We start from the raw sequence: 48,772 nt of genomic DNA on the forward strand, positions 1-48,772 counted from the left end.
ACTCATTATTATCTCCGATGATTCACTTTTACTTCCTCAATCCGCGTATGTGCCAGTTGGGGGTGCGGAATGTGGGTATCAACTTGGTGAACTTTCTTTACAAGTATTAGAGCAGTTAGATGCCAAAGAGTTTCGTTCTAAAACATTGGTTAATGTTTCCATCTGTATTACGCACTTCAAAAAGCATACTAGGGAAACTATAGAACCCCTTCGTCAAGCAATTAATAGCGGCTTAGAATTTGGAGATATAGAATATGCTTGTCATGCTGCTGATTACTACTGCGCTCATCTGTTTTTTAATGGCGAGCATCTAGACTACGTGCAAGAACAACAAAAAAACTATATTGATTTTGCAGATAAGTTTTCCCAAGAACATCAGTTTTATCTGCTCAAAATTATTGGTCAATTAGTCGCAAATTTACGAGGCATAACAGATAATAGCCTGATTTTAACTGGTGAATTTTTGAATGAGGGAGAAGCTATTGCTTATTTGACAAAAATTAATAATTTAATGTCTTTATTTAGAGTGCTTTTTGCAAAAACCCTACTTTGCTATTTATTTAAAGATTATAAAAATGCTATAATTTATGCTAAAACAGCGTTAAATAATTCAATGCTTGTTCAAGGTAACATTAGTTTTAATAACCACGTTTATTACTATTCTCTGGCTCTTTTAGCTCAGTATTTTCAGGAAACTGAGGAAAAGCAGCAACAATACCTGAAACAAGTAGAAGAAAATCAGGAAAAGATGAAATATTGGGCGTTTCATTGCCCAGCCAATTACCAGCATAAGTATGACTTAGTAGAAGCAGAAAAAGCCCGCGTCTTAGGGCAATCTTTCTCAGCAATGGAATATTACGACCGGGCGATAGATGGAGCCAAGGAAAATGGATACGTCCAGCACGAAGCCCTCGCCAATGAACTAGCAGCAGAATTTTATTTAGCATTAGGTCGTCAGAAAGTAGCGCGTACCTACCTGATTGACGCTTACTATGCTTATATTCGCTGGGGAGCAAAGGCAAAAGTTAAGGATTTAGAAGAGCGCCATGCTGAATTAATCGCACCTATCGTCGGTAGGAAAAATAGCCTGACGAGTGGAAGAGACGAAAGGATTATTCAGAGCAGAACCACTGTAACTTCTACCAGTTCAGGTGCTGCAAACGAGCTGGATTTATCAACAATTATCAAAGCCTCCCAAGCGCTCTCAGGGGAAGTTCATTTAGATAAGTTACTCTCGAATTTGATGCAAGTCTTGCTGGAAAACGCGGGAGCAGAAAAATTTTATTTCCTCCTACCTGACCCAGCAGGTAAGTGGAAAATTGAAGCTCAATGTACGGGTGAACGATGTGAATTAATCTCCAAGTCAGCGACTGAAAGTCAAGAGATTCCTATCTCGCTGGTTAATTATGTAGAACGCACGCAAGAAACTCTTGCGATCGATGATGCAACGAATAAAAGCAGGTTTGCGTCTGACCCGTATATTATTCAGCAGCGACCTAAATCTATTTTGTGTAGCCCCCTGATTAATCAAGGTAAGTTGGTAGGCATCTTATATCTAGAAAATAATTTAACAGCGGGGGCTTTTACGCGCGATCGCTTAGAAGTCCTCAACATCATTTCCGCCCAAGCTGCGATCTCCATCGAAAATGCCCGTCTCTATCAAACTTTAGAAGAAAAGGTGCAACAACGCACCGCCCAACTCGCCCAAGCAAACCAGGAAATTAGCGACCTCAACAACAAACTTAAAGCCGAAAACATCCGCCTCAGTGCTGAGTTAGAAGTCACCAAACGACTGCAACAAATGATCTTGCCCAAACAATCAGAACTAGATAAAATTAAAGGATTAGAAATAGCTGGATATATGCAACCTGCGGATGAAGTTGGCGGCGACTACTACGACGTGCTAACCCAAAATGATCAGGTAAAAATTAGCATCGGCGATGTTACGGGACATGGTTTAGAAAGTGGCGTATTAATGATTATGGCGCAAACCGCCGTCCGCACTCTCCAACAAATGAACGAAACCGATCCGGTGAAGTTTCTTGATGTGTTAAACCGCACCCTTTATGCCAATATCGAGCGCATCGACTCGTCTAGAAACATGACCTTGGCTTTGTTAGATTATCAAGATAGTAACTTTACCCTCAGCGGTCAACATGAAGAAGTTATCGTAGTCCGTACTGATGGTAACATTGAACGGATCGATACAATAGAACTCGGCTTTCCTCTGGGATTAGAGGAAGATATTGCTGATTTTGTTTCCCAAGTTCAAGTGCATCTTAATCCAGGGGATGTAGTAGTGCTTTACACAGATGGAATTACCGAAGCTGTAAATATAAATAAAGTGTATTACGGCATAGAAAGATTGTGCCAAGTGACCAAAGAAAATCGCCACAAAACGGCTGAAGAAATTCGACAAGCAGTAATTGATCATCTGCTGCAACATATTGACAAACATAAAGTTTTTGACGACATTACGTTGGTAGTCATAAAACAGAAATAACGCAAGTGGGTAATTGGTAAATTGTTTGAGCGTCCGACGATCGAAACCGACTTCACGCCCAACAATTTTGGGAATGGTGCGCGGACTCAGGAAGTGCGATCGGCAAACAGAACCGGCGTATTTGTATAAAAAATAACTATTATCTTAGTAATTTTACGCAAATACGGGTTGTAACAGCCGATGGTACCGAAAGTTGCAATAACGGATAGTTAGGCGTGGAATGCCTCCGCAGCAGTCATCCTAGCCTTGGCGACACAACCGAGTTTACGAAAGGTTTAAGAATAAACCTCGCAAAATATTGTTTTGGTAAAGGTATCAAAAATGTATAGACAAACACTTTTAAATGAGCGATGTTGTAAGTAGATACCAAAGGAAATCAATAAAGTCAATCCCCCCAGCGATATAAAAAAGGTCTTACTCTTATGAAAACCAACTTCGCCCAACCACTAACCGCCTGTCTAGCTACTGCTGGTTTAGTTGTTGCTTCTTCCTTACTAACTGCAACGCAAGCCCAAGCATTCAGTTTATCCGTGGCTCCTCAGTACGGTACTACCAACGGCATTGGCACCGGCGCTACTGCAACATTGGACTTCAACTTTGTCCAAAATGGAGCCGATTTGCTCCTGAATTTGGGCATCACCAATACCACGGGCACTCAGGCTACAGCGGGTGGTGCAACAAACTCTTCTCTCGTTGCGGTGGCATTTGACGTATTGAGCGGCGCTACTGCATCGGTTAAACCTACCGCAGGCAGCGCTTTTACAGAGTTTTGGCAAAACGTTGAAATTAGCGGTTTGCAAAAAGACGGTTTCGACTATGGCATTAGCACTCCGCGTAATAGCTTTGAAGGTGGCAACGCTAATGGAGGCTTATATAAAAATGAGTCTACTTTGGTGAGCTTTTTGCTAACTGGCAGCAGTCTGAGTGCGGCTCAGGCAGAAAGTGCTTTCTTGACCGGATTCCAGAATGGTACGCTCAAGGCAGGGGTTCGCTTCCAACAGGTAGCTGGGTCTAATGTTGGCACCAGTGACAAAGTTATGGCCGGAGTTTCGGCTGATGCTGAGCCAGTGCCCGAACCAACCACTATTGCAGGTATGGTGATGGGATTGGGAAGTTTAGTAGCAGCACGCCGCAAGCAGGCAAAAAAGGCTCTTGCTTAAATTTTATCAGGGGTGCGGGTCATCCATCGGCAGAAAAGCTCGCCGCAGTTCTAGTGAATTCAGCTTAACTTCTAGTATCAACTCATAAGAGCCAGCACAGCTATCGTGCTTCTGGCTCTTATTTTTGTTCTTCACCTTGACAAAAATGTAGATTTTGTCAAGGTGAAAAACAAAAAATTTGCGATGCCCGCATTTCCGCAAAAATTGACCTAAAATCCCAAAATCCCCAGAAAATATCAACCAACTTGTGGTAATGTTTTGTGTCGGTTGCTATGTGGCAATCCTTCTGCAAGTTCAGTTAAACGCGCTCTCAGCAATGTTTTTGCCAATTATACCCTTAGCTCAAGCAATCCCGACACCTCCGACCCAACAAGTCATCATCGAGCGAGAATTCCCGCTACCGGAAAACGAACTGGATTTGCCAGCGCCTCCAACAACCGCCCCGCTGAACACTGTGACGGTGCCCCAGCAAGTGCGCGTTTTACCGGGACAACTCGACAGCATCCCGGTTTTCAACAGCAACAGCCCCGAAGTTGTGCAAACCGAAGGCATTTTGCTCTCCACATTTGGGCCCGAAGGAAAACAAGTACCTTCTGCACACTTAAACTTTCCCTTCAAAGGTCGATTTGACATCTTTGCCCACCACATCGCCAAAGCTAAAAATCGCGAAGAAACTCGCACCTTATTTCAAGGAATAATTGTCCACAATCCTAACTCCGAACCTGTTACTTTAAATGTCTTGCAAGGAGCAACTTATTTAACTCGGCCGGATGCCTTGTTTGTCGATTTGCCGTCGTATTTAGAGAATCGATTCGGCACTGTGTTTGCGGGGCCTGGAAGCCGCATCACTAGCGATGTATTGCGGGGGTTCAGACAAGCCATTTTGCCCGCTGCGATCGAGATTCCGGGCAATCAGAGCCGAATGCTGATGAATTTGCCGATACCTGTGGGGAATATCACGCCTTCTTCCAACGGTCGATCGACCTTAATGCGAATGTCGAGCAGCAATTCGGTTTATGTAGCATCATTAGCAATGTTTGCTCCTACAACTCAAGAAGGAGTCGAGCAATATCCGACTTTAGAAGAGTGGGAAAATATTTTAAATACCAAAGGTTTAGCGGGGCCCAGAGATTTAGCACCAACCCCCAGAGGCGAAAATCCGGTGCAAAAAATTTATGGCCGCGTGGCGGGAGTAGCGGAAGGTTCCCAGTGGCAAGCTAAAATTACGGACAATTCGAGAACCGATTATTTAACTATTCCCAAGCGCGGCGAGTCATTTTCCTATGCTCTGAGCACAACGGATACGGGTACTTTTGGAACTGGTCAAATTCAAAGTGCTAAAATGTTAGCTCGCTATCCCGATACTGCTTATTCTGCTCACGGTAATTATGGGATTCAATACAACTTAACTTTTCCGCTTTACAACAAATCTCGTGAATCCCAATCTGTTAGCATTAAAATGCAAACACCGATCAAAGCAAATATAGAAGCGGGGGGATTGATGTTTTACGATCCTCCTGAAAATCGGATATTTTTCCGAGGTACGGTGCGGGTGATGTTTAAGGATGATACGGGCAAGACTTTGACGCGCTACATTCACATCGTGCAGCGCAGGGGACAGCAGGGGGAACCTTTGGTGAATGTGAATATGAAGCCGGGGGAACGCCGTTTGGTGCAGGTGGATTTCTTGTATCCGCCGGATGCGACGCCGCCGCAAGTTTTGACTGTGCGATCGAGTAATTAATTGGTGGTTATACCAATTTAATATGAAGCTGCACAGAACATAGAGCCAGTAGGTTGAATCTTACTGGCAACAATGATAAAGTTTAGACAACTGTTGAATAAGGAGAATAGTTATGTCTGTTCAGATGCAAAGACGGCTATTTACAGTACAAGAATATCACCTAATGGGTGAGGCTGGCATTTTGAGCGAAGATGACCGAGTAGAATTGATAGAAGGAGAAATTGTTCAAATGGCTGCAATTGGTACTCGTCATGCAAGTTGTGTAAAGCGCCTGATCGCTGTGTTCTCCGATTTGGAGAGAAGACGTGCGATTATAGGCGCCCAAGACCCGATCCAGTTAACTGAACGCACCGAACCTCAACCGGATATTGTATTGCTGCAACCTCGCGCTGACTACTATGCTACTGCACATCCAGTACCATCTGAAGTTTTGTTGTTAGTTGAGGTTTCTGATAGCACTGTTTATTTCGATCGCGATGTGAAAGTACCTAACTATGCTCGTGCTGGTATTCAAGAAGTATGGTTGTGGGATCTTGAGATTAATTGTTTAGAAGTTTACCGTTTTCCGACGGCAAATGGCTATACTTCAATGCAAAAGTTTGAGCGGGGAGAAATGGTGGCGCCGCTAGCTTTTCCTGAGTTTGAAGTAAGCGTTGATTTTATTTTGGGTTAGAGCGATATAGAATTATAGCCTTTCTGGTTTGACATGAGGTGTTCTCGTGGGCGATCCTCTTCGAGGGCTTCGCTAACGGGCGATCGGGGAGCGGTTGGGAGCGGTGCTTACCTCATTTTATTGAGAACCGCTATAGATTCAATATTATAAACTCTTAGCTGATTGACAGTCAACTGTCAACAGTTAACTGTCAACAGTTAACTGTCAACAGTCAACTGATTAAAGTGTCAAAGACTGAGGATTTGTCTCAATCAATTTCGCTAAATCTTGCAAGAAAGATGCAGCATCAGCACCGTAAATAATCCGGTGATCGCAAGTAATATTCACCTGCATTTGCCGCTTCACTCCCATCAAACCATCCTCGTTTGCAACTACTTGCGGCCGCGAAGAACCGATCGCCAAAATCGAGCCTTGATTCGGCGGCAAAATCGCGTCAAACTTGTCTACTCCAAACATTCCCAAATTGGAAAGAGTAAAAGTTCCCGTGCTGTACTCATCAGGCTTCAACTGCTTGGTGCGGGCGCGATCGACTAAATCCTTCCAAGTGCGCGAGAGCGAATAAATATCGAGGCGATCGGCATTTTGCAACACCGGCGTAATCAAACCACCGCCATCCATCGCCACCGCTACCGCCACATTAATATCAGCGCGGTATTGAATTCCCGACTCCACATAAGAAGCATTCAGCAGAGGATGTTTTTGTAAAGTTACAGCTACAGCCTTCGCCAGCATAGCCGTCATCGTGACGCCCTTCGACTTAATTTGTTTGTAGAGTTTGTCGAGATTATCAGTAGTAATTGTGTAACCGACGCGGAAAGACGGCACGCTCAAACTTGCTTCCATATTCCGCACCACCGCATTTTGCAGCGCATTCATCGGTACTCTTTGGCCCGAAAGTGCGATCGCCGGGACTGGTGCGGGTGCGGGTTTGGCTGCTGCGGGGGCGGGTGCTGCAGATGCCGGTGCGGGTGCTGCGGGAACTGTTACCGCTTGCTGAACCGGAGCTGGTTGAGCTTTGCCGGCTGCTGCTTCCACATCCTCTGCGACAATGCGACCGTTGGGCCCGCTGCCTTTGATAGAATTCAAATCTACTTTAAACTCTTTGGCTAATTTGCGAGCGCGGGGAGAAACGACGCTGCGGCCGTTTTGGCGACTAACATTTTGCTGTAAACCTGCTGAGGATGTAGCTGCGATCGCAGGAGCGGGGCTGGGAGCAGGGGCTGCTGCTGCGGTTGGGGCGGCTGCTCCTTGCTGCTGAGCTGCGGCGATTTCGGCTTCTGTTTCTGCTACCAGGGCGATTGCCGCCCCCACCGGAGCTACTTCGCCTGCAGGTACGATAATTATTGCTAAATAGCCTTCGTAGAAAGACTCCACGTCCATGTCGGCTTTGTCGGATTCAACCACCACCACCGTTTCGCCTTTTTCTACTTTGTCTCCGGCGGATTTGACCCAGGAAACAATTTTGCCCTCTGTCATGGTAGAACTCAGGGCTGGCATGAAAACTTCGCGAATCATCTGTAAAAAGTCCTTTTGTGTTGATAATAGGTAATCGGTATTTGGCAATTGAGCATTGGCGATCGGCCACTGGCAATACTTATTATTATGCCAGTGTCTCGCATTCTTGATGTGTGACTGTTGACTCAAAATCAATTGCCAATTACCGATCGCCAATTACCACTTACCAATTTCTAAATATCACCTCGAATTTCTTCGACTATGCCGTCGCGGAGGAGAATTTCTACTTGCATTTTTTGAATCAAGTTTTCTCCCAGCCCGACAGTGAATGTGCCGTCAATTTGACCTTGACTCACTTCTTGTTCCAGGTCTAGCACCTGCACTTGCTGAAGCTGTTGCAGGTTTTGGTTTTTCTGTTCTAGCAGTTCGCTTTTTCTTTGATTCACCTGCACTTGAATGTTTTCTATTTGCTGCATTACTTGCGGGCCTGGGGGCTGCAAATTTGACTTTTGGATTTCTGAAATCATCCGCTGCCCTTGCATTTCTAACTGTTGTAGCTGAGAGTCTATTTGGTTGATTTGGGCTTGGAGTTGCTGTTGAGCTTCTTCTTTCCAGCGAGGAGTAACGACGACTTTAACGTTAATCGATCGCTTCAAGAGTAATTGTGGTTCCATAAAGTTGTTGCTTGTCAATTAGGAATTAGGCATTAGTCATGAGTCATTAGTTGGTAAACCTGAACTAATGGCCCAGGACTGAGGACTCGGAATCGGGACTCGGGTGTTGGGATAATTTTTTCTTTTCCATTCCCCAAGTCCAGCGAATATTTCAAAACATCCCGTCAATCATATCGCGGTAGTGTTGCGTCACAACCGGGCGCTTAATTTTCAGGGTCTGGGTCAACATTCCATTTTCCATCGAAAATGGCTCCTGAATCAACCGGAACGGGCCGATGCGATCGTCCGCGCGGTATCCAGGGCGATTTTGCACCTCTCGGTTCAATTCTTTGCGAAATAAATCTTGAATTGTCTTGCTATTCCAGTCAATTTCGTGTATGGGGGGATTCTGAGTTTCTGCCCATTTCTGCACGGCTTCTGCATTGGGGACAATTAAGGCGCCGACGGATTTCTGGTCTTGACCTACTAGCATAATTTGGTCGATGTAGGGGCTGCGGACGCAGGCGTCTTCTATGGGCTGAGGTTCGATGTTTTCGCCGTTGGTGAGGACGATCGTATCTTTGGCCCGCCCGGTCAAGATTAAGTCGTTTCCCGGTGTCAGCCAGCCCAAATCCCCGGTGTCGAACCAGCCTTCGGAGTCGATCGCCTTGGCAGTCGCTTGGGGATTAAGATAATAACCTGCCATGATTTGCGGCCCGCGGCCCAATACCAAGCCGCGCTGGCCTGTGGGCAGTTGCTGTCTGGTTTCCGGGTCTACTATTTTAATTTCCGTATGGGCAATGGGCTGTCCTGCAGAACCTTTAAGATTGTGCCAAGGGCGGCGCACAGTTAAAACCGGCGAAGTTTCGGTTAAACCGTATCCCACTAACAAGCCGATATTCGCTATTTCAAAGAAATTGTCTAAATGCGTGGCCAAAGAACCGCCGCCGCTAATTGCCCACTTAAAACGTCCTCCCGTAGCTTCCCGGACTTTTTGGTAAACCAGTTTTTCGGCGAGGGCGTGGACGGGAAATAATAAAATGCTTTTGATGCGGGCGATGAATTTTTCGGAAGCAGAAGCCGGTTTCAAATTGAGAGTTAATCCTTGGAAAACGCGGCGGGCTTCTATGTATTGCTGGCTAGCCGATAGCAGGAATTTCACCAATTTTTGTTTGTTGGCTGGCTGTTCTCGAAATTGCTTTTGTACTGCCTCGTAAATCGATTCCCAGATGCGCGGAACGCTAATCATGTACTGGGGTTTGTAGGCTTTAAAGTCTTGTTTGAAATAGCGAATATTGGTGTAAATTTGCGTGCATCCTTGGGAAAACATGAAGTATTCGACGCTGCGTTCGTAGGCGTGCCAACTGGGGAGGATGCTGAGAACACCTTCGCCGGCTTCGGGCTGGAGAATTGTGCCGAAGGTGGTGACTTGGTGCAGCAGGTTGCCGTGAGTCAGCATGACGCCTTTGGGTTTGCCGGTGGTGCCGCTGGTGTAGAGGAGGGTGGCAAGGGTTTGAGGCTTGTGGTTGGTGGGTTTGAGGGGACGGTTTGCCCCTGTGGTCATCACTTGGGAAAATTTGACTGTGCTTAGGGTTTGGCTGGTTTCCGGTTCTTCGTCGGAGAGGAGGACGATGAGTTGGATGGGCAAATCTGGGAGGCGGTGTTGCAGTTTTTTCAGTAATGCCAGGTTTTCGACTACCAAGGCGGTGCTGCCGCTGTCTTGGATGATGTACAGGAGTTCTTCGGGGTCGGCGGTGGCGCCTCGAACGGCGTTGGCGCCCCCGGCCATCATGATACCTTGGTCGGCTATCAGCCAGCGGGGACTGTTGTCGGCGAAGAGGGCGACGCGGGGAGGGACTGCTTCTTCGGGATTTTGTTCGATGCCTAGGGCTTGTAAGCCAGCGGCGAATAGCTGGATTTGTTGGTACAGGTCGGTGTAGGTGAGTTTGATTTCTGGCTGGGTGTGGGGGTCGTGGAGGGCGACGGTTTGACCGAATTTTTGTTTGACGATCGCCCAAATTTCGGGTATTGATCGAATGGAACTGTAATCGATCAGCTTGCTGAGGTTCGCGCGATCGCGATCGGTCATTTGAGATGATGTATGGGATGCTGGGTTGTTCATAGGGTATTTTCCTGAGTTTAGGGAGATAAAGTTATTGGCTATAAGTTTAATATCACAGTTATTTTATAACTATCTGGCAGTGTCGTGACAGTTTACCAACCTGCCATTGTCTATTCAGGAAATTAGAGATGCAAGATGATGAAAATTATAGTTGCACAGAAACACATGAATTTAGCAAGTTTGATAGTAGTTACTTTTAGTGCGATCGGTCTAGCATTATTATGAATTTGGTTACTTTTTCAAACGCGATGGATAATCCCCTCCCACAGTTCGGAAATAGGGTGTAATTTACCTTCTTTAATTTGCTGGAGGGAGTTACGGAGACTGGCTAGGACGATTTCGGTGGGTTCGTCATCGGGATCTGCGTGCGGGATGACGATATGGCGACCGATTAATAGTTGGTAGAAGTCGTCCACAGACATTGCAGCGACTTGAGCGGCTTTATCTAGACTGAGGCTGTGCTGCTGATAAAGTCCGATCGCCAATTCTATCCTCACATCGGCTTCAGTCAGGGGGAGATTGTCGGGAATGTCGATCGTAATTTGCATGATTTATAGTACATTTTAATTTCAATTGTCTCTGAAGTGCGATCGTTACAGATTCATTTAACTTTGATTCATAGGCTGTATTCTTCAAGATTAAAACGAGTATATCTTCTGTCAGCACTTTAACATAGCTGGGTGCTTAGGGTACACCTTACCCAATAAAATTTAACTATGAGTGGAACAGGCATCTTGCCTGTTCATGAAACTCATGCAATATCTCAGATTTAAGCGATCTTGCGCGGTGCATCAACCATCGGTGCTGTGCCAAACAAATGTCTGAGATAACTGCGACTGAGCTCGCGGTTCCAGCGCCGCAAACGCACCATCACTCGCGTGAATGTAAAAGTCAATTCCAACACCAAAGAAAGCTGTTTGAGACTGAGTGAATTATTAAACACATCATTGCCGTGCGTGCGTTCAATCTGATGGTGTTTCAGCAAAGCAATCAGGTTTTTGGTAGACCCTTTCATTTGATTGAAATAACTCTGGGAGAATGCCCAGCGGCTGAAACCCCAAAACTTAGCCAAATGATTAATTTCATCCTGTAAAGGCTGGGAAATTGCCTGTTGCAACGCTCCTGTTGAGTGTACCATCAACCATAAATAAACAGAAGTAGCTCCCCACTCGGTACTCAGGCGACTAATCACGTGTTTATAGGTATCTTGCCAAGCGTCACCTGTGGATTGACAACCCTTAACAGAGTTCGGTTTAACTTGCAGTTTGTCGGCTGTAAGTTGCTGGTAAATTTTCCTAAATGTCGGGCAATGTTGGCGTTCTTCTTTTTCCCAGACACCTATCTCTAGAATGTTGCCATTGGCATCAAAAATTCCTCCCATAAACCGCGCCATTTGCGGGTAAATATGCTGTAAGTAGCACCAACTTTCTCTACCGTAGCTGCGGATGGGAGCTTCAATTTCTGCCGCACTTGCCAAAATTTGTAAAAAGATTTCTGGCTTGACACCAATAATTTGGTCGCGATTGATTCCTTGCCAATCTATGGGCTCCCAAGGGCGGGGATGCGGGGCGGAAAATTGCTGGGGTAGATCGGAAAGTCGATCGCTCAAAACTTCCAATGACATATAATGGTCGATGAGGGAGTTAATCCTCGCCCGACTTTGCAAGTAGCGAAGGCTTTGATACTGATTTCCAGCCAAATCAATTGTATACACCTTACCAGTAGCTTTCATTGTTTCTGCCTGTTCGTAACTTTTACAGCTATTGTGCAAAAGGCATTTGGGAAGCCGCAATGAGTAAGGTGCAGGCTGCTCAATTACTAGCAGTTGCCTTGATTGAGCCGAACTCAGGTGAAACGGCATGAAGTAGGGTGAACTAAACAACAGATGATAGGGCTAAGATGTGCCGAAAAGTACCCTTCCTCCCATCCCCAAAATAATTTAACTCGATTGTGCGGCGGCAATCGCTGGGGAGCATCTCATATTTGTAAAAACACTTTTTCTGGCTCCTTCCTTCTTCCTTCTTCCTTCTTCCTCTTTTCTCCTGGCTCCTGACTCCTGACTCCTAACTCGAATTTCTAGCGGAGGGCGGCTTTCATTGAGATGCTCTCAATCGCTGGATTCTGCATAGTTAATTAGTCGCCACAAGTGTCTGGCATTGCATCACAGTAATTAACCGCGAAATCACCACCGTCAATCTTGGTTTCAACAGTGTCGATAATTGAAAATACAAAGACTTGCCACCGCCCGTGGGGATGACAATCATCATATCCAGTTTTTGTAAAGCAGGTTCGACAATTTCCTGAGTTGGTTGTTGGATTCTACACTATTCCCTGCTTTTGGAGAACAAATACACTGAGTGCGATCGCACAAAATTCGTTACGCAGAGAAACCGATACTTTTAATCGGGGTTTAGACGGATAGTGATGGGTAGCGATAGTGATGGGTTTAGGCCATCACAGAAGTCACCCCCAAATCATTGGTAACAAGTTAAGCTAAGAAAGCATTTGTCAATCAGCAATTATGCTCAACTTTTACTCGGATTTTGGGCATCAAACTGAGATTTGGGCGATCGAGGAATCATGCCGAGGGTGATATTTATACTTACTCTCTCTCAAATCGTGAATTTTCCACTCCTAAAAAAGCAGTTTTTTTAAGTAATATTACTGATTGACAAATGCAATTAAGTCTTAACTTGTCACCAATGCCCCCAAATGGAAGGCCGTTATCAAAAGCAAAACTTTTTATTTTACTTTAATTCGTTACATACCCAGATTAGATGGTGAATTAATTGCTTGAATTGCTGCTACAAACTAACAGCCATCAATATTTCTTGACAATGTTCGGAATCTCGACTTCACAAACAAGCGTCAAAAATTGATGGTTTTTGAATCCTGAATGTAAAGTTTTGCGTGTATATACGTATACCAGGCACAACAACTGGAGCGCTCAGCTTCACAGAATCTTCACAAATATCCCGTATAATTACGGTAGTATTATAAAGATTACGTAAAGATTGCCCTTAAAGGTAGCCAAAACCACGATTCTGTAAGTTAAACTGAGAGCCAGCCAAAACCACACTTACGTAATCACCACACAATCCTGAAAAAACGCAATTTTATATATCCTAAAGGCGTTGAAGGGATGTCGTAACTAAGAGGTGTTAGTCGGACATATCGACAAACAGTTTGTAAGCCAACTAAATTGCAACTAAACCAATAAAAATTGCTCATAACCGGGTTAGTTGTAATTCAAAAAAATTGAAACACTTTTTTGACAGGGTAAGTTATGAAAAAAAATTTAGGGGTGGGAAATCAAATTTTTAAAACCCCAGAAGCCTTGGAAAATTTCCCGGCTATTCAGAAAATTTTCGAGGAAGTCGGTGCAGGGCAGACTTTAGTGGCGAAATTAAATACAGCCTGTGAAATTTGCGAGTTTCAACTCGGAGATGAAATTACTCAATATCAAACATCAGATAGCAACAATTTCCTTGAAAAAAAACAGAGCGATTCCCTACGGGATAGCTTCGCTTCACGCAATTTTTATTTAGTTTGCGAGGGAAGAGTCAGGCTGCTAGCGGTAGAAGCGTCTCAACAGCAAGAAATTTCGGCGGTGGTACTGGAAGTCGGAGCAATATTTGGGACAGATAACCTATTTATTGAAAACGGACTGCCTTACAGGGCAATTGCGGCTGGCACTTGCCAAATCGGTCGAATTGCGGCCACCACATTGCAGCTTATTTTAGAGGAATTCCCGCAACTGCAACAGCACTGGCAGCAAGAATTTCAAGAGCGACAGCGGTTAATATTTTTCAAGACACAAACAGATTTGCGATCGCTCCCTCCCCACCAACAACAGCTTCTGTGGCCCCACTTACTTCCTTACATAGAAGAAAGCCGAATTCCGGCCGGAGTTTCCCTCGCTGAGCATTGCCAAAACTCCAACAATATTTTTTGGCTCCGCAGCGGTCAAATTCAAGGTCAAGCACCGCCAATTATCGGCAGTAACTGGGAACATTCAGACGTAAAGAGCGACTGGATAGCGGTAACTGACCTGATAATTTACCAGCTTAGCAGCGAACAGTGGGAAATCGCCCAAGCCACAATTAGTTCCGAAAGTAATTCCCGCCCTAAAATCATCCGCAAACCTCCAATTTTAAGCTTAGTAACGCCGCCCCAAGATGCCAGATCTACCTCACAAACCGAGCCATCAAAATTAACCGCTGTTGCTCAGCAAAAACCCGCAGCCGGAATCATCAGCTTTCCCAAACCAAAGCAGCGGCGATGGTTGAGCAGCCGACACCCATTCATTCAACAACAGAGCGCAGCAGATTGTGGAGCTACTTGCTTAGCCATGATTAGCGAATATTGGGGTAAAAAATTCAGCCTAAATTACTTGCGCGAATTGGCAGAAATCGGCCGCAGCGGCGCGTCGCTCAAGAGTCTGGCAAAAGCAGCGGAAAGGATGGGATTTCAAACCCGTCCCGTGCGAGCTTCTTTAACTCCGCTGCGAAATCAAAATCCCTGGATTGCTCACTGGCAAGGCAATCACTACGTGGCAGTTTATCGCTTTAAAAATCAACAGGTTTTAGTGGCTGATCCGGCGGCGGGCAAGCGGTGGATGAGCATTAAAACTTTTACCGAAAATTGGACTGGGTACGCCCTAATTTTAGACCCGACAGCGGAACTATACCGCAATCACAGTGCCGAACATCAAGGTATCAAACTTAAAAATTTTGTGGGCATAGTCTGGCCCTACCGGGCTGCGATCGCCCAAATTCTGATCCTCTCCTTGTTGCTCCAATTATTTGGTCTAGTTACTCCCCTATTTACCCAAGTAATTCTCGACCAAGTGGTTGTCAGCAAAAGCGTAGTAACTCTGCACGTTTTTGCGATCGGGCTGCTACTGTTTAGTGTTTGGCGAACGTTGTTGGGTGCAACGAGACAGTATTTGCTGGATTATTTATCGAACCGCATTGACTTGACTTTAATTAGTGGCTTTATCAGTCACACTCTCAGTTTGCCGATTAAGTTTTTTGAATCTCGTCAGGTGGGCGATATCTTGACGCGGGTTCAGGAAAATCAAAAAATTCAGGCATTTTTGACCCGCCAAGCTATTACGGCTTGGTTGGATGCTTTGATGGCTGTAGTTTACATCGGACTGATGGTTTACTATAACTGGCGTCTGGCGTTGTTGGTGCTGGCGTTGATTCCGCCGATCGTGATTTTGACTTTAGTGGCAACTCCGTTCCTGCGAAAAGTGTCGCGGGAGGTTTTTACCGAAAGTGCCAAGCAAAATTCATCTTTGGTGGAAATGATTACTGGGGTAGCGACGGTTAAGGCAACTGCTGCTGAGCGAGAAATGCGCTGGCGCTGGGAAGACCAATTAACCTGCATGATTAATGCTAAATTTCGCGGGCAGAAGTTGGCGAATTCTTTGCAGGTGATCGGGGGTGGGATTAATACTTTGGGGAGTACGGCTTTGCTGTGGTATGGGGCAATGCTGGTGATTCAAGATGATTTGACGATCGGTCAATTTGTTGCTTTTAATATGATGATTGGGAGCGTAATTTCTCCTGTGCTTTCAGTGGTGGGACTTTGGGATGAGTTTCAAGAAGTGCTGGTTTCGATCGAGCGTTTGGATGATGTATTCTCTGCCCAACCTGAAGAAAGCCCTTACAAGCCAATGCTGGTGCTGCCTCGCATTCAGGGAAACGTCAAGTTTGACAATGTTTCTTTCCGCTATTCTCAGGATGAGGAACGCAATACGCTGCAAAATCTTTCCTTTGAGGTGCAAGCTGGAGAAACTGTGGCAATTGTCGGCCGCAGCGGTTCGGGTAAGAGCACTTTGGTAAAGCTGCTGCAAGGTTTCTATTATCCAGAAAAGGGGCGGCTGACAATTGACGGCCACGATATTCGGCACATTTCTTTGCAGTCGCTGCGAGTTCAGTTGGGTGTTGTTCCTCAAGATTGTTTCTTGTTTTCGGGAACGATTTTGGAAAATATTACGCTGTATAAAAACGGAAATGATGCTGCTTCTGCAAGCTTGGAACAGGCGATAGAAGTGGCAAAGCTAGCAGAAGCTCACGCTTTTATACAGGATATGCCGCTGGGTTATCAAACTCCTGTGGGGGAAAGGGGAACGAGTTTGTCTGGGGGCCAGCGACAACGAATTGCGATCGCCCGCGCTCTTTTGGGTGATCCCCGGATTTTGGTTTTGGATGAAGCAACTTCTTCGCTGGATACCGAATCTGAGCGCAGGTTTCAGCAAAATCTCGCCCGCATTAGTCGCGATCGCACTGCGTTTATTATCGCTCATCGGTTGTCTACGGTGCGTAATGCCGATCGCATTTTGGTTCTAGACAAAGGCATTTTAGCCGAACAAGGCAACCACGACGAATTGATGGCTGAACGCGGACTTTACTATCACCTCGCTCAGCAACAACTCGATATTTAAGTCATTAGTCATTAGTCATTGGTCATTAGTCATTGGTCATTGGTCATTAGTCATTGGTCATTAGTCATTAGTCATTGGTCATTGGTCATTGGTCATTAGTCATTGGTCATTAGTCATTAGTCATTAGTCATTAGCAACCAACACAAGACTAAATATCATTTTCACTGAATTCTGACTCCTAACTTCTGACTCCTAACTTCTGACTCCTGACTGATAGCTCCTAACAACGGTCAACTGCCAACAGTCAACAGACTAATTTGGAGGAAATAAAATGTTTTCAGAAGATGCCAAAGAATTAGGCCACGCTCCTAACGAAATAGGCGAAGTTTATGGGGGCGTAGCTTCTAGGCAAGAAAACGAAACCCGAAAAAAAGAGCGCTCTTTAGAAGTTGTCGAATCTCAAAATCGCTCATCTCAAACTAATGACGGTATCAATATTGCAAAATTACAGTTACGGCAGCCAGATGCTAATAATTGGTCTACTTCTTTGCACTCGGTACTCGACCAGCCGCCAGTATCTTTTCCGCAGCGGTTGATATTAGGAGGAATGGTTTTTTCCGTAGCTTTTGGAGCGTGGGCAACTTTGGGAAAAATTGACGAGGTTGGTCATGCTCAGGGCAAATTAGTTCCCAAAGGCGCTGTTTACAAAATTCACCCGACGGAGACGGGAAAAATTATTAACCTCGCTATCAAAGAAGGTCAAAAAATCAAAGCTGGACAATTATTGGCCGAATTAGACCCGTCGAATGCTCAGAGCGAGGTGGAGCGTCTTGATAAAATTCTGGACTCTTATCGGATTCAATTGATGCAAGAGATGAGTTCGATCGAGAGAACTAAACTGGAAGTTGAAGCGAGCCAAGCTATTGCTGCTGCAGACAAGCGGGGGGCTGAAGCTGCGATCGCCCGTGCGATCGCTTCAGTGGCCACCACGCAGTCTCAAATCGAGCAATTGCAAGCAGATTTAGTGTCTCAGCAAGCGCGGCAACAACAGCTCAAACCTCTGGAAAAGGATGTGCAAGACTTGCTCTCGCAACTGAAAACAGATATTAATTCCCAGCAAGGGCGGCGCGATCAGGTGAAACCATTGCAACGCAAGACTCAAGAATTGCTGTCGCAATTGCAAGCAAAAGTGGTGGCTCACAAAGAGCGGATCGCGCGTCTCAAACCTTTGGTAGATGAAGGAGCACTGTCAAAAGACGTATTGTTTCAAGCTGAGGAAGCTCTGCGAGAAAGTGAAAATGCCGTGATTAGAAGCCAGTTGGGAGAGACAACTCAGGCTGACGATCGCGCCTTTGAAGTCGAGCAAACCGTTCGCGACAGACAAAGTGCTGCCATCAGGAGTCAACTGTCTGATGCAACTGGGGTTAAGGAAAGGTTGTTTGAAGTCGAGCAAAATTTGCGCGATCGAACTAGCGCCATTTCTAGAGCCCAAGGTGAATTAACTCAACAACTGGCAGAAGTCGATCGACTGCAAGCCGAAGCCGCCAGCAAACAAGCTGCAGCGCGCCAAACGCAGTTAGAAAAAGAGCAAAAAATTCAGCAGTTGGAAATGCAATTAAATCAAGTCAAATCCAAAATTGCCGAAACCCAAACCCTGCTCGCTCAAGCAAAAAATCAGCTCAAACAAAGATTTCTCTACGCACCCGTCAGCGGAGTGATTTCCGCACTCAACATTCACAACACTGGTGAAGTAGTTCAACCGGGTCAAACTATTGCAGAAATGACTCCGAATCAGGCTCCTCTGGTGCTGGAAGTCAGTTTGCCGAACCGAGAAGCGGGATTTGTCAAAACCGGAATGCCGGTGCAAGTCAAATTCGATGCTTTTCCTTATCAAAATTACGGCGTGATTCCGGGAAAAGTTTTATCTATTTCGCCCGATGCCAAAACAGACGAGCGATTGGGTGTTTTTTACCGGGTGGAAGTGAGTATCGATCGAGACTCAGTGAAAGCCAAAAATCAAACCTGGAAACTCAAAGCTGGCCAAACAGCTACTGCGGAAATAGTCATTCGCCAGCGCAGCATAGCCGACATTTTGCTTGACCCTCTCAAGCAGCTACAAAAGGGCGGCATGAGTTTGTAGAAATTAGTCATTAGTCATTAGTCAGTAGTCAGTAGTCAGTAGTCAGTAGTCAGTAGTCAGTAGTCAGTTGTTATTAGCTTTCCAGTCAACAGTCAACAGTCAACAGTCAACAGTCAACTAATTTACAAAAAACAGGATAAAACTATGAATTCCCAATTTCACCATTCTGCCAATCATTCCCAAGTTGGAATCAAACCAGAACAATTGGATGAGATAATTTCAGCCATCCTGGCAGGAAAGTATTCTTGGGCTTGTTTTTTACTTTTGCGGTGCACCGGTTACAACCCTCTCGACTATATCCCTTACCGTACTTCCAACCGCTTGCTGAAGGAAAACAGTCAAACGAGGAAATCGGAAACTCAGCCGGCGCTGAGCAAAATTGCGGATTTAGATTATGTGGAAGTGGTGAGGGAAAAACGAGCCGGAGTTCGAGGGGGTGATGCAATTCAGATTGGTAGCGAGTTGCACTCAGATACCGCAGGTTTTGTAGCTGAAGTAGTCGGCCCAGGTTCACCTATCTCGGCGTTGGCGGTTGATGTTCACAATCAAGGATTTTTTGCTGGATTTAAGACGCGCTGGTTTAATTGGGCGGGTAAGTAAATTAGTCGATTGACCGACAACCCGGTTGCGGGCGTTGGGTGTACCTGTTTTTTGGTTGACTCACCGCGGGCGATCGGGTTTTTGAGTGTCGAACATCCGCGCTTTCGATAAATCTGCCAAAGTGGCAACACGCTGTGGCGATCGTACCTAATACTTTGTTAAGTAGGTCAACCTAAAAAAACGGAATACCCAGATACCCGACTTCTTTAAGAAGTCGGGTATCTAAGATAATAACGTTTTACGTTGATTCAATTCTTTAATCTAAAATCTAAAATCTAAAATCGGTTGACCTGTAATTTCTAGGGTTTTGCAGGGGCAGTCTTTGTCTATACAAGTTATCAATTGAACCCAATACTACAATCTTCCAGTCTCGTTAATAGACAATAAAACGAGGCTGGTTGTCCTATGTCAAAATACATCGATTTTCTGTAGATTTTGACCAAAAAAATACAAATATTTATGAAGTTAACTTTACATTTTAATTGTCCACAAATCTGCCAAATTGGCAACACAGCTCTAATTAGTCCAGATATATTAGGTACATCGAAAGCAAACAAGATTGCTTCGAGCAAGCAGTTAACCAACAAGGGAAAAAACCATGATTATCTCTGACCTGAACCATGTCGAAGTTGTTTCCGAAGCAACCAGAATCGAAGGCGGTTTCACTGAATTTGATTTGATTGTCGGCAAAGTTTCTTTCATTTCACTGACTGCTGGTATAGCAATTGGTAACGTAGCGGTAGCCGACGCTGGTGCCGGTGCGATCGGTTATGGCTCATTTACCAAGGCTGCTACCAGCACATTTACGACTCCTTTTTCGAGTTCATCCGGTGCATTTTCCGTATCGGTTTCCGATTAGGAATTCAGTCAAGTGCTGCTAGTTAAATAAGTCCGAACTACTGGCATCCAAACGATAGAATTACACAGTTTTTTAGTCAAGCAAACCTGCAATAGTAAAGGGAAAAAACCATGATTATCTCTGACCTGAACCATGTCGAAGTTGTTTCCGAAGCAACCAGAATCGAAGGCGGTTTCACTGAATTTGATTTGATTGTCGGCAAAGTTTCTTTCATTTCACTGACTGCTGGTATAGCAATTGGTAACGTAGCGGTAGCCGACGCTGGTGCCGGTGCGATCGGTTATGGCTCATTTACCAAGGCTGCTACCAGCACATTTACGACTCCTTTTTCGAGTTCATCCGGTGCATTTTCCGTATCGGTTTCCGATTAGGAATTCAGTCGCCCGCTGCTAGTATAATTAAGTCCGCACTACTGGCAGCGGAACGATAGAATTACACATTTTTCGAGTCAAAAATACAGCCGTATCCAAGAATAATAATCAGATAAAGGTAAAAATCAATGAGAATTGAGAATTTGACATATTTGGAGAAAATTTCTGACGAAGGCAATATTGTTGGCGGTTTTGCTTCAGTCGATATCAGTGTTTTTAGCTCCGCGATCGGTGCATTCACCTCAACTGCTGCTAATTCTCAGTCTTGGGCAGTATCTTCGCCTTACGGTGGTTCTCTAGCGGTTGGTTACGGTCAGGTATTTGCGATCGCCTACACTCCGCCGTCATTTCCCAATTTCCGAAACTAGATTCCGTGAATAATAGAAATTAAATAATTTCTATTATCTCGATAGGGTAATGAAATCACAATAAAAATGTATAGCTCCATTGCTTTTACCCACAGCAATCTTCAGTTGATTTATCAAGCTTAAAACAAATTTTAAGGAGATTAACAGCGATGCCTCAATTAGACGCATCTGCTCCTCCTACCCCAACGGTGGGTAGCAGCAGTCCCAGTGGCTCTAGCTTGTTAGCGGGTGGAACTGGTGCAAATAGTAGTGAACCTACTAACTATTCAGCATCTTCAGCATCAGCCCCAACAGCTAACAGTTCTAACATTTCTACTCCCAGCGAGGCTTCAGGAGGCAGCAGCACTTCTGCCCAATCCACTTCATCGACTTCCGACAGCGGTGCAGGCAGTACAAGCAGCGCGACAGCCACTTCCCCTACAGGAGAATCTAGCAACAGCAGCCAAACAGTCTATACTCCGGGAGCCACCTCGAGCAGCGGCAGCGCTACAGCCTCGTCGGGGGCTTCTCCGACGACAAGTGCCACAGCTTCGGCCCCGGCAGCAACACCAACAGCAACACCAACACCAACACCAACACCTGCGCCCGCACCTGCACCTGCACCTGCACCTGCACCTGCACCGTTAGGAGACAGCAGCGGTGCCAGCAGCAGCGCGACAGCGACTTCTCCGACAAGCAGCACCAGCACTCAGACAGCATCGACTCCCGGTGGCACTTCTAGCAGTGCCAGCGCCTCAGCTAGCAGTGGTTTAGATACTCCGCCAACTACTAGCGCCACAGCAGAAACACCAGCGCCAACACCAGCGCCCGCACCAGCACCAGCACCAGCGCCAACACCAGCGCCCGCACCAGCGCCCGCACCAGCACCAGCGCCCGCACCAGCACCAACGCCAGCACCAGCACCAGCACCAGCACCAGCACCAGCACCCGCACCAGCACCAGCACCAACGCCAGCACCAGCACCAGCACCAGCACCAGCATCAGCACCAGCACCAGCACCAGCACCAGCACCAGCACCAGCACCAGCACCAACACCAACGCCAGCACCAGCGCCCGCACCAACGCCAGCACCCGCACCAGCACCCGCACCAGCGCCAGCACCCGCACCAGCACCCGCACCAGCGCCAGCACCAGCGCCAGCGCCTTCAGAGAGTAGCAGTTCGAGCGAAACGAGCTCGATCGCCAATAATCAAGGTGTTACTAACAACAGCAGCGCGACAGTAACTTCCCCCACAGGCAGTAGCACTAGCAATCAGACAGCCTATACTCCGGGAGCTACTTCTGGCAGTGCAGAAGCAACCGCTACTACAGGCGATCCACCAACAACTAACATCACAACTAACATCACAACACCAGCGCCAACACCAGCGCCAGCACCAGCGCCAGCGCCAGCACCAGCGCCAGCACCAGCGCCAACACCAGCGCCAACAGCGCCAACACCGCCAACACCGCCAACACCCTCAAATAATGAGGATGCGATCGGTACCGGTGGTGGTGGCAGCAGCGCGAGCACTTCTAATCCCACAGATAACAGTAACAGCAATAATTCGATCGCACTTCCCGATCAGAATACGAACAACAGCAATGCTGAGACAACCCCGCCTCCAGAAATGGTCGCCCCAGAAAACTATCCGGGCGCATTAACTATCAGCTACGACAGCAACGGCGACGGATATTGGCTCGGCACCAACGACAGCGATGTGATTAGTGGCGATAGCGGGAGCGATCGAATTTTTGCAGGAAGCGGCGACGATATTGTCCAAGCTAACAGAGGTGATGATGCGATCGATGGAGGCGATGGAAACGACACTTTGCGGGGAGGGAAAGGTCAAGATTTACTGATTGGTGGCAACGGCGACGATTTTCTTTGCGGCGACTTCGGCAGCGATACATTGATTGGAGGTAGTGGCGCTGATACCTTTGCCTTTAGACCGGAAACAGCGAGTGCAGCAGCTAATCCATTGTTAGCCGATCGAGTCCTTGATTTCAATCCCGCTGAAGGCGATAAAATTGGGCTGACAGGGGGGCTTTCGGTAGCAGACTTGACACTCATGGCGTTTGATACTGACGGTTCCGGTACAGCAGACGCGACTCTGGTCAAGTTTAGTTCAAATAATGGCGATCGAATTTTAGCTGTTGTTTTGGGAACAGTTAACGCAGCGGGTGCAACAACTTTGAGCAATGCTGATTTTATTAGTTTGCCAAATGACATCTTGTAGCTAACCGTTAACCGTTAACACCAACTACCCCCCAGGAAGCGTCGGGGGACGAAGTTAATAAAGTTATATGGGTGGAGAGAGAAAGATGAAGGACTTTTACGGCCCATTGATTGAAGCAAGTGAAATCATCGACCAACTCAGACAAGACCAGCAAATAAAGACATTTAGTCAAAAGGTTTTGCAGAAAAAAGTTATTGAGAAAGCCGCCCGGGAACGGGGGTTAACTGTGACTCCCGACGAAATTCAAGCTGTGGGCGACCAGCTCCGCCGCGAGAAGCGTTTGGAGAAAGCGGCGGATACGATTGCTTGGCTGGTCGATCAGATGATTTCTGTAGAAGATTTAGAAGCCGGAATTTGCGATCGGCTCCTTGCCCAAAAACTAGCCGAACACTTGTTCAGCAAAGAAGTAGAAAAGATTTTTATTCAAAACAAATTGCAATTCGACCAAATAATTCTTTATCAAATAGTTCTTGCCAACCCCCAGCTTGCTCAAGAACTATTTTATCAAATTCAAGAAGGAGAAATCAGCTTTTTTGATGCCGCTCACCTTTACGATATTGACGAAAATCGTCGGCATATATGCGGTTGCCAAGGCAAGGTTTATCGGTGGGGTTTAAAACCAGACATAGCCGTCGCCGTATTTAGCGCTAAACCCGGAGAAGTAATTCGTCCCATTGAAACAGAGCTAGGATATCACTTGTTCCTGGTTGAAAAGTTTCTCCCGGCAGAATTAACCCCTGAACGGTATCAAGAAATATTGCACAATCTGTTTAACGAATGGCTGGCTAACGAAGTCAACCATTTATTGTACACTTCTAAAGTGTAGGTTGCGCGCGGAGCACAGAGAAGCCTAAGTGGTTTGACGGGCGAATTATAGCGCTCTCGGTGTGGTGTGCATGGAGCCCTCATCTAGAGGTTCTACATAAGTCGTATAACTGTTACGTTTAACTTGGCAATTTGGATTTAACTATATTGCAAAAATTGATAAACTGGCGAAAAGTAGTCAGTTGTTCTGGATGAACTTTAATTCGGCTCAATAGCTGTCCCAAATAAAATGGCTTGAGTACATCTCCCGGTCGTTTCTTAGAATACGTAATATTTTTAGCTTCAAATAACGCTCTCAAATAAGCTCCATGAAACTGAGCGTGAGTATTAAACTCTTGATATTTTCCCATGTTTTCAGGACAGTTAACTGAAACATCATAATATCTACTATAATCTAATAAAGGTTTGTTTTGAGGATTTTTATAATAAATCTTCCGATTGGCTAGCAGCCAACTTTCCAAGCATCGATTCTGAAATATCAGCACAAGTTCTGCATTGTTTAATTTCAATTTTTGCTGACTTAAAAAATCCTCAATTTCAGTTGTAAGTTCGGCAACAGTATTTTCCTCGGCATCCAGACACACTACAAAATAGCTGTATTTTCCGTTTGAGTTGATTTCCGCGATCGCAGGCGGGATATAATTGTATAACGAAGGATATCCTTCACCACTAATCAGGTAATAATTTTTTTGAGTCACATCATCGCAATTGTCAACTCGCTGCAACTCCGGTAAAAGGTAAGACAGCCAAGCCGGATAAACTTTTTTCTCCGATTGTGTTCCTTCGACCAAAAAATACAGATTCATTAAACTTTAATTCCTTCGCTGTATTCTTCAAGATTAATCAGTTGCATGAAAGCTTGATGCCTCGATTTTCCCAAGTTCAAATCTTTAGCATCTATGACAGTTACAACCCCACCTTTGCGAGTCACTATTTTCCAGTGCTCCATCCCAATATTATTGATTATGTAAGGATGATGGCTGGTGAGAATGAATTGAATATTTCTATTTTCCACAATCAAATCTGTCACAACATCGATACAGTTAATTCCCAAGCTGTTTTCAAATTCATCAATCAGGATTACCGTGCCTTCGGGCGATAAGTACAATTCGCTAATATGAATGAGAGTTTTCAACATTCCTGAAGAAATATTGTTTTGGAAAATCCAATCGTTAACACCCTTTTCTTTGATTTGAATAGGAAAACGGGTAAAAGATGGATTTGCGTTATCTTCTAATGCTTCTAGTTTAATATCTTCTACCTGCTCGAAAACATCTATAAATTTAGTTTTTATTTTATCGAATATATCGGGACAATGGCGAGCTATTAAAGCCAGTTTAAGAAGAATTGGCATATCACTTGCTTGAACATTTTCCAAAGCAAAATTATTATTGGAAATTATCGATAGTACCCTTACAGGGATACCATAAATTCCATTTAACAAGCTAGAATTGTCGCTATAAATGATTTCATTAAAAGCCTGCTGGACAGGTGAAATATCTTCTTCTTGATTTAAAATTTCAACTGCACTTTGAAACGGCGATAATTTGGGCGTTGTCTCCCCTTTGAATTTAATTTCATTATTGCTTCTTTCTATAATTACATTTCCCTCTCTGGATAGATGTTCTCGAACTATTCTAAATTTATTAATTTCGTCTTCCTCAGTAGGAATGATAGCAGGGACTTTTTGCGTTTCAAATTCGCCTTGCCAGCGATATTCTACATTGTTTACTGTCGAGAATGTAACGTCCCATGCTAAACCGTTTAACGAAGCACCATTAGCTATTCGCTGTAAATTCAAAATTCCTTTTAAAATTTGTGTTTTGCCGACACCGGAGACACCAACTAATAAAGCCAAGTTGGAAAAATATATCGGTTCAAAACGCCACTCTCGTAAATAATCCCAAAAAGCTACTTTTTTAATTCTCATTTCCCCCTCCTCTCTATTAATTATCTGCGCCCATCAGCGTTCATCAGCCTACATCTGCGGTTAAAAACCGACATAATTTTGCCGCCACCAAGCGCGCACAAACTTAATCTCCTCAAACGTATAACGTTCTTCCAAAAAATCATAAATTGCTCTCAGTTTTTCATCCCCCATAACTTCAATAGCGTACACTATGGCCTGCTGGCGTTCCGATTCCACCAACAAATTTATATCAACTTCCCTGCCCATTTCCATCAATTCTATCAGATGCCCAGAAATAGTATTAGGACTCATACCCCGCGCATTGGCAATGCCTTGAACTGTCAAACCTTGTCGGTATAATTCCCAGGTTTGCATCTGCGAATAAGACGCAACGTTGGAAAGATTTGGAAGATTAGCGGCCTCAGAAGATGCAGCACCACTTGGCAATCCTTGTTCTTGGCAAAAAGTGCGGATTGCCTCCAAGAAAACCTTACCGTACTTATCTCGCTTGTTGCTGCCAACGCCGTAAACTTCCTCGAATTCGGTGAGATTTTGCGGGCGTTTTTCTGCCATATCTCGCAAGCTTTTATCAGCAAAAACCACGTAAGGTGGCACAAATTGTTCGTCGGCAATTTGCTTGCGTAGTGTCCGCAGTATGCTAAATAAAGCTTCTACTTCTACTGCCAAAGAACGAACTTTCCCCTGTACTTCCCGCTGGGGTTCAATGGCGATTTCAACTGTGCGCTGACGTTTCATAATTTCCCAACTTTTTTCATTCAGTTTCAAAATGGGAAATCCGTCTGTTCTTTCGTCTAAAAAACCTTGATTTAACAGCGAACGACTCAATTTTTTCCAATCTTCGGCACTTCTATCTTTGCCAATTCCGTAAGTAGAAAGTTGGTGGTGCTGGTATTGCAATACTTTTTGATTTTTTGAACCGCGCAGCACGTCAATAATGTGATTCATGCCGAATTTTTCTTGGCATCTCGCGACGCAAGAAAGAAATTTCATTGCCTCAATTGTCCAATCTTCTACGGGTTTTTGGTTGCAACAGTTATCGCAAGTACCGCAGTTTCCTGGGAATGAATCGCCAAAATAACTTAACTGGATTGTGCGTCGGCACTCGGTGGATTCTGCATAGTTGATTACTCGACGCAACTGTTGGCGGGCAATTCGTTGTTCTTGCGGATCTGGTTTTTGCTCGATGATGTAGTCGATCATTTTGACATCGCCGTAGCCAAAAAATAAGCTGCAATGGGCGGGTTCGTTGTCTCGGCCTGCGCGGCCGGATTCTTGATAGTATCCTTCGAGATTCTTGGGTAAGTCGTAGTGAATTACAAACCTCACGTCTGGTTTGTTGATGCCCATACCGAAGGCTATTGTGGCTACCATTACTTGCACGTCGTCGCGAATGAAGCGGGTTTGATTGGTGGCGCGATCGACATCGTTCATGCCGGCGTGGTAGGGTAAGGCTTGGATGCCGCTTTGTTGCAATTTATAGGCAACTTCGTCAACTTTTTTGCGGCTGAGGCAATAGATAATTCCCGAACCGCCTTTTTTTTGGATGATTTGCAAAACTTCGGCAAAACTGTGCTTGGTTTTGGGGCGAACTTCGTAGTATAAATTGGGGCGGTTGAAGCTGGCGACGTGGATGTAGGGATTTCGCAGAGTTAGCTGCTGGATGATGTCTTGGCGGACGCGCTCGGTGGCGGTGGCGGTTAGTCCCATAATGGGAATGTCGGGATATCGATCGCGCACTCGCTGCATTTGCCTGTATTCTGGTCGAAAGTCGTGCCCCCATTCCGAAACGCAGTGGGCTTCGTCGATCGCAAATGCCGAAATTCCTAACTTATTTGCTACTATATCTAAAAACGGTAAAAATCTCTCGCCGAGCAAGCGTTCGGGTGCAACGTAGAGCAATTTAATCTTACCTTCGAGAATTGCTGTTTCGCGCGATCGGGTTTCCTGACTGCTCAAAGTGCTGTTGAGAAAAGTCGCCCCAATTCCATTATCCTGCAAAGCCTCCACCTGGTCTTGCATCAGAGCAATTAACGGCGAAACAACCACGGTCAATCCCGGTTTCAACAGTGCCGGTAATTGAAAACACAAAGACTTGCCACCGCCCGTCGGCATGACAATCATCATATCCCGTTTTTGTAAAGCAGCTTCGACAATTTCCTGCTGTCCCGGACGGAAAGAGTCATAGCCAAAAAAATGTTTAAGAGCTTGTTCCAGGGACAGTGGCACAGAAGATATTGGCGGATGAGACGCTGACATTTGCAGTAGTTGGTTGTTGGCTTCTCAACTATTCTATGCCTTTTGAGCACAAATACAGTTACAATAATTGAGAATCTCAATTTAAGCAGAAAAACTGATGCCGAAAGCAATTTGGAATGGTGCCGTTTTGGCCGAGAGCGACAAGTGCGAAATTGTAGACAACAACTATTATTTCCCCGCCGATGCCATTAACCGTGAGTATTTCAAGGACAGCAGCACTCACACTACTTGCGGTTGGAAAGGTGTTGCTAGTTACTACAGTGTCGAAGTCGGCGGACAAGTTAATAAAGATGCGGCTTGGTACTATCCTACTCCCAAAGATGCTGCTAAAAATATTGCCGGATATATTGCTTTTTGGAAAGGAGTTAAGGTAGAGGCTTAGGTTTTTTCCGCAGGTTTGTTAGCTGGCGATTCCGACAGGCCGCCAGGGAATTAATTCCCTGGCTCATAGCTGAAGTCGTCTTAAGACGACTGTGGAAATCCGGGAGGAATAACATAAGTTGCGATGAGTTCAAATAGAAATAATATCTAATATCTACTGATAGCGATTGCTCCTCTGATAATTGTCAATCCTGTGAACGAACCTGACGGTCAACGGATTACCGTTAGACCGCAGGCTTCTTTTTCCTTTTCTGCAAAGGCTTTTTTGAGTGACGGAGTTCCCCCGCCACTTTCGTAACTCAGGCCAATCTTTTTTATAAGTTTGGCTGAATTTTCATCTCGATCCAAAGATTCCCCACATTGGCAAGAATGCCAGCGCTCCGACAAGTCTTTTGGAACTTTGTTGAGGCAATTCCAGCAATGTTGAGAAGTTCCTTTTGGAGCGACAAACAAAACGCTTTTACCTAATTTCCAGGCGACATATTTGAGAACGCTGGCGAATAGTCCGTGAGCAGCATCAAGCATGGATTTATTCAAACCACTTTTAGCTGACTGACCGTTTGGCAAATAAACTAAATTGCCATCCTCAATATCGGTCTTGGGTTTGGCACGTCTAGTCAGATTTTTGACACTCAAATCTTCAACAACTAAAACATCACATTTGCCGAAGAGCAGCTGTGCCGTTTTGAATTGAAAATCTAGTCTAGCTCTAGCTATAAACTGGTGAAGTTTAGAAATCTTATCCTTGATTATTTTCCAAGGCTTAGAACCTTTAACCCTACTAGCCAGCTTCGCTTGAAGTTTTGCTAATTTCTGGGCAGATTTTCTCAAGAATCTAGGATTTTCAACTCTTTCACCATTGGATAGGTAAACGTAATTAGTAATTCCCAAGTCAATACCAAGAGTGTTTTCTTCAGTCGGTTGAATTTCTGCAACCGTTACGGGAACCGTCTTATCTTCTAGCGTCAGGGAAATATACCACCCATCCGCTTCTCTGATAACTGTACCCGTCTTGACCTTGAATCCTGTTGGTATTGGACGATGGAAAACCATAGGCACTTGACCTATCTTTGCGAGGTCGATACAAATCCTATTTTGTTCGTCCTTGACAATATCTAAGTTGTCTAATTGAGGATAAGTGAAAGATTTGTAGTAGTGAAGTCCTTTGAACTTGGGCTTGCCTCTACGATTGCCATTTTTGTCCGGCGTGGTGAAATTTGAGAAGGAAGTATCCACCCTGTTTACTACATCCTGTAAAACCTGAGAATCCAACACTTTATAATCAGGAAATAGCTTTTTAGTGTTTTTAATGTCGGCAAGCTGTATGGTTTGCCACTGTACATATCCGCCTTCAATGTTCGAGAAAACATCACCCTTTTTAGTTAAAGGATTGCCTGATTCATCCTTTTTTCTACCATCCCTAGTCTGCACTCTGGTTAAGGGAATATTTTGATAAATCTCCTCAACAGGAACTATCGAAACAATCAATGGGCAAGCGTTCATAGGGGTTCTCGTGGCTTCCCACCATCTAAATCTTTCACCGAGTCGGTAGTTGTACTGCCGACGACAGAGTTCTAAATGAGCCACAATTGTTGCTAATTGGGCTTTTGTGGGTTTGAGGCGGTATTTGTATGTCAGTTGCATCGGAAACTTCCTTTTTTCGACCTACTTTAATGTACCATTTTTTCAGTTTAATGTTTAGAAAGTACATCAAAGTTAAAGGTACTTGCAATGTCTAATTGTCGGCTTCCGTCCCTCCATCCGACGCTTCTGGACATCCCTGCGGTAATTTATTCGGGGTACTTCGCGCAGCGCTCAGATTAATCCCCTCTAAATATACCGAGGGACTTCCCGGCTGTTAGTTAAAATATAGGACAGAGCTTAATTAAATTCAATACCATAACCGCTATATTTAACAGTCCTCTTTGAGAGGACTTTCGCTATGAGACGGGGGTTTTGAACCCCCGGCGGACTGTTGGAGAAGCGAAAGCATCCTCAAATTTTAATCTTTTTCCCAAACGGCAACAGCTTCCGAACCCAAACCACGGCGAACAACAATCGGTTCGCTTTGTGTCAAATCGAGAATGGTAGAAACTTGATATCCCGGATCGGAACCGTCATCGACAATGACATCTACTAACTTTGAAAAACAGTCAAACAGCTCAGCTTTGCCAAAGCTTTCTGCTTTTCCGGCCGGGACTGGTGCTGCACCTTCATCATCTGTGGTAATGTTAGCGGATGTTGAAATAATTGGATTTCCCAAGGCTTCCAACAGTGTAAAACAAAGCCGCTGGTCGGGAACGCGAATTCCAGTGGTTTTCCGTTTTGGGTTCATTACCAACCGCGGCACTAACTTAGTAGCTGGCAGCAGAAATGTATAAGGCCCCGGTATTAACCGCTTGATAATTCTGTATGCTTCATCGCTGACAGCAGCATAGTCGGTGATATTTGACAGAGAGGAACACAGGAACGTTAAAGGCTTATCATTGGATAGTTGCTTGATCTGCCTGACTCGTTCTACCGCAGACTTGGAGTTGAGATCGCAGCCGATCGCGTAAACTGTATCTGTCGGATAAAGCATCACGGCCCCATCTTTTAGAGCTTTGTTAATTTTCTCGATCCGGTCTCTTTGGGGTGCAACTGGATGCACTTCGTAAATAGTTGCCATGTTAAGATATTGCAGGCTAAGTGGGCGATCGAAATATCGAGTGAAACAATCAATGCTAAAAATTAATTGTTAACAATGAATAAAATAGCTTATTTTGACTGTCCAACCGGCATTGCTGGCGATATGTGCATCGGAGCTCTCGTCCACGCCGGCGTTCCTTTAGAATACCTAATCGAAAAACTCAATTTGCTCGGCATTTCGACAGAGTACCAGTTGCGGACGGAATTAGTCCACCGGAATACTCAACAAGCAACTAAATTTTATGTCGATTTAGCTGCGGATTTGTCGTTAAAACCGGAAAATCCTGCTACCGAACTCGATCCCTCAGAAACGGAATCCCCGACTTTCGACGCCCGCCGCCACCATCATCATCACGGGGAAGAACATTCTCACAGTCACGGGGAAGAAGATGCAGAAATTAGCCACAGTCATCACCGCAATTTACCCGAAATTGAGCAGATCATCGTCTCTGCAAAATTGCCTCCGCGCGTGGAAGCTTGGAGTTTGGCCGTATTTGGCAAATTAGCAGAGGCAGAAGGTGCCGTACACGGTATCCCCGCCAGCGAGGTTCACTTTCACGAGGTGGGGGCGACGGATGCAATTATTGATATTGTGGGTACTTGTTTGGGTTTGGATTGGTTGGATATTGAGGAGTTTTACTTTTCGGCGATGCCCACTGGTGGCGGTACGGTGAAGGCGGCCCACGGCCGATTAGCGGTGCCGACGCCGGCGGTGATGCGGTTGTGGGAAACGCACCGAGTGCCGGTTTATAGCAATGGGATCGATCGCGAATTGTGCACTCCTACGGGAACTGCGATCGCCTGTACTCTCGCCTCCGCTTTCGGCCCGCCACCGCCGATGCAAATTCAGGCCATTGGTTTGGGTGCAGGTTCTCGAAACCTGGCAATTCCTAATATTTTGCGCCTCTGGATTGGGGAGAAGTCAGAAGGAAGTTCGGCAACGGATTCTGTAACGGATGTAACGGATGTCAGAAAGAGGGCAGAAGGAAGAGGGAAGTTTTTAAACAATACTCAATTCCCAATTACGGATTCCCAATTACCAATTACCAATTCCATAGAAACTATTACGGTACTGGAAACGCAAATTGATGATTTGAGTCCGCAGGCGATCGGCTATGTTTTTGATGCTTTGTTTGCCGCCGGAGCTCTGGATGTTTTTACTGCCCCAATTGTGATGAAAAAGTCGCGGCTGGGGGTTTTGTTAACTGCGATTTGTCATCCAGAATTTGAGGATGCTTGTGAAGCAGTTATCTTTCGCGAGACTACTACTTTGGGAATTAGGCGATCGACTCAACAAAGAACTATTTTACACCGAGAAATCCAGACCGTTCAAACAGAATACGGCGAAATCAAGATAAAAGTTGCGAAGTCTGGACAAACGATTGTTAATGTACAGCCGGAATACGAAGATTGCGCGGAAATTGCCAGACTTAAAAATATTAGCTGGCGGGAAGTTCACCGCTTGGCGCTGCAAAGTTGGTACGATCGAGGTTAGGAATGAGAATTAAATAACTTCCACTCTTGAAAGTGGGATGGGCGTCCCGCCCGTCCAGAAAGGACGGGCGGGACGCCCATCCCACAATAACAATTAAAATTGTAAGTTATTTAATTCGCGATCCTTAGTAAATTACAGTGACTTACATGAGGAATTTAGTCCCTGACGGGCTGACAATCGGTCAGACCCAGGAGGCTTGAGGAATATCTAAATCAGAGGAATCAAAACCTCTGATATCATATCCGGTAGATTACCCCTAATACGGTAGGGGCGGGTTCACTAAAAATATCTGCCAATAATTGACAATCTCAAAAACCCGCCCTTTTAATCGCTTTTTCTTCAAGCTATTATAGAAACATACTTGATTCTCGATCGCATTATGGTTGCCTTACCCGATCGCCCATCGATGAGTGCAGAAGAATACCTGGCTTGGGAACCCACCCAAGAGGAACGCTACGAGTATTGGGATGGCGAAGTCGTCGCCATGAGTGGGGGCACCCGCAATCACAATCGAATTTCAGGAAATTTCTTCAGAATCCTAGATGATGCCCTTGTCGATCGCCCTTGCGAACCTTACATCGCGGATGTCAAAGTCCAAGTGGAACGAGGGCAAAAATATTTTTATCCTGATGTTGTGGTCACTTGCGACGAGCATGATAACGATCCGCAATTAGTGCAATTTCCTTCCTTAATTATCGAAGTTTTATCGCCTTCCACAGAAGCAGCAGATCGCGGCATTAAATTTGCTAAATACCGCCAATTTTCAACACTGCAAGAGTATGTCTTAGTGCAAGTTGAACAGCCAGGAGTAGAGATATTTCGGCGCAATCAACAGGGGCAATGGGTTCTCTCCGAGTATGGTTTGGGCGATTCCTTGCAACTTGAATCGGTGAATCTAGAAATTGCGATCGCCGATTTATATCGCCAAGTACAATTTTCTTAAAAATTTCCCTGTCAAGGGATTTGATATTAAGGAATGAGAATTAAATAACTTCCACAAGTTTGTGGGATGGGCGTCCCGCCCGTCCAAAAAGGACGGGCGGGACGCCCATCCCACCATAACAATTAAAATTGTAAGTTATTTAATTCGCGATCCTAATTATTGTAGCAATTTTTTTTAGTATTTGAACGAACCACGAAGACACGAAGAGCGCGAAGAAAGAACAGTATCTTATTCTTTCTCTTTCTTCGCTTCCGCGTGCCTCGCGGTTCATTTAATCTTACTCCCGATTCGTAAAAAACTCGGTTTCTGGGCCCCGATGCGTAAGTCCAATTTAAACTGAGATGTTGCACCATTCTCAATAAGCTTTTTATGGACAGGCAAGATGCCTGTTCCACAAAGAGTGAATTTTCTTGTGGAACAGGCATCTTGCCTGTTCTTGAGAATGGTGCAAGATGTGAGATTTAAACAAACTGACCCGTTGAAGTCGATCGCACCCGACGAATTCCAATCACCGACGGCATCGGCGAACGACGCCGATCGTTCTCAATATTACTCGGCCACAAACTGCCGCGAGACACACTCCGAGTCTGATTGAAAACAGCACCGTTCAAATCCAACATTTCAATTTGCCGACTCAGTACAGTACCATCATCGATCGGGCAATCTTCCCCAGGATGCTGCACCGCAAGCAACAGCGTATCTCCCACAAAAGTCGGCCCAGTCATTTCGCACCGATTCGGGCCGTAAGCAAACGGAATTACTGTTCCTGCATTCGGCCCAGAAGTCGGAATATAAAACAGCCAATTGTTGCCGAAAACTCCAGTAAAATCTGACACATTTCCCGTCTTCTTGTGGTCGATCGTCGTTGGCTTTCCAGCCGCACCGACATCAAAACCGTTGTGCGTGCTCGTAGACATATCAGTGACGCCCCAAACATTGCCTTGAGTGTCAAAAGCCAAATTATCTACACTAGCAAATCCCGCCCCAGCTACCGAACCCGCTTCTCCACCTTGAGCCAAACGCTGCCAGCGGAACGTCAAACCTGCACCGTCTGGACTGTCTTCAATTATTTTGTAAAGTCCTCCCGACTGCTGAGTGCTGTTGACGGCGCTACCGTATTTAGCAACAGTAAAAATGCGAGAATCTGGATAGCCGTCGCTTCCGGGTGCTGCGTCCGTATAAGCAATGAAAACTTCCTTAGTAGTAGGATTAACTTCCAAATCTTCCGGGCGCGCCGTCGGAGTGCCACCAATCAAATTAGCAGCTAAGAAAGCATCAACTAACACCGCACCTTGGCTGCTGTAGAAATTAGCCAGAGTTTTATTTTGGTAGCCCGGAATTGCTGTTGCTTCATTGGTTGTATCTACTACAAAAGAACCGCCGTCTTCGGTTTGACCAGCAATTCCGGCGCGTTTGGGCAAGCGAGTATTTGCATCTCTTTGAGCTTTGCCAAAACTTGCTAATTCCGCCTCGCCAACTTTAGAAGGACGCACCGGATTTGTCGGGGTATTTAATGTCAGTGGCAGCCATCTTCCAGTACCGTTGCGGTTATATTGGGCCACGTACAAAACGCCGTCTTCAAATAATCGGCTGTTGTTTTTATCTGCGGGATTCGTGACAGTACCGTTGCTGACAAATTTCCAGGTGTGTCCGCCGCGCCGATCGTCCCCCATGTACCCTATTAACTTGCGGCCTGCTTCAGCGCGAATCCCGACGTTTTCGTGGCGGAAACGGCCCAACCATGTGTGCTTCCGGGGGCGGAAACTCGGATCTAGGGGATCGACTTCTACCATCCAGCCGTATTTTTCGCCGACTAAGCCGAATTCCTCACCGATAGTGCCCTTGGCGTAGCTGGTTTGGCCACCGTTGGGTTTGATGTTTTCCTGAACTCCGACGAAGAATAGTTCGCTACCTTGGAAGTTTTCTTCGGCGGAGAGGATTGTTCCCCAAGGGGTTGTGGCGCCGGAACAGTTGTAAGCTGTACCGATGATGCGGTTGCCGAGTCCGTCGGTGTTGACTTGCGCGAAGACTTGGGTAGCTGCGGGGCCCGTGCCGGTGAGGTACTCGTTATCGCCTTGTCTGGTGCCCCAGGATGTGACATCTTTGTATTTGTCGGTACGCTGGCTGTTGATTCCTAGCCCTGAAAGTCCGTGAATGCGTCGGTTGAGGGGGTCGCCGGCGATCGCCTGAAATCTACCGTTAGACTGTTTGGTGATGCGGACGATCGAACCACCGAGATTGTACAGAAATTCGCCGAGGGTATCCCGATTCTTGACCGATAAGTCTATACCGAGGACGGCGCGATCGGTTGTGGGAAATGGTGCCAGATCAGACGGCGCTTCCGGCGCCACTTTCGACATCGGGAAACCTACATACTCGTGGTTAACCCAGAGATAACCGTCGTCATTGCTGCCGCGAAGGCCTACAAAGCCGGTGTAGTCGTTGTTGTAGCCGAAATAGTCGGCCGGATCGGGGAAAACTCGATCCCCCCAGCGGACAATCACGTAACGTTCGTATTCCGGCGGCACAACCACATCGTCAACAACGCTGTAACTCGTTAATCTAGTATCCTGCGAGGCAGCCATCACGGTTCCCTGTCCCCCCGGCGCCATCGCCATGAAGCTGGGCATTTCTCGATAAATCGGCAGCGGGTGGGGAAGTCTTAACGGAGTGAAAGATAGCGAAACTACAGCTTCTGCCGAGGTGGAATTGATGCCGAATAGTGTTTTAGTTACTTGAGGGGCAAGCACAGTGGTAGCTGCACTGCTGCCGAAGAAAATTAGCAGTTGTCGGCGAGTTATTTTAGACATAAATTCCTGTTCAGCCCAACTTCCCTAATCAGATGATTCCGTATGAAACTCTATCACTATTAAATTAAGGGAAGTTAACCTGAAGGTTAATTAAAATTGGGAGATATTTAGGTTAACAAAAAGTTAAATATTCTAATTGGCAAGTGGTAATTGGGAATAGAGAGAGAGATTCAGGAAAAAATATCTATCCGTGTATCCGTGATTTCCGTGTCGTGCTGTTGGTTATTTGTTGTTTGCGACCAATGCCCGATGCCCGATGCCCAATGCCCCATGCCCCATGCCCCATTACCAATATTTCAATCATCTCGAAAACCCGGATCATTTTCTCTGGAGGTCGATCGACTAGGCGCAGGTACATTAATCACTTGCGAAAACCCAGAATTTGCGGGCGAGATATTGCCATCTCTGAATCCCAGCAGCAATTGAGCATCGGCAAAATATCTAGTCCACTGTTCGATTCTCGCATCTTTCTGCCAGTCGCGGCGCGATACTCTCGATCGCAAAACGGGAACCCTTTGTCGGCTGCGATCGGCTGTAATGATGACTGTAACTTCTGTTAATGCCGGATTTTCTTGAAACTCGCGGGCGATCGACTCTTTCGCTAAATCTTCCGCCTGCTGCACTAAACTTGCAAAAGATTGACTGCCGTCCGAATCTAAGGTAAGGTAGCGCTCTTTGGTTTCAGCCAAAGCTATCGATATACTTGCTGTTAAACTGATAATTGCTAGAATGACGGCCGACAATAAGCGTAGGTACAAATTCATTATTTTTGAAACTAAATACTAACACTTGTCAATGATAGTTAATAAAATTTAACAGTCGGTTAATATTTGATTAAAATAATGTTTTGGGTCACCATGTTTCCCTAAAAAAGTGTCCTGTAGGATCAATTTACCACCAAAAATTAGGCTTTTAGAGGCGGGTTTTACTCGAAATATTTGTCGGTAGTAAAGGAGATCGATCAACCCGCCCCCGCGTTACTCTTCTTCCCTCTTCCTGCTTCCTGACATCCGTTACATCCGTTACATCCGTTACACAATCCGTTGCCGAACCTTCCTTCCTTATGAAATCAACAAAATGTGCGATCGCCCTCGGTAGCAACTTAGGCGACTCCCTCGCCACACTCTCTAGCGCGATCGTAACCCTCAACAACACCCCAGGAATAGCAGTAAAATCCCATTCAAGCTGGTATCAAACCGCCCCCGTCGGGCCGCCGCAACCCGATTACATCAACGCCTGCGCCATCCTAGAAGTGGCACTAGAACCCGAACAATTGCTAGCAGCTTTATTAGAAATTGAAATACAATTTAATCGAATTCGCCGAGAAAAATGGGGGCCAAGAACCCTAGACCTAGATTTGCTGCTGTACGACAATTTAATCCTAGAAACTCCGACACTGACTCTACCTCATCCCCGGATGACCGAAAGAGCTTTTGTATTAGTACCTTTAGCAGAAATTGCCCCGGATTGGGTGCATCCGGTGACGAAAAGTGCGATCGTCCAACTCCTGCAAACCGCAGACTGTTCCGGAGTGCAAAAATTGCAACTGTAAAAATTGAGTACAATTCAGGGATCGTACCAGTTTCACAAAAAATGCAACCGTAAAAGCTGCAAACTGTGATAGTTATCAGTCATTCCCAATCTAAAATCTAAAATCTAAAATCTAAAATCCTATGAGATCGCCTATGATGTCTTAAATCGGTGCCATCAAACATTATTCGCTTGTCGCTTATGTCGATCGGTCAAGAACTACCCCAACTCCTCAAACAACGCCTATTTTACCAAGGGCGCAAATTCAACTTTGACGTAGCCACCCTCCGTCTTCCCAACGGTTCCGAAGGCGAGTGGGAATGTATTCGCCACCCAGGCGGAGCACTTGCAGTTCCCGTCACACCCGAAGGTAAACTCGTCTTGGTACGCCAATATCGCTTTGCCACAAAAGGGCGAATTTTAGAATTTCCCGCTGGTACAGTCGAAATCAATGAAAGCCCCGCCGAAACTATCAAACGCGAAATCGAAGAAGAAACCGGATATCGCGCTGGAAAATGGCAGAAATTAGGGCAATTTTTTCTCGCCCCCGGTTATTCCGACGAAATCATTTATGCTTTTTTAGCCCAAGATTTGGAAAAACTGGAAAAGCCGCCAGCACAAGACGATGACGAAGACATGGAGACAGTTTTATTCACCCCTGAAGAATTAGAAAAAGCTATCTTAGCTGGGGAACCCATTGATGCAAAATCTATTTCTAGCTTTTTCTTAGCCCGTCCCTTTTTGACTTAAATAGGACTGACGGAAAAAACCCGGTTTCTTATAAAAATCGTGCATCAAACCGATAAATCTTAACTTAGAAACCGGGTTTTTGAACCCGCTTGTGTCCAGAACAGTAAAATCTAAAATCTAAAATCTAAAATCTAAAATCGAATGTCCGATATATCCAATCTAATTTTATTTTGGCACCGCCGCGACTTGCGTATTTCTGACAACATCGGACTGGCAGCAGCGCGCCAGCAAAGCCCGAAAGTAGTCGGAATTTTTTGTCTCGATCGCAATATCCTAAATCAGGATGACGTAGCGCCAGCCAGAGTCACATACATGATCGGCTGCTTGCAAAAACTCTCCTCGCGTTACAGGGAAGCAGGCAGCCAATTGCTGATCATTCAAGATGACCCGATCCTAGGAATACCGAGATTAGCAACAGCTATAAATGCTCAAGCAGTATTTTGGAACTGGGATGTAGAACCCTACGCAAAACAGCGCGATCAGTCCGTATCAAACGCCCTCCAACAAGCAGGAATTCAAGTTCAAAATTTCTGGGATCAACTCCTGCACGCCCCAGATGAAATTCGCAGCGGTACAGGGACTCCCTACACAGTTTATACACCATTTTGGAAAAAATGGAACAGTAAACCTAAAGCCCAACCAGTAGAGACACTGCCGATAACTTATCTGGAATTAATGACAGGCTTAACCGCCGAAGAACAAGCAATCGCAAACGAAGCAGGTGCAATGGAAACAGTGCCAACTGCCTTTAGTTTGGGATTTATTTGGGAAAATCCATTAGTAATAGAACCCGGAGAAGATGCAGCGCAACAAAAATTAGAAGAATTTTGCGATCGGGCAATTTACCAATATCAAGAACAGCGCAATTTCCCCGCCATTAACGGCACATCCCAACTCAGCGCAGCCCTCAAATTTGGTGCAATAGGCATCCGCACAGTTTGGCAAGCTACTCAGATAGTAATGGACACTTGCCGCAGCGAAGAAGCGTCTACAAGCATCCGCACTTGGCAACAGGAAATAGCGTGGCGGGAATTTTACCAACACGCCATGTATAATTTCCCAGAATTAGCAGACGGCCCCTACCGTCAAGCATTCAAAGACTTTCCTTGGGAGAACGATGAAAAGCTCTTTCAAGCTTGGTGTAAAGGCAAAACTGGCTATCCTATTATCGATGCAGCAATGCGGCAGTTAAATCAGACAGCTTGGATGCACAATCGCTGCCGCATGATAGTCGCCAGTTTCCTCACCAAAGATTTAATTATTAACTGGCAGTGGGGTGAAAAATACTTCATGCAAAAATTGATAGATGCCGACCTTTCTGCTAACAACGGCGGCTGGCAGTGGAGTGCATCAAGCGGTATGGACCCGAAACCTTTGCGAATATTCAATCCGGCGAGTCAAGCTCAAAAATTCGACCCGGAAGGGGAATATATTCGGCACTGGGTTCCAGAATTGCGCCGCGTTGATACTAAACTTTTGCTAACAGGAAATATTTCGCCTTTAGAACGCCGACTTCTTCATTATCCCTCTCCGATCGTAGATCACAACGAGCAGCAGCGCAAGTTTAAGGAACTTTACAGCCAGCAAAAAAACGCAGATTAGACAGCTCGATTTTGGGCGATAGTTACCAGTAAATTAAGTTGAGGCGACGCCGTGTGCACCTCAACTTAAAAGATTGTATCAGTTATAATAAACTTAAATAAATCGGAGGTTGAAATGGTAACGCTGCAATTAAGACAAATCATTGTACCCCCTGGACATAGAGTGCTGTTCAATGATGTCAACTGGCAGGAATTTGAAGCAATTTTAGAAGAGTTGGGAGAACACCGTGGCTCTAGAATAGCTTACAGTCAAGGAACTTTGGAGATTAGGATGCCACTACCAGAACATGAGAAAGCTAAAATCATTATTGGCTATTTAGTGAAAATTCTGTTTGAGGAACTAGAAATCGAATTTGAACCATTTGGTTCGACGACTTTCAAGCGAAAAAGTATGTTACAAGGAATTGAACCTGATGAATGTTTTTACATTCAGAATTATGCTCTAATGATTGGTAAAAAGCGGATCGACTTAACTGTCGATCCGCCGCCTGACTTAGCAATTGAAGTCGATCTAACTTCCAAAACTCAACTCGATGCTTACGAAGCTTTGGGAGTACCTGAAATCTGGCGCTATGAAAATAAAAAGCTTCAGATTAATGTGCTTCAAGATGGGAAATATGTTGAATCTGAAATTAGCCCGACCTTTCCCAATCTGCCAATTATTGAAGCTATTTCTCAATATTGCGAACAAAGCCAAACAGTGGGTACGAGTCAAACTCTCAGATTGTTTCGCAAGTGGGTTAGAGAACAAATCAGGCTTTGATCACTGAAGTCCTCACTACAAAGCTGACTGTTTCCCAATGCCCAATTACCGATACAGACAAGTTATCATAAACTTAAATAAATCGGAGATTCAAATGGTAACGCTGCAATTAAGGCAAATCATTGTACCACCTGGACATAGAGTGCTGTTAGATGATGTCAACTGGCAGGAATTTGAAGCAATTTTAGAAGAGTTGGGAGAACACCGTGGGTCTAGAATAGCTTACAGTCAAGGAACTTTGGAGATTAGGATGCCACTACCAGAACATGAATTTAATAAGGAAATCATTGGCGATATGGTGAAAATATTACTCGAAGAACTTGAAATTGAGCGAGAATGTTTTGGTTCTACGACTTTCAAGCGAAAAAGTATGTTACAAGGAATTGAACCTGACAACTGCTTTTACATTCAGAATTATGCTCTAATGATTGGTAAAAAGCGGATCGACTTAACTGTCGATCCGCCGCCTGACTTAGCAATTGAAGTCGATCTAACTTCCAAAACTCAACTCGATGCTTACGAAGCTTTGGGAGTACCTGAAATCTGGCGCTATGAAAATAAAAAGCTTCAGATTAATGTGCTTCAAGATGGGAAATATGTTGAAGCAGAAATGAGTCCGACCTTTCCCAATCTGCCAATTATTGAAGCTATTTCTCAATATTGCGAACAAAGCCAAACAGTGGGTACGAGTCAAACTCTCAGATTGTTTCGCAAGTGGGTGAAAGACCAAATACAAAGTTGATATGAAATCCCTAAGCTGTTCTGCATCTAAATCGTATTTTTTGTGCGGGCTTTCTGGCCCAACCCCTACTCCACACACGAACTTTATCAAATTTTAGTTCACAGTTTAAATGTGCAACAGCTTAGTCCACGCACTTGCTGTCAGAAATCCGGCTTATTTACGATCGCCAAAAAGCCATTTTCTCACAGCAAGCCTCCTAATTCCGTTGTATTTTTAATTTCGCTTTTGGGAAATAGAGAGAGAGTAAGGGTGTTGACCTTGAGATCGATCGCCCACAAAAATAACATAAGTCCCCTTGTCCCCATAGCCGGAAAATTCTACATTCCCCGCAGCAGCATTCGCCGGCAGCACGCAGAAACGCCCCCTCGGCCCCTGAATCATCAAACTCGGAGCTCCAGCGGTTTGTACTGCAATCCGCCAGTAAGGCAAATCCTGCGTTACTTCGATGACGTGGTTCGGTGCTTGGGACACAAAACCGCAGTCGCCGCTATTGTTCGGGCCGCCGGAAACTCCAGAAACTCCCAGCGGTTCGGGAAATCCCGGAGCAATTTGTAGCGGTTGGCTCCGAAGGGCACCGGCATCCGCTAAAATCATTGCCAAGGCTAGGGTGACGATCGGGCTAAACCACAGTTTGCCGCGATCGCCCGGATAATGGATCTTCATGTTTCCTCACACAATGGCATTTGGTTCTAGTTCTTTGACGGTAGGGGATAATGGCGGTTCCAAACACATTAATCTAAAATAACTTCCGAATTTTTTTATGAATCCTCAAAATAACTTCAATTGGCAACAAGCGTTCGGAGAACTAAAAGCTAAAGTAGAACGATCGCCACTCATCACACAAAATTCAGACAGCTATCAAGCCCTCGGAACCTTATACAATCAATTACTGGACCAGTTTCAAAGACTCCCCAAACCCGGGCAGGTGGCAGCCTTTGCCGTCGCAGCGATAATTGTCCTGACAGTCTTCAATAGCATCGTAAAGCTAATTTCCGCCCTGATGACTCTTGCCGTTCTCGGAGTGCTAATCTACATAGCGTTTGACACTCACCGACCGTCCTAAAGGCGAGGTGATTCTTGGCTCCACGACTGACCTTACTACTCACTATCCTTACGGCAATACTTAAACCTTTCAACCGTGGAATACCACCAATTGACGAGCTTAACTTAGTTAATCCCAGAGGGTCTATCTCCCCAAGCGTACTAGGATATGAACCTAGAGTTCAGGCGTGCCCCGCCTTACTTCAGTAGTCAACAAAGTATTGGGTTCTCTGGTATTGGGATATTATTTTTTTTATCCCTAGCTGTATAGCGAGTTTTCGCCGCTCTTTGCCCCTAAATTTATGCCTGAAAGTGTGTCTCAACTGTTTCACGATGGCAATGGAGTTTCACCCTGACAACTTAATTATAACCTGGTTTGGGGTTGCTTTGCCAAGCGTAAATTCACGCTCATCCAATAGAAAGCCGTCAAGCCAACGACGGGGTTTTAAACCCAAATTTCTGATAAATTGGCAATATCTCCTGATTCCTCCAACTAACGACTAACAATAGGAAATTATAAATATGGCTAATCCCACCGCGCCCAGCGGCATCAATCAACCCGATCCGTCTTGGCAAACACAATCCAAGCAAATGCCACTGCTGGTTCGCAGGTGCGGCGCTTGGGCAGTGGAAATTTCGTTAATTGCGGCCAGCGCCCTCGTTCCCTTCAGTATCGGGGCATTAGTCAACCAGGAATCTCAAACCGTGCCGCTCAATTCCTCAGTAGCAGCAGCATCCGAAACCGTCGCCCGTACCTTGGGCATACCCGTGCGCGATCGCAATCCAAGAGTCGCACCCCTAACTAATCTATTCTGGTCAGGGGCACTGCTGGCACCGGCAGTTTTAGCGGGGTGGCAACTGTTTTTGCTCGCCAGAACCGGTCAAACTCTCCCCAAACGCTGGTTCGGGGTCAAAGTTGTCACAGCGTCGGGTACTCCTCCGGGTTTTGGGCAAGTGCTAATTCGCGAAAGTTTGGGGCGCTGGGGAGTGCCTCTGGGCGTCGCTTACGGCATTTGGCGCTTGACGGGAGCGTTTCCTGATTTGCTGATTTTAGGGGGGCTCAGCGGCTTGGCAGTGCTCGCAGACGGCGCGGTTGCATTGCGCTACAAACGGCAAGCGGGACACGATCGCCTCGCGAATACTTTGGTCGTCAATGCTCGATCGAATCAACTGTCTGACAATCCTGTCAAGAGTCCAGATTGGACTGAGGAAGACGCGCAGATTGCGGCTTTGGTTGTGACTCCACAAAGCGGGCTGAAAACAAATGCCAGTTTGTGGAATTGGATGCGCCAACACCCAGGCACAACTTTAGTGATAGTTATCATCGGCAGCGCGGGATTGATTTTAACTTTGTTTGTCGGCACTCTCATCTACACTCAAAGTCAAGCAAATATGCGGGATTCCCGGCAGCGGAACGACGAATTATTTGTAGCTTTAGTCAGCAAATTGTCTCCCACATCGGCTAGCGGGGCATCCGGCAGGCGATCGGCCATTTTGGCTTTGGGGGCCGTGGAAGACTCCCGCGCCGTACCTTTGCTAGCGGATTTGCTCGCTCAAGAAGACAACCGCGCTATGCTGGACGCGATCCAGCAAGCTTTAGTCAGTAGTGGCCCGAAAGCTTTGCCTGAGTTGCAGCGGTTGAATCAGGCCCTCAGCAACGACCTCGATTCCCTGCGGTTTGGCGGCAAGGCCCCCGAACGCGAGTTAGCGGCCGCCCGCCAGCGAACAGTACAAAGGGCGATCGGCAAAATTCTCACAGTGTATAGCAGCCAGCTCAACGGCGCGGATCTCAGCCGCACGGATTTAGCTCAAAGTCCTGCCGGCCCATCTCAGTTTACTTTAGTTTTAAACAAAGTTGACTTGTCGGGAATTAAGTTGAGAAATGCCAATTTAACCAATGCCAGCTTGCAGGGAACTCGCTTTTACGGCACCGGCGAAGACAGGCGTCCGGCTACCTTTGACGATTGGATTTCTGACTTGAGCGGCGCTAATTTGGAAGGAGTAAATTTGGTCGGGGCGTCTTTGAACAGTGCTGTAATGAACCGCACTACTTTTGTGCGCGCTGTCATGAACAAAGCTAATTTGTCAAACGGCAATTTGAACTCAGCTAATTTCAGCAGTGCTATTTTAATTGGAGCAAATTTGCAGGAAGCACTGTTAAAAAATGCAAGTTTTACCGGGGCAGATATAGGAAGCGCGAATTTGTCGCGAGCGGATTTGTCGGGTGCGCGTTTGGGCAAAGTGAAGGCTCAAGGCGCTCAGTTGTCCTTGACAAATTTGTCTAAATCGGAATGGCAAGGTGCTGATTTGTCCGGTGCTGATTTGAGCGGCGCAAACTTACAAAATGCCGATTTGACTTCGACTAAACTCGCCAACGTGAATTTAAAAGATGCTCGGTTGCAAGATGCGAATTTTCGCAATGCAGAGGTGAGTTCGGTTGATTTTAGGGGCGCGAATTTAGCGGGAGCGGATTTTAAAGGCGCTGTGTTTCTGGGGAAGGCAGCTTCGGATCAATTTATTCAAAATCCGACTGGTAGTAAATCCGGTCGATTCCTAGGAGTTGATTTTGCGGAGGCTAAGAATTTAGATAAAAGTCAAATTGCTTACATTTGTTTGCAGGGGGGGATTCATCCGAAGTGCCCGCAGAAGAAGTAAGGATTGGTTGTTAACGAGTAGGCTAATACAGTTGAGCATTTAAATTGTATATTCAGGGCGGGTGGGACACCCCAAAAAAGTTTGATTATTTTTTGACATACAATTTAAATGCCACAACAGCTTAGTCAACAATCAATAATCATGAGGAGTGCAACCGGGATTGAGATTATGCAATAGCATCCGAAGTGACAAGATTCTCAAATTGCGCCAATAGCATTCCATCACCATTATTTGGAACTCCAAAAATTTTAGGTAACTGGCCTGTTTGGGCGAGAACTTGTCTCACTTCTCGGTTAGATACATCGGCTAGATTTTTGTTATTTAGAATGGCATTAATTGCAGCGATACCCACACCTTGACCAACTGCGGCGTTGAATTCAACAATTCTGCCCACAGAACAGGCTAACCCTTCAAATCCCGAACACGGACTGACTACTGCCAGGTTAGGAACGTTTTTAATTAATGCGTGGCGGATGCCAATATTAAAGATAGGCTGTTTAAAACTCAGACTTTTCAACCATCCTAGACTGTTTGCTTTCTCGCCAATACCCGGAATGCCTCCGCGGACATCAAAATGATAGCTAAATGTTGCCAGTGCCTCATTAGCAGGTACGCCACCTAACAGCATTTGTGCGCCAGTTAAAGGTTCTACAACTCCTGTCACATTGCCAGCGTGTCTGATATAAAGTTCTGAGGCATAAGTAACAGAAGTAGCCCCCAAACTCCTCAGCCAAGTTGTAATAAATAACATCTCTCTTTGCATATTAGCCGTGGGTTTGCTCCCGCTTCTAGCTAAGGCTTCGGCTTCGCTGGCTGTGACTGCAAATAAAAGCGCATTCCACGAAAGTCGGTCATTTGGAAGTATTGCTATATTTCCCTCATCTAAAATTATGCCAGTTTCAGAAAAAGATAGTTTTCTTCCTCTAAATGAGTGGTAAGCTACAGACAGAGCCGGTGCGCGAACATCGATGTAATCGTTACCCGCCCACAGAGTTTTGAGATTGCCTTGAGTGTCCCTCATTTCCCGCCGAAGCTCTTCTGCTAGTTTGGCATCCTTGCCGGCAGCGTACAGCAAAAATTTTTGACTCTCTGCATCGGCCAGGTTGGTAAAGCGTTTTAGATAAATATAATCGAATTCTTTCAGTGCTCTTGCACTGAGTCCTTGGGTTTCAAAAACGAGGGTGACTGGAAGTTCTGAATTAGGCAGACCAAATGTTTCAAATCCCTTCAGCTTTCTCACACCGGCAGCTTGAGCTAATTCGGCATTGACAGTGGCATCAATAAATTGCTTGCCGGCATAAACTACGCCTTTAGAGGTGGTTATACTGGCAATTTTTTGACCTTCTTTACTGACTGATTTAATTTCTACTTTGCTGAGGAGATCAGCCCCAGCTTGTACCAGCATTTCTTTCAGCGCTGCACTGGCTTTGCGGGGGTCGAGTGCAATTGCCTTAACGCCGGATTTTTGTAAGAATTCTTTATAGATTGTCGCCGGTGAACCAAAGGTATCTAACTTTAAAGATTGTTGAAGTTCTTCACTAATCTGACTTCTATCTAAATAAGCAAGACCGCCTCTTACCAAATGCCCGCCAATTCCTTCTTGCAAGCTTGCTTTAGACATCAATAGAATTCGCGGATAACGCTTTGTTCGGCGAAGATATTCTCTGGCGGCAGAGATAACAGCTAGAACTCCTGGAACTTCATCACCAAAACAGATGACATCGTAAGAACGCACATCCATGACCATTATTTAAGAACGTCTCCTAATTTTCATGTTTTCGAGCTGGATCTCAATGTTTGCCGTCCAACTCTCTGTTTTTCCCAAATCTAGCTCGATATTTCCTGCTTCTTGCGATAAATATTCACACATTTCTGGAGGCAGCAACCGGGTTTTTCCCAGAAAATCTTTCGTTGAGGACGATCGATCGGGCGTTGAAAAACCCGGTTGCTGAGCGTCCAGAGTCCGTCAGTCTGGTACTCTTGATTGCCATCAGCCCAGATTATCAGGATCTATCCCCAACTCCCGCAATCGCTGAGCTAGTCGATCGGAACGTTGGGCCAGTCGATCGGCGCGTTGCGATTCCTGTTGGGCGCGCTGGGATTCCTGTTGGGCGCGCTGGGATTCCTGTTGGGCGCGCTGGGATTCCTGTTGGGCGCGCTGCGCTGATTCTTTCACCTGTTCTTCAGGAGTCAGATAACGTTTTCCATCGGCATCGTACCAATACAACCACTCCCTTGTCACCCCAGAATAACTTCCCCTTTCACAACCAATCCCCAAACCAATTTCAGGCATCCAAACTGGATTTCCTGACTGTAACTCGTACTTCCCATTGACTAACTTGTGTACTTCCAAATGAGGTTTACGACGGCGGCGGGAAGAATAAATGACGTAATAAAGTACGCCTAAAGCTTGATAAGTGTCTAATTTTGTGCTGTATTCCTTGCGATAAGTTGGGGAAACAACTTCTAGCACGAAAAGTGGCATGACATTTTCATCCCACAGCACGTAACTGGGGCGCAATTCTTCGTCGTAAAATCGTTCTACTCCTAAACTTAAGAAAGCATCTGGGACAAGGGGCGGTTCGTCAGGGTGATGATAAATACCCATATCTATGCCAAAAAACCAGTCCATCCGTTCTGCCCAAAGTATGAGCAATATTGCTTTTAACAACCCTGGTATTAATTCTTGCAGTTCGTTATCCACAGGCGTTTCATCTGAGTCTGGTAGTTCATCGGCTGAGGGCCAGTGCCTCGGAAATTTGTAATCTAACATGGCGGCTTTCCTCAAAACTCACTAATATTATACCGTTGATTTGTTTGGCAATAGTATTTATGGAACGAACCGCGAAGACGCGAAGGAAGAGAAGAGAAGATGATAGGTAATTTTGACTTAGTTAATCTGAAGTAATTTTTGTAAAAGATTTGCTGAGACTTACGCGATCGACTAAACTATGTCTAACCAGTCGGTTCTAATGGGGACTTACTAAAATCCTAGACATTTCTGGAGAAATCCCGAAATAGCTAAGTAAGTCCCGGCTTTCGTTATTAGGGAGCGTTAAAGTTCATACCTTGGGGTGCGTGCCAGCCCCAAGCACTATAAC

Annotated in this window: 43 protein-coding genes; 22 read left to right on the plus strand and 21 right to left on the minus strand. The window is 45.6% G+C overall.

All coding sequences use genetic code 11. The features are described 5' to 3' along the window. The 4 genes from QUB10_RS22895 to QUB10_RS22910 form a co-directional block, all read left to right on the plus strand. On the plus strand, positions 1–2,503 hold a 2,503-nt coding region (locus QUB10_RS22895), incomplete at its 5' end, for a SpoIIE family protein phosphatase (RefSeq protein WP_333205566.1). Positions 2,504–2,925: 422 nt separating this feature from the next. Further along, positions 2,926–3,663, plus strand: a complete 738-nt coding sequence (locus tag QUB10_RS22900; protein WP_333205567.1) for a PEP-CTERM sorting domain-containing protein — start codon at positions 2,926–2,928, stop codon at positions 3,661–3,663. Between the two features lie 316 nt (positions 3,664–3,979). Continuing rightward, positions 3,980–5,407, plus strand: a complete 1,428-nt coding sequence (locus tag QUB10_RS22905) for a DUF3370 domain-containing protein (protein ID WP_445300796.1) — start codon at positions 3,980–3,982, stop codon at positions 5,405–5,407. 112 nt (positions 5,408–5,519) lie between these two features. After that, a complete protein-coding gene (locus QUB10_RS22910) occupies positions 5,520–6,080 on the plus strand; it encodes a Uma2 family endonuclease (RefSeq protein ID WP_333205569.1) in 561 nt (186 codons plus the stop codon). Positions 6,081–6,299: 219 nt separating this feature from the next. Here QUB10_RS22910 and QUB10_RS22915 read toward each other — a convergent pair whose 3' ends face one another. From QUB10_RS22915 to QUB10_RS22940, 6 genes are all read right to left on the minus strand, one after another. Then, positions 6,300–7,595 carry a dihydrolipoamide acetyltransferase family protein gene (locus QUB10_RS22915; protein ID WP_333205603.1) on the minus strand — a complete coding sequence of 432 codons (1,296 nt, stop codon included), beginning with the start codon at positions 7,593–7,595 and terminating at the stop codon, positions 6,300–6,302. Positions 7,596–7,768: 173 nt separating this feature from the next. Beyond that, positions 7,769–8,209 (minus strand): YlqD family protein, encoded by a 441-nt coding sequence (locus QUB10_RS22920; protein WP_333054966.1) that lies wholly within the window; start codon positions 8,207–8,209, stop codon positions 7,769–7,771. Between the two features lie 151 nt (positions 8,210–8,360). Next, positions 8,361–10,310, minus strand: a complete 1,950-nt coding sequence (locus tag QUB10_RS22925) for a long-chain fatty acid--CoA ligase (RefSeq protein ID WP_333205570.1) — start codon at positions 10,308–10,310, stop codon at positions 8,361–8,363. 239 nt (positions 10,311–10,549) lie between these two features. Next, positions 10,550–10,858, minus strand: a complete 309-nt coding sequence (locus QUB10_RS22930; RefSeq protein ID WP_333205571.1) for a UPF0175 family protein — start codon at positions 10,856–10,858, stop codon at positions 10,550–10,552. A gap of 221 nt (positions 10,859–11,079) precedes the next feature. Then, complete coding sequence (locus QUB10_RS22935; RefSeq protein WP_333205572.1) at positions 11,080–12,192, minus strand: hypothetical protein; 1,113 nt, start codon at positions 12,190–12,192, stop codon at positions 11,080–11,082. 247 nt (positions 12,193–12,439) lie between these two features. Continuing rightward, the gene (locus tag QUB10_RS22940; protein ID WP_333205573.1) at positions 12,440–12,577 is read right to left on the minus strand and encodes a hypothetical protein; all 138 of its coding nucleotides are present in this window, start codon (positions 12,575–12,577) and stop codon (positions 12,440–12,442) included. 1,019 nt (positions 12,578–13,596) lie between these two features. On the opposite strand from QUB10_RS22940, the gene QUB10_RS22945 reads away from it, so the two are divergent. From QUB10_RS22945 to QUB10_RS22970, 6 genes are all read left to right on the plus strand, one after another. Beyond that, a complete protein-coding gene (locus QUB10_RS22945; protein ID WP_333205574.1) occupies positions 13,597–16,764 on the plus strand; it encodes a peptidase domain-containing ABC transporter in 3,168 nt (1,055 codons plus the stop codon). A 271-nt stretch (positions 16,765–17,035) separates the two neighbouring features. Then, positions 17,036–18,844, plus strand: coding sequence for an HlyD family efflux transporter periplasmic adaptor subunit (locus QUB10_RS22950; protein ID WP_333205575.1), 1,809 nt, complete (start codon positions 17,036–17,038; stop codon positions 18,842–18,844). A 144-nt stretch (positions 18,845–18,988) separates the two neighbouring features. Next, positions 18,989–19,444 (plus strand): HetP family heterocyst commitment protein, encoded by a 456-nt coding sequence (locus QUB10_RS22955; RefSeq protein ID WP_333205576.1) that lies wholly within the window; start codon positions 18,989–18,991, stop codon positions 19,442–19,444. Positions 19,445–20,042: 598 nt separating this feature from the next. Then, positions 20,043–20,303, plus strand: coding sequence for a hypothetical protein (locus tag QUB10_RS22960; protein ID WP_333205577.1), 261 nt, complete (start codon positions 20,043–20,045; stop codon positions 20,301–20,303). Positions 20,304–20,413: 110 nt separating this feature from the next. Then, positions 20,414–20,674, plus strand: a complete 261-nt coding sequence (locus QUB10_RS22965) for a hypothetical protein (protein WP_333205577.1) — start codon at positions 20,414–20,416, stop codon at positions 20,672–20,674. Between the two features lie 128 nt (positions 20,675–20,802). Next, positions 20,803–21,042, plus strand: coding sequence for a hypothetical protein (locus QUB10_RS22970; RefSeq protein ID WP_333205578.1), 240 nt, complete (start codon positions 20,803–20,805; stop codon positions 21,040–21,042). A 262-nt stretch (positions 21,043–21,304) separates the two neighbouring features. On the opposite strand, the gene QUB10_RS22975 is transcribed toward QUB10_RS22970, so the two are convergent. The 4 genes from QUB10_RS22975 to QUB10_RS22990 form a co-directional block, all read right to left on the minus strand. Then, positions 21,305–21,478, minus strand: coding sequence for a hypothetical protein (locus tag QUB10_RS22975; protein ID WP_333205579.1), 174 nt, complete (start codon positions 21,476–21,478; stop codon positions 21,305–21,307). Between the two features lie 15 nt (positions 21,479–21,493). Next, positions 21,494–21,724, minus strand: coding sequence for a hypothetical protein (locus QUB10_RS22980; RefSeq protein ID WP_333205580.1), 231 nt, complete (start codon positions 21,722–21,724; stop codon positions 21,494–21,496). 86 nt (positions 21,725–21,810) lie between these two features. Then, the gene (locus tag QUB10_RS22985; RefSeq protein ID WP_333205581.1) at positions 21,811–22,173 is read right to left on the minus strand and encodes a hypothetical protein; all 363 of its coding nucleotides are present in this window, start codon (positions 22,171–22,173) and stop codon (positions 21,811–21,813) included. Positions 22,174–22,303: 130 nt separating this feature from the next. Further along, positions 22,304–22,585 (minus strand): hypothetical protein, encoded by a 282-nt coding sequence (locus tag QUB10_RS22990; protein WP_333205582.1) that lies wholly within the window; start codon positions 22,583–22,585, stop codon positions 22,304–22,306. A gap of 67 nt (positions 22,586–22,652) precedes the next feature. On the opposite strand from QUB10_RS22990, the gene QUB10_RS22995 reads away from it, so the two are divergent. Next, entirely contained in the window at positions 22,653–23,261 is a 609-nt protein-coding gene (locus QUB10_RS22995; protein WP_333205583.1) for a calcium-binding protein, read from the plus strand. Between the two features lie 85 nt (positions 23,262–23,346). Then, a complete protein-coding gene (locus QUB10_RS23000; protein ID WP_333205584.1) occupies positions 23,347–24,087 on the plus strand; it encodes a peptidylprolyl isomerase in 741 nt (246 codons plus the stop codon). Positions 24,088–24,205: 118 nt separating this feature from the next. On the opposite strand, the gene QUB10_RS23005 is transcribed toward QUB10_RS23000, so the two are convergent. The 3 genes from QUB10_RS23005 to recQ are packed head-to-tail and all read right to left on the minus strand — an operon-like array spanning position 24,206 to position 28,272. Then, the gene (locus tag QUB10_RS23005) at positions 24,206–24,892 is read right to left on the minus strand and encodes a hypothetical protein (RefSeq protein ID WP_333205585.1); all 687 of its coding nucleotides are present in this window, start codon (positions 24,890–24,892) and stop codon (positions 24,206–24,208) included. Next, complete coding sequence (locus QUB10_RS23010; protein WP_333205586.1) at positions 24,892–26,016, minus strand: AAA family ATPase; 1,125 nt, start codon at positions 26,014–26,016, stop codon at positions 24,892–24,894. Before QUB10_RS23010 ends, QUB10_RS23005 begins: the two co-directional genes overlap by 1 nt. Before the next feature lie 60 nt (positions 26,017–26,076). Beyond that, positions 26,077–28,272: a DNA helicase RecQ gene (gene recQ / locus QUB10_RS23015; protein WP_333205587.1), complete on the minus strand. Its 2,196-nt coding sequence runs from the start codon at positions 28,270–28,272 to the stop codon at positions 26,077–26,079. 97 nt (positions 28,273–28,369) lie between these two features. On the opposite strand from recQ, the gene QUB10_RS23020 reads away from it, so the two are divergent. Beyond that, positions 28,370–28,654, plus strand: coding sequence for a DUF427 domain-containing protein (locus tag QUB10_RS23020; protein WP_190738299.1), 285 nt, complete (start codon positions 28,370–28,372; stop codon positions 28,652–28,654). Between the two features lie 209 nt (positions 28,655–28,863). On the opposite strand, the gene QUB10_RS23025 is transcribed toward QUB10_RS23020, so the two are convergent. Both QUB10_RS23025 and QUB10_RS23030 read right to left on the minus strand, forming a co-directional pair. Then, positions 28,864–30,297, minus strand: a complete 1,434-nt coding sequence (locus QUB10_RS23025; RefSeq protein WP_333205588.1) for a transposase — start codon at positions 30,295–30,297, stop codon at positions 28,864–28,866. Between the two features lie 358 nt (positions 30,298–30,655). Further along, positions 30,656–31,321 carry an L-threonylcarbamoyladenylate synthase gene (locus tag QUB10_RS23030; protein WP_333205589.1) on the minus strand — a complete coding sequence of 222 codons (666 nt, stop codon included), beginning with the start codon at positions 31,319–31,321 and terminating at the stop codon, positions 30,656–30,658. 75 nt (positions 31,322–31,396) lie between these two features. Between QUB10_RS23030 and larC the strand changes: the two genes are divergently transcribed. After that, entirely contained in the window at positions 31,397–32,836 is a 1,440-nt protein-coding gene (gene larC, locus QUB10_RS23035; protein WP_333205590.1) for a nickel pincer cofactor biosynthesis protein LarC, read from the plus strand. 379 nt (positions 32,837–33,215) lie between these two features. Next, positions 33,216–33,779: a Uma2 family endonuclease gene (locus QUB10_RS23040; protein WP_333205591.1), complete on the plus strand. Its 564-nt coding sequence runs from the start codon at positions 33,216–33,218 to the stop codon at positions 33,777–33,779. 461 nt (positions 33,780–34,240) lie between these two features. Here QUB10_RS23040 and QUB10_RS23045 read toward each other — a convergent pair whose 3' ends face one another. Together QUB10_RS23045 and QUB10_RS23050 are read right to left on the minus strand one after the other, a co-directional pair. Continuing rightward, positions 34,241–36,589, minus strand: coding sequence for a PhoX family phosphatase (locus QUB10_RS23045; RefSeq protein ID WP_333205592.1), 2,349 nt, complete (start codon positions 36,587–36,589; stop codon positions 34,241–34,243). Between the two features lie 296 nt (positions 36,590–36,885). Then, positions 36,886–37,353: a hypothetical protein gene (locus QUB10_RS23050; RefSeq protein WP_333205593.1), complete on the minus strand. Its 468-nt coding sequence runs from the start codon at positions 37,351–37,353 to the stop codon at positions 36,886–36,888. Positions 37,354–37,652: 299 nt separating this feature from the next. On the opposite strand from QUB10_RS23050, the gene folK reads away from it, so the two are divergent. The 5 genes from folK (at position 37,653) to QUB10_RS23075 (ending at position 41,975) form a co-directional block, all read left to right on the plus strand. After that, positions 37,653–38,141, plus strand: coding sequence for a 2-amino-4-hydroxy-6-hydroxymethyldihydropteridine diphosphokinase (gene folK, locus QUB10_RS23055; RefSeq protein WP_333205594.1), 489 nt, complete (start codon positions 37,653–37,655; stop codon positions 38,139–38,141). A 179-nt stretch (positions 38,142–38,320) separates the two neighbouring features. Then, positions 38,321–38,869 carry an NUDIX hydrolase gene (locus QUB10_RS23060; RefSeq protein ID WP_333205604.1) on the plus strand — a complete coding sequence of 183 codons (549 nt, stop codon included), beginning with the start codon at positions 38,321–38,323 and terminating at the stop codon, positions 38,867–38,869. A 150-nt stretch (positions 38,870–39,019) separates the two neighbouring features. Further along, positions 39,020–40,471: an FAD-binding domain-containing protein gene (locus QUB10_RS23065; RefSeq protein WP_333205605.1), complete on the plus strand. Its 1,452-nt coding sequence runs from the start codon at positions 39,020–39,022 to the stop codon at positions 40,469–40,471. A 114-nt stretch (positions 40,472–40,585) separates the two neighbouring features. Then, the gene (locus QUB10_RS23070) at positions 40,586–41,233 is read left to right on the plus strand and encodes a Uma2 family endonuclease (protein ID WP_333205595.1); all 648 of its coding nucleotides are present in this window, start codon (positions 40,586–40,588) and stop codon (positions 41,231–41,233) included. 94 nt (positions 41,234–41,327) lie between these two features. Further along, positions 41,328–41,975 (plus strand): Uma2 family endonuclease, encoded by a 648-nt coding sequence (locus QUB10_RS23075; RefSeq protein ID WP_333205596.1) that lies wholly within the window; start codon positions 41,328–41,330, stop codon positions 41,973–41,975. A gap of 213 nt (positions 41,976–42,188) precedes the next feature. Here the strand turns inward: QUB10_RS23075 and QUB10_RS23080 are convergent, their stop codons facing one another. Next, the gene (locus QUB10_RS23080; RefSeq protein ID WP_333205597.1) at positions 42,189–42,638 is read right to left on the minus strand and encodes a hypothetical protein; all 450 of its coding nucleotides are present in this window, start codon (positions 42,636–42,638) and stop codon (positions 42,189–42,191) included. 97 nt (positions 42,639–42,735) lie between these two features. Between QUB10_RS23080 and QUB10_RS23085 the strand changes: the two genes are divergently transcribed. Together QUB10_RS23085 and QUB10_RS23090 are read left to right on the plus strand one after the other, a co-directional pair. Further along, positions 42,736–43,038, plus strand: a complete 303-nt coding sequence (locus tag QUB10_RS23085) for a hypothetical protein (protein ID WP_333205598.1) — start codon at positions 42,736–42,738, stop codon at positions 43,036–43,038. 500 nt (positions 43,039–43,538) lie between these two features. Next, the gene (locus tag QUB10_RS23090) at positions 43,539–45,671 is read left to right on the plus strand and encodes a pentapeptide repeat-containing protein (protein ID WP_333205599.1); all 2,133 of its coding nucleotides are present in this window, start codon (positions 43,539–43,541) and stop codon (positions 45,669–45,671) included. Positions 45,672–45,837: 166 nt separating this feature from the next. On the opposite strand, the gene QUB10_RS23095 is transcribed toward QUB10_RS23090, so the two are convergent. The 3 genes from QUB10_RS23095 to QUB10_RS23105 all read right to left on the minus strand — a co-directional run bounded on the left by QUB10_RS23095 (position 45,838) and on the right by QUB10_RS23105 (position 48,444). Next, positions 45,838–47,412 carry an FAD-dependent oxidoreductase gene (locus QUB10_RS23095; RefSeq protein WP_333205600.1) on the minus strand — a complete coding sequence of 525 codons (1,575 nt, stop codon included), beginning with the start codon at positions 47,410–47,412 and terminating at the stop codon, positions 45,838–45,840. Between the two features lie 9 nt (positions 47,413–47,421). Next, a complete protein-coding gene (locus QUB10_RS23100) occupies positions 47,422–47,556 on the minus strand; it encodes a hypothetical protein (RefSeq protein ID WP_333205601.1) in 135 nt (44 codons plus the stop codon). Positions 47,557–47,661: 105 nt separating this feature from the next. Continuing rightward, the gene (locus tag QUB10_RS23105) at positions 47,662–48,444 is read right to left on the minus strand and encodes a Uma2 family endonuclease (protein ID WP_333205602.1); all 783 of its coding nucleotides are present in this window, start codon (positions 48,442–48,444) and stop codon (positions 47,662–47,664) included. Positions 48,445–48,772: the final 328 nt, after the last annotated feature.

Source organism: Microcoleus sp. B5-D4 (assembly GCF_036705145.1).
GTDB lineage: Bacteria > Cyanobacteriota > Cyanobacteriia > Cyanobacteriales > Microcoleaceae > Microcoleus.

Excerpts from the sequence above, each read along its gene's own strand:
- QUB10_RS23005 (WP_333205585.1), bottom strand. The coding sequence starts at position 24,892 with ATGAATCTGTATTTTTTGGTCGAAGGAACACAATCGGAGAAAAAAGTT.
- QUB10_RS23010 (WP_333205586.1), bottom strand. The coding sequence starts at position 26,016 with ATGAGAATTAAAAAAGTAGCTTTTTGGGATTATTTACGAGAGTGGCGT.
- QUB10_RS22950 (WP_333205575.1), top strand. The coding sequence starts at position 17,036 with ATGTTTTCAGAAGATGCCAAAGAATTAGGCCACGCTCCTAACGAAATA.
- QUB10_RS23080 (WP_333205597.1), bottom strand. The coding sequence starts at position 42,638 with ATGAAGATCCATTATCCGGGCGATCGCGGCAAACTGTGGTTTAGCCCG.
- QUB10_RS22970 (WP_333205578.1), top strand. The coding sequence starts at position 20,803 with ATGAGAATTGAGAATTTGACATATTTGGAGAAAATTTCTGACGAAGGC.
- QUB10_RS23030 (WP_333205589.1), bottom strand. The coding sequence starts at position 31,321 with ATGGCAACTATTTACGAAGTGCATCCAGTTGCACCCCAAAGAGACCGG.
- QUB10_RS23070 (WP_333205595.1), top strand. The coding sequence starts at position 40,586 with ATGGTAACGCTGCAATTAAGACAAATCATTGTACCCCCTGGACATAGA.
- QUB10_RS23000 (WP_333205584.1), top strand. The coding sequence starts at position 23,347 with ATGAAGGACTTTTACGGCCCATTGATTGAAGCAAGTGAAATCATCGAC.
- QUB10_RS22960 (WP_333205577.1), top strand. The coding sequence starts at position 20,043 with ATGATTATCTCTGACCTGAACCATGTCGAAGTTGTTTCCGAAGCAACC.
- QUB10_RS23045 (WP_333205592.1), bottom strand. The coding sequence starts at position 36,589 with ATGTCTAAAATAACTCGCCGACAACTGCTAATTTTCTTCGGCAGCAGT.
- QUB10_RS22940 (WP_333205573.1), bottom strand. The coding sequence starts at position 12,577 with ATGATGATTGTCATCCCCACGGGCGGTGGCAAGTCTTTGTATTTTCAA.
- QUB10_RS22955 (WP_333205576.1), top strand. The coding sequence starts at position 18,989 with ATGAATTCCCAATTTCACCATTCTGCCAATCATTCCCAAGTTGGAATC.
- recQ (WP_333205587.1), bottom strand. The coding sequence starts at position 28,272 with ATGTCAGCGTCTCATCCGCCAATATCTTCTGTGCCACTGTCCCTGGAA.
- QUB10_RS23105 (WP_333205602.1), bottom strand. The coding sequence starts at position 48,444 with ATGTTAGATTACAAATTTCCGAGGCACTGGCCCTCAGCCGATGAACTA.
- larC (WP_333205590.1), top strand. The coding sequence starts at position 31,397 with ATGAATAAAATAGCTTATTTTGACTGTCCAACCGGCATTGCTGGCGAT.
- QUB10_RS23085 (WP_333205598.1), top strand. The coding sequence starts at position 42,736 with ATGAATCCTCAAAATAACTTCAATTGGCAACAAGCGTTCGGAGAACTA.
- QUB10_RS23060 (WP_333205604.1), top strand. The coding sequence starts at position 38,321 with ATGTCGATCGGTCAAGAACTACCCCAACTCCTCAAACAACGCCTATTT.
- QUB10_RS22915 (WP_333205603.1), bottom strand. The coding sequence starts at position 7,595 with ATGATTCGCGAAGTTTTCATGCCAGCCCTGAGTTCTACCATGACAGAG.
- QUB10_RS22995 (WP_333205583.1), top strand. The coding sequence starts at position 22,653 with ATGGTCGCCCCAGAAAACTATCCGGGCGCATTAACTATCAGCTACGAC.
- QUB10_RS23090 (WP_333205599.1), top strand. The coding sequence starts at position 43,539 with ATGGCTAATCCCACCGCGCCCAGCGGCATCAATCAACCCGATCCGTCT.
- QUB10_RS22910 (WP_333205569.1), top strand. The coding sequence starts at position 5,520 with ATGTCTGTTCAGATGCAAAGACGGCTATTTACAGTACAAGAATATCAC.
- QUB10_RS23095 (WP_333205600.1), bottom strand. The coding sequence starts at position 47,412 with ATGGATGTGCGTTCTTACGATGTCATCTGTTTTGGTGATGAAGTTCCA.
- QUB10_RS23020 (WP_190738299.1), top strand. The coding sequence starts at position 28,370 with ATGCCGAAAGCAATTTGGAATGGTGCCGTTTTGGCCGAGAGCGACAAG.
- QUB10_RS22920 (WP_333054966.1), bottom strand. The coding sequence starts at position 8,209 with ATGGAACCACAATTACTCTTGAAGCGATCGATTAACGTTAAAGTCGTC.
- folK (WP_333205594.1), top strand. The coding sequence starts at position 37,653 with ATGAAATCAACAAAATGTGCGATCGCCCTCGGTAGCAACTTAGGCGAC.
- QUB10_RS23075 (WP_333205596.1), top strand. The coding sequence starts at position 41,328 with ATGGTAACGCTGCAATTAAGGCAAATCATTGTACCACCTGGACATAGA.
- QUB10_RS22965 (WP_333205577.1), top strand. The coding sequence starts at position 20,414 with ATGATTATCTCTGACCTGAACCATGTCGAAGTTGTTTCCGAAGCAACC.
- QUB10_RS22905 (WP_445300796.1), top strand. The coding sequence starts at position 3,980 with ATGTTTTTGCCAATTATACCCTTAGCTCAAGCAATCCCGACACCTCCG.
- QUB10_RS22930 (WP_333205571.1), bottom strand. The coding sequence starts at position 10,858 with ATGCAAATTACGATCGACATTCCCGACAATCTCCCCCTGACTGAAGCC.
- QUB10_RS23040 (WP_333205591.1), top strand. The coding sequence starts at position 33,216 with ATGGTTGCCTTACCCGATCGCCCATCGATGAGTGCAGAAGAATACCTG.
- QUB10_RS22925 (WP_333205570.1), bottom strand. The coding sequence starts at position 10,310 with ATGAACAACCCAGCATCCCATACATCATCTCAAATGACCGATCGCGAT.
- QUB10_RS22900 (WP_333205567.1), top strand. The coding sequence starts at position 2,926 with ATGAAAACCAACTTCGCCCAACCACTAACCGCCTGTCTAGCTACTGCT.
- QUB10_RS22945 (WP_333205574.1), top strand. The coding sequence starts at position 13,597 with ATGAAAAAAAATTTAGGGGTGGGAAATCAAATTTTTAAAACCCCAGAA.
- QUB10_RS23025 (WP_333205588.1), bottom strand. The coding sequence starts at position 30,297 with ATGCAACTGACATACAAATACCGCCTCAAACCCACAAAAGCCCAATTA.
- QUB10_RS23050 (WP_333205593.1), bottom strand. The coding sequence starts at position 37,353 with ATGAATTTGTACCTACGCTTATTGTCGGCCGTCATTCTAGCAATTATC.